This window comes from Kiloniella sp. EL199 (assembly GCF_900313065.1).
Classification (GTDB): domain Bacteria; phylum Pseudomonadota; class Alphaproteobacteria; order Kiloniellales; family Kiloniellaceae; genus Kiloniella.
Window position 1 is genome coordinate 346029 of record NZ_OMPU01000004.1, and the last position, 45196, is coordinate 391224.

General features: G+C 44.2%; 35 protein-coding genes, 1 tRNA gene and 2 rRNA genes (1 of these 38 running past the window's edge). 30 read left to right on the forward strand and 8 right to left on the reverse strand.

Annotated elements, in window-relative coordinates; genetic code table 11:
• The 6 genes from D9A03_RS02200 to glnT all read left to right on the forward strand — a co-directional run.
• Positions 1–615, forward strand: the final stretch of a protein-coding gene (locus tag D9A03_RS02200; RefSeq protein WP_120495599.1) for an ammonium transporter. Its footprint begins 744 nt before the window's first position; only the last 615 of its 1359 coding nucleotides appear in the window; its start codon lies beyond the left edge, outside the window; it ends in the stop codon at positions 613–615.
• 10 nt (positions 616–625) lie between these two features.
• A complete protein-coding gene (locus D9A03_RS02205) occupies positions 626–841 on the forward strand; it encodes a hypothetical protein (protein WP_120495600.1) in 216 nt (71 codons plus the stop codon).
• Positions 842–975: 134 nt separating this feature from the next.
• Positions 976–1872: a glutamine amidotransferase family protein gene (locus tag D9A03_RS02210; protein WP_120495601.1), complete on the forward strand. Its 897-nt coding sequence runs from the start codon at positions 976–978 to the stop codon at positions 1870–1872.
• 1 nt (position 1873) lies between these two features.
• Positions 1874–2557 carry a GXGXG domain-containing protein gene (locus D9A03_RS02215; protein ID WP_120495602.1) on the forward strand — a complete coding sequence of 228 codons (684 nt, stop codon included), beginning with the start codon at positions 1874–1876 and terminating at the stop codon, positions 2555–2557.
• Between the two features lie 10 nt (positions 2558–2567).
• Positions 2568–3908 (forward strand): FMN-binding glutamate synthase family protein, encoded by a 1341-nt coding sequence (locus tag D9A03_RS02220; protein ID WP_120495603.1) that lies wholly within the window; start codon positions 2568–2570, stop codon positions 3906–3908.
• Positions 3909–3988: 80 nt separating this feature from the next.
• Positions 3989–5305, forward strand: a complete 1317-nt coding sequence (glnT, locus tag D9A03_RS02225) for a type III glutamate--ammonia ligase (protein WP_120495604.1) — start codon at positions 3989–3991, stop codon at positions 5303–5305.
• 103 nt (positions 5306–5408) lie between these two features.
• Here the strand turns inward: glnT and D9A03_RS02230 are convergent, their stop codons facing one another.
• Positions 5409–5822 (reverse strand): group II truncated hemoglobin, encoded by a 414-nt coding sequence (locus tag D9A03_RS02230; protein ID WP_120495605.1) that lies wholly within the window; start codon positions 5820–5822, stop codon positions 5409–5411.
• Positions 5823–5995: 173 nt separating this feature from the next.
• Here D9A03_RS02230 and D9A03_RS02235 point away from each other — a divergent pair, with 173 nt between their 5' ends.
• On the forward strand, positions 5996–6835 hold the full coding sequence (locus D9A03_RS02235) for a DMT family transporter (protein ID WP_162937929.1): 840 nt from the start codon (positions 5996–5998) through the stop codon (positions 6833–6835).
• A 99-nt stretch (positions 6836–6934) separates the two neighbouring features.
• On the opposite strand, the gene D9A03_RS02240 is transcribed toward D9A03_RS02235, so the two are convergent.
• The gene (locus D9A03_RS02240; RefSeq protein ID WP_120495607.1) at positions 6935–8611 is read right to left on the reverse strand and encodes a formate--tetrahydrofolate ligase; all 1677 of its coding nucleotides are present in this window, start codon (positions 8609–8611) and stop codon (positions 6935–6937) included.
• Between the two features lie 590 nt (positions 8612–9201).
• On the opposite strand from D9A03_RS02240, the gene D9A03_RS02245 reads away from it, so the two are divergent.
• The 12 genes from D9A03_RS02245 to D9A03_RS02300 all read left to right on the forward strand — a co-directional run bounded on the left by D9A03_RS02245 (position 9202) and on the right by D9A03_RS02300 (position 22561).
• The gene (locus tag D9A03_RS02245; protein WP_120495608.1) at positions 9202–10347 is read left to right on the forward strand and encodes an MHYT domain-containing protein; all 1146 of its coding nucleotides are present in this window, start codon (positions 9202–9204) and stop codon (positions 10345–10347) included.
• Positions 10348–10506: 159 nt separating this feature from the next.
• Positions 10507–11370, forward strand: a complete 864-nt coding sequence (locus tag D9A03_RS02250; protein WP_120495609.1) for a xanthine dehydrogenase family protein subunit M — start codon at positions 10507–10509, stop codon at positions 11368–11370.
• Positions 11371–11417: 47 nt separating this feature from the next.
• Positions 11418–11888, forward strand: coding sequence for a (2Fe-2S)-binding protein (locus tag D9A03_RS02255; protein ID WP_305778169.1), 471 nt, complete (start codon positions 11418–11420; stop codon positions 11886–11888).
• Position 11889: 1 nt separating this feature from the next.
• Positions 11890–14313, forward strand: coding sequence for an aerobic carbon-monoxide dehydrogenase large subunit (locus tag D9A03_RS02260; RefSeq protein ID WP_120495611.1), 2424 nt, complete (start codon positions 11890–11892; stop codon positions 14311–14313).
• Positions 14314–14376: 63 nt separating this feature from the next.
• On the forward strand, positions 14377–15249 hold the full coding sequence (locus D9A03_RS02265) for a MoxR family ATPase (RefSeq protein ID WP_120495612.1): 873 nt from the start codon (positions 14377–14379) through the stop codon (positions 15247–15249).
• The gene (locus tag D9A03_RS02270) at positions 15250–16440 is read left to right on the forward strand and encodes a VWA domain-containing protein (protein WP_120495613.1); all 1191 of its coding nucleotides are present in this window, start codon (positions 15250–15252) and stop codon (positions 16438–16440) included.
• An 11-nt stretch (positions 16441–16451) separates the two neighbouring features.
• On the forward strand, positions 16452–17285 hold the full coding sequence (locus D9A03_RS02275; RefSeq protein WP_120495614.1) for an XdhC family protein: 834 nt from the start codon (positions 16452–16454) through the stop codon (positions 17283–17285).
• Between the two features lies 1 nt (position 17286).
• The gene (locus tag D9A03_RS02280; RefSeq protein WP_120495615.1) at positions 17287–17943 is read left to right on the forward strand and encodes an NTP transferase domain-containing protein; all 657 of its coding nucleotides are present in this window, start codon (positions 17287–17289) and stop codon (positions 17941–17943) included.
• Between the two features lie 11 nt (positions 17944–17954).
• Entirely contained in the window at positions 17955–18545 is a 591-nt protein-coding gene (locus D9A03_RS02285; RefSeq protein WP_120495616.1) for a carbon monoxide dehydrogenase subunit G, read from the forward strand.
• Between the two features lie 128 nt (positions 18546–18673).
• Positions 18674–19006 carry a hypothetical protein gene (locus tag D9A03_RS02290; RefSeq protein ID WP_120495617.1) on the forward strand — a complete coding sequence of 111 codons (333 nt, stop codon included), beginning with the start codon at positions 18674–18676 and terminating at the stop codon, positions 19004–19006.
• A 47-nt stretch (positions 19007–19053) separates the two neighbouring features.
• Positions 19054–20520: a methyl-accepting chemotaxis protein gene (locus D9A03_RS02295; RefSeq protein WP_162937930.1), complete on the forward strand. Its 1467-nt coding sequence runs from the start codon at positions 19054–19056 to the stop codon at positions 20518–20520.
• Positions 20521–21067: 547 nt separating this feature from the next.
• The gene (locus D9A03_RS02300) at positions 21068–22561 is read left to right on the forward strand and encodes a sigma-54 dependent transcriptional regulator (protein WP_120495619.1); all 1494 of its coding nucleotides are present in this window, start codon (positions 21068–21070) and stop codon (positions 22559–22561) included.
• A 90-nt stretch (positions 22562–22651) separates the two neighbouring features.
• Here D9A03_RS02300 and D9A03_RS02305 read toward each other — a convergent pair whose 3' ends face one another.
• Positions 22652–25042 (reverse strand): DUF4114 domain-containing protein, encoded by a 2391-nt coding sequence (locus D9A03_RS02305; protein WP_120495620.1) that lies wholly within the window; start codon positions 25040–25042, stop codon positions 22652–22654.
• Between the two features lie 41 nt (positions 25043–25083).
• Positions 25084–26559, reverse strand: coding sequence for a mannose-1-phosphate guanylyltransferase/mannose-6-phosphate isomerase (locus tag D9A03_RS02310; RefSeq protein ID WP_120495621.1), 1476 nt, complete (start codon positions 26557–26559; stop codon positions 25084–25086).
• Between the two features lie 345 nt (positions 26560–26904).
• On the opposite strand from D9A03_RS02310, the gene D9A03_RS02315 reads away from it, so the two are divergent.
• From D9A03_RS02315 to D9A03_RS02355, 10 genes are all read left to right on the forward strand, one after another.
• Complete coding sequence (locus D9A03_RS02315; RefSeq protein WP_162937931.1) at positions 26905–28497, forward strand: PilZ domain-containing protein; 1593 nt, start codon at positions 26905–26907, stop codon at positions 28495–28497.
• The gene (locus D9A03_RS02320; RefSeq protein WP_120495623.1) at positions 28497–30095 is read left to right on the forward strand and encodes a glycosyltransferase; all 1599 of its coding nucleotides are present in this window, start codon (positions 28497–28499) and stop codon (positions 30093–30095) included. Before D9A03_RS02315 ends, D9A03_RS02320 begins: the two co-directional genes overlap by 1 nt.
• A 194-nt stretch (positions 30096–30289) precedes the next feature.
• Positions 30290–31576: a hypothetical protein gene (locus D9A03_RS02325; protein ID WP_120495624.1), complete on the forward strand. Its 1287-nt coding sequence runs from the start codon at positions 30290–30292 to the stop codon at positions 31574–31576.
• Positions 31566–32759 carry a tetratricopeptide repeat protein gene (locus D9A03_RS02330; RefSeq protein WP_120495625.1) on the forward strand — a complete coding sequence of 398 codons (1194 nt, stop codon included), beginning with the start codon at positions 31566–31568 and terminating at the stop codon, positions 32757–32759. The genes D9A03_RS02325 and D9A03_RS02330 overlap by 11 nt, the downstream gene beginning before the upstream one ends.
• A gap of 11 nt (positions 32760–32770) precedes the next feature.
• On the forward strand, positions 32771–34288 hold the full coding sequence (locus tag D9A03_RS02335) for an MBOAT family protein (protein ID WP_120495626.1): 1518 nt from the start codon (positions 32771–32773) through the stop codon (positions 34286–34288).
• Positions 34289–34299: 11 nt separating this feature from the next.
• On the forward strand, positions 34300–36246 hold the full coding sequence (locus D9A03_RS02340; protein ID WP_120495627.1) for a hypothetical protein: 1947 nt from the start codon (positions 34300–34302) through the stop codon (positions 36244–36246).
• A gap of 192 nt (positions 36247–36438) precedes the next feature.
• A complete protein-coding gene (locus D9A03_RS02345) occupies positions 36439–38244 on the forward strand; it encodes a nucleotide sugar dehydrogenase (RefSeq protein ID WP_120495628.1) in 1806 nt (601 codons plus the stop codon).
• 105 nt (positions 38245–38349) lie between these two features.
• Entirely contained in the window at positions 38350–39795 is a 1446-nt protein-coding gene (pgmG, locus tag D9A03_RS02350) for a phosphoglucomutase/phosphomannomutase PgmG (protein WP_120495629.1), read from the forward strand.
• A gap of 136 nt (positions 39796–39931) precedes the next feature.
• Entirely contained in the window at positions 39932–40087 is a 156-nt protein-coding gene (locus tag D9A03_RS19715) for a hypothetical protein (RefSeq protein WP_162937932.1), read from the forward strand.
• A 35-nt stretch (positions 40088–40122) separates the two neighbouring features.
• Positions 40123–40656: a TIGR01459 family HAD-type hydrolase gene (locus D9A03_RS02355; RefSeq protein WP_254054957.1), complete on the forward strand. Its 534-nt coding sequence runs from the start codon at positions 40123–40125 to the stop codon at positions 40654–40656.
• 210 nt (positions 40657–40866) lie between these two features.
• On the opposite strand, the gene D9A03_RS02360 is transcribed toward D9A03_RS02355, so the two are convergent.
• Positions 40867–43566: an ATP-binding protein gene (locus D9A03_RS02360; protein ID WP_162937933.1), complete on the reverse strand. Its 2700-nt coding sequence runs from the start codon at positions 43564–43566 to the stop codon at positions 40867–40869.
• 269 nt (positions 43567–43835) lie between these two features.
• Here D9A03_RS02360 and D9A03_RS02365 point away from each other — a divergent pair, with 269 nt between their 5' ends.
• Positions 43836–44228, forward strand: coding sequence for a PleD family two-component system response regulator (locus D9A03_RS02365; protein WP_120495632.1), 393 nt, complete (start codon positions 43836–43838; stop codon positions 44226–44228).
• Between the two features lie 55 nt (positions 44229–44283).
• On the opposite strand, the gene D9A03_RS02370 is transcribed toward D9A03_RS02365, so the two are convergent.
• The 3 genes from D9A03_RS02370 to D9A03_RS02380 form a co-directional block, all read right to left on the reverse strand.
• A tRNA-Met gene (locus D9A03_RS02370) sits at positions 44284–44360 on the reverse strand.
• 240 nt (positions 44361–44600) lie between these two features.
• Positions 44601–44716 (reverse strand): 5S ribosomal RNA (rrf, locus tag D9A03_RS02375).
• A 115-nt stretch (positions 44717–44831) separates the two neighbouring features.
• Positions 44832–45196: ribosomal RNA gene (locus D9A03_RS02380) — 23S ribosomal RNA — on the reverse strand; the annotation flags it as partial.

Sequence of the window (45196 nt, forward strand, 5' to 3'; positions counted from 1 at the left end):
ATTACAGGAACAACGTGGACAGCAACGAACATATACTTGGCTCCCACGTCGCTTTCCGGAATAACCTTCAACTTCCTTATGTCATTATCAGGCGGCTTAATGGCTGCATATGTCATTTCAAAAGGTGACGCCTTTTGGACCTTTTCGGGTGGCCTGGCTGGCATAATCACTGCATCGGCCGGTAATGATCTTTATCACCCTATTCAGGCAATGATTATTGGCGCAATCGGTGTTGTGATTGCATATAAGCTTCACTTCTGGGTGGAACGCCGTTTCAAAATCGATGACGCTGTAGGTGCAGTTGCTGTTCATGGTTATTCAGGCTTTGTCGGCCTCATAATTGCTGGGTTCGTTCTTTGGGGAGCACCTTCGTCTCCTTTCGAAGGTTATGCATCAATTAACCCAGTTGGTCAGACCCTCGGTGCCATCATTATGTTTTTTGTATTGGGCTTTCTGCCGGGATGGATCGTCGCAAAAATGCAAAATGCGGTCGGGGCATTGCGAATTCCCGAAGAAGTTGAATTACAAGGTCTCGATTATGCTGAACACCATACATATGAAGATGCAAAAAACGAAATAATAGAATCTGACAAAGCATATCTGGCAGACAAATAAGGAGGAAAAAATGTCAACTATTGGTCTTGAAAACTGGGCTGTGGATCTTGCTGAAGTCGGCCCGATATATCCCTTTCAGGGATGGGAAATAGCGATGACAGTTATCGGTGTTGTTTTCTGGTTAGGATGGCATCGGATTCAGTATGTGCGTGAAACTGAACATCTGAAAAACGTTCGCAACATAGGCGATAAAGAGAAAATTGCCAAAGCTCTTGAGAGATATTAGCAAAAGCCTTCTGTGGGCGATGAGTTTTTCATCGCCCATTTTCCTTAAAATAAAATATTTTTCTTGTCAGTTGAATTGAATTTAATTCAGTGATAGCGTTTGGATCTAATCTACTTAAAGAAGGATGAATACCAATGTGCGGTATCGTTGGTCTGTTTATAAAAGATAAATCACTCGAGTCAGAATTAGGTTCGTTGCTGACTGATATGCTGGTAACGATGACTGATCGTGGACCAGACAGCGCAGGTATTGCTGTGTACGGCAACAATACCGATCAACATGTAAAGTTAACGATACAATCTGACAATCCATCAGAAGACTTTGCGAATCTTGATGCTGAGCTTAGTGAAACGCTGAACACATCAGTATTGATACGGCATAAAGATACGCATGCCGTTTTAGAAATTCCTGCCGACAAGGCGATAAAAGCACGGCAAATATTAAATAATATACGGCCAAATGTCTGCGTTATGAGTGCAGGTGCTTCAATTGAAATCTACAAAGAGGTCGGCTTGCCAAAAGATGTGGCCAATCGGTTTGAGATTTCAGGCATGAGCGGCAGCCATGGAATTGGTCATACCCGTATGGCAACAGAATCTGCAGTTACGACAATGGGAGCACACCCCTTTTCGACAGGCGCAGATCAATGTCTCGTCCACAATGGATCACTCTCGAATCATAACAGCCTGCGAAGAAAGCTTGTTCGCGAAGGAATTCACGTTGAAACCCTCAATGACACCGAGGTTGGTGCAGCATATCTTACATGGAAAATGAAACAGGGCAGTTCACTGGGCGAAGCATTAAAAAGCAGCCTAGAAGACCTTGACGGATTTTTTACTTTTGTTGTTGGAACCAAAGATGGTTTTGGTGTTGTCCGCGACCCGATAGCCTGTAAACCAGCCGTCATGGCAGAAACAGATCAATACGTCGCGTTTGGATCTGAATACAGAGCGTTGGTCAATTTACCCAAGATTGGAAACGCAAGAGTTTGGGAACCCGAGCCAGCTACAGTATATTTTTGGAACCACTGATATGCAAACATTTGACTTAGAAACTCATAGCTTACGTGAATTAAACGCAACACTGCACGAACAAAAGGACAATACAAATCAAACTTCATGGGAAGTTATTAATGCCAGAGGCAGCCATGCTATCGCTGTTGGACTGGACGCGCCCATAGAAGTAACGATCAAAGGATCAACAGGCTATTACTGCGGTGGGATGAACAAACAGGCAACGATTAACGTGCACGGTTCTGCAGGCCCCGGTGTTGCAGAAAACATGATGTCCGGCACTGTCATTATTGAAGGCGATGCCAGTCAATATGCCGGGGCAACAGGGCATGGCGGATTACTCGTCATCAAAGGGAATGCCTCCTCCCGCTGTGGAATATCCATGAAGGGTATAGATATTGTTGTTCATGGAAACATTGGACACATGTCAGCGTTCATGGCGCAATCTGGAAATCTGGTCGTTTGCGGAGATGCAGGAGATGCACTTGGCGATAGTCTCTACGAAGCGCGGCTTTTTGTGCGCGGGTCGGTTAAAAGCCTGGGAGCTGATTGTATAGAAAAAGAAATGCGCCCGGAACACATTGAGGTTTTGAGGGATTTATTAACAAGATCAGGTTCAGACGCAAAGCCTGAAGAATTCAAAAGATACGGATCTGCAAGGCAGCTATACAATTTCAACGTAGATAATGCAGCAGCCTATTAAGGATATAGTTATGAAAGATATAAACGATACATCTATCCCTCGCACGCATCCCATCCAGTCTGCTACATTTACAAACCCGATCAATGCAGAAATTCGCCGAGCGGCTGCCACTGGTATTTATGATATTCGCGGTGGCGGTGCCAAGCGTCGGGTGCCTCACTTTGATGATCTCCTGTTTCTTGGAGCATCAATCTCCCGATACCCTCTGGAAGGGTACAGGGAAAAATGTGAAACCAGTGTTACTTTAGGAACCCGATTTGCAAAGAAGCCTATTGAGTTAGAAATACCCGTAACAATTGCAGGAATGAGTTTCGGGGCATTATCCGGGCCAGCAAAAGAAGCACTTGGCCGGGGAGCTTCTGCAGCCGGAACATCCACAACCACAGGTGATGGCGGTATGACCCCTGAAGAAAGAGGCCATTCTGATAAACTTGTCTATCAATATTTGCCCTCACGTTATGGTATGAATCCCGATGATCTTCGCAAAGCCGATGCCATCGAAATTGTCATAGGACAAGGCGCCAAGCCCGGCGGTGGAGGCATGCTTCTGGGGCAAAAAATCAGTGACCGTGTGGCCGAAATGAGAAATTTGCCCAAAGGCATTGACCAGCGTTCCGCATGCCGACATCCGGACTGGACAGGTCCAGATGACTTGGAAATTAAAATCCTTGAATTGCGTGAAATTACAGGATGGGAAAAACCTGTGTACGTAAAAATAGGGGGAACCCGGCCTTATTTTGATACAACCCTTGCAATCAAAGCTGGTGCAGATGTGGTTGTTTTAGACGGTATGCAAGGCGGAACAGCAGCAACTCAGGATGTGTTTATTGAACATGTTGGGTTACCGACATTGGCTTGTATTCGCCCCGCAGTTCAGGCGCTACAAGATCTTGGAATGCATAGAGAGGTCCAACTAATTGTTTCAGGAGGTATTCGTACAGGCGCTGATGTAGCCAAAGCAATGGCCCTCGGTGCCGATGCCGTTGCAATCGGGACGGCAGCTCTGATTGCTCTTGGTGACAACGACCCTAAATGGGAAAGTGAATATCAAAAACTGGGAACAACAACAGGTGCGTACGATGATTGGCACGAAGGGCAAGATCCTGCAGGGATAACAACACAAAATCCAGAATTGATGGCTCGATTTGATCCTGTAGAAGGAGGCCGTAAATTAAAAAACTACCTGAAAGTACTGACGTTGGAAGCACAAACTATCGCCCGGGCTTGTGGTAAAAACCATTTACACAACCTGGAGCCGGAAGATCTTTGTGCCTTGACAATGGAAGCTGCTGCGATGGCACGCGTACCTCTTGCCGGAACACAATGGTATCCCGGGAAGACTGATTTCTAAGAAATAATAGAGAGGCGCAATTTTACACCAAACTGCGCCTTCTTATAATTAATTAAACAACAGGGAAAAGGAAACGGACCATGACAACAGATCTGGCTGCTTTCGCTAAAGAAAAAAATATAAAGTACTTCATGATTTCATTTACTGACCTTTTTGGCGGACAAAGAGCTAAGTTGGTACCAGCACAAGCAATCACGGACATGCAAAAAGACGGTGCCGGTTTTGCAGGATTTGCAACTTGGCTAGACATGACCCCTGCTCATCCTGATATGCTTGCTGTCCCTGATCCGTCTTCGGTAATCCAGCTCCCTTGGAACCCTGAAGTCGCTTGGGTTGCCGGTAACTGCGTTATGGAAGAACAGGATGTTGCGCAAGCTCCGAGAAATGTACTCAGAAACCTTATTGCAGAAGCTGCAAAGGAAGGCATGCATGTCAAAACAGGTATTGAAGCAGAATTTTTCCTGTTAACACCGGAAGGTGACGAAATTTCCGATCCCTATGATACTGCGGCAAAACCCTGTTACGATCAACAAGCCGTGATGCGCAGATATGATGTCGTAAAAGAAATATGTGATTACATGCTTGATATGGGATGGGGGCCTTATCAAAACGATCATGAGGATGCAAACGGTCAGTTCGAAATGAATTGGGATTTTGATGATGCCCTCATTACAGCTGACAAGCACAGCTTTTTTAAATTCATGACAAAATCTATAGCCGAAAAACATGGATTTAGGGCAACATTTATGCCCAAACCAATAGAAGGCTTAACCGGCAACGGTTGTCATGCTCATATATCTGTCTGGGATGCGCCAGGTGCAGATGCAAGCACAAATATTTTTGCAGATAACAGTAAAGAACTTGGTTTGTCTGACAAAGGTCGTACTTTTCTTGGCGGCATCATGAGACACGCAAGTGCTTTGGCAGCGATAACAAACCCGACAGTTAACAGCTATAAACGTATAAATGCACCTCGCACAATTTCCGGCGCAACCTGGGCACCCAATACTGTGACATGGACAGGAAATAACCGTACGCACATGGTTCGTGTCCCCGGACCAGGTCGTTTTGAACTTCGTCTTCCGGATGGAGCCGTCAATCCCTATTTGTTACAAGCAATCATCATTGCTGCAGGTGTGGATGGCGTGCGCACAAATGCTGACCCTGGTAAACGCTGGGATATTGATATGTATGCCGAAGGACATAAGATAACGGGAGCGCCAAAGTTACCATTGAATATGCTTGATGCTCTCAGAGAATACGATAAGGACGAAGCACTTAAGGAAATTATGGGTAATGAATTTTCAAATGCTTATTTAAAATTGAAACACCAAGAATGGAATTCTTTTGTTTCTCATTTTTCTAAATGGGAAAAAGACAATACACTTGATATATAAGCATTAAAAAAACCCGCGGTAATCATTATGTTATGATTACCGCGGTTTTTTTTATCTTCACAGCTATGAATCTTTTCATTTCTTTACCTTTTACAGATCAAAGTTATTTGGTCTTCAGTTGCCCCCAATCATCAAGATCATTAACTAATAACAAACAAATCTGCCGGAAAGTTTTACGTAACTTGTCAATTTCAATTCCTTCCAGTCTGTTTTGTGACAAAGCGTAATCCATGCATGTAAGCCAATCCTCTGCGTCTTGCTCAGATATCGGAATATGTGCATGCATTAACTTAACATCCATATGTCCATACTTTTCTTCGTAATAACGCCTGCCTCCCAAAAAGCCGGATAAAAAATTAAATTGCTCGGTACGAACATGATCCAAGCCGTGTCCGCGCAAATGTAATTTACGTAATTTTTCTCCTTCAGGGATCGTTTCAATTAAATCATAAAAGTCGTTTACTAATTTCCGTAGTGATTTTTCCCCGCCAATAAAATCAATCATTTTTTGTGACATGTCTTAATCCTTAAGCATATTCTCTAATAATGCTTCTCAACAAAACTATAGGTTATAAGAAATAAATTCATGTTTCTCAACGGGAATATTTTTGCACTAAAAAGAATATATTACTATAGTAATGTTTAAACCGCATTTTCTTAAATATGTATCCGCCAAAAGGATTGGGTTCTTTGTCACTCACACTTGGGTTATTAGCTGCACTTGCCTGGGGAATACATGATGTATGTGTACGTTATGTTAGCCAAAAAACGAATATTTTCCCTGCTTTTCTGACAGTTTTGATCATCGGAACAATTTTTACACTTCCCATAGCTTTAATAATGGGAAATTGGAAAGGGATGACAAATCTCGGATACTATTTCAGTATTGTGTCTGGTATTTTTTATGCGATCGGAGGGATAAGTCTCTACATGGCATTCTCCATTGGTCCGGTACGCATAGCTGCGCCCATAATAGGTGCTTACCCTATAATATCAGTTGGTTGGGCTTCTTTAACCGGAGAATCTGTGTCACTTCATGAATGGGCTGCTGTATTCATAATAGTCACAGGGGTATCGTTGGTGACAAAATTATCAGACAAGGCAGATAAAGAAAAAACTCAAAAGCAACAAATATTCTGGGCGTTTTTATCCTGTTTCTTCTTTGGAGCAACTTTTGCAGCAGGACAGCTGGCAACTCGGCATGGAGGAGAATTCCCTGTAATTCTAATAGCCCGCATCACCTCTGTCACAGTCATATTACTTATAGCACTCTCAATGCAAAAGAGCTTGAAACTCCACTTTAGGCAAATGCCTATACTCGCCTCTATGGGATTTTTAGATGCCCTTGCTCTTGGGTTAGTCACCGCAGCTGGCACATTGCCTTATCCAGAATACGCCGCCATCACATCATCTCTTTTTGGTATGTTAACAGTTATACTGGCTTGGGCATTTTTAAAAGAAACAATGACTCTTGCACAATGGTGCAGCGTTATTCTCGTTTTTACAGGAGTAGGTATTCTCGGATACTAAAACAGAATGAATTTTCTTATATTTTTAAATCGGTATATAAAACAAAAAAATGGGGCTAGAAAACTAACCCCATTTTGAATTTCACCGGATTTTATCAAATTAAAATAACCCTTCGATATTCCCCATATCATTTAACATGATTGCTTCTGCACTTGGAATTCGCGGCAAGCCAGGCATCGTCATGATCTCACCACAAATAACAACGATAAAGCCAGCACCCGCAGATAACCTTACTTCACGAATAGGAACACTGTGCCCTGTTGGTGCACCTCTCAGATTTGGATCGGTAGAGAAACTATATTGTGTTTTGGCCATACAAATAGGCAAGTGCCCAAATCCTGCTTCCTCCCACTGATGTAGTTGATCACGGATTTTTTTATCTGCGATAACTTCATCTGCGCGATAAATTCGTTTAGCTATTGCATCCATTTTCTCAAACAAGGGTAAATCATCGGAATATAGTGGACTAAATTGAGAAACATCACTATCAGCAATTTCTGCTACCCGTGTCGCCAACTCCTCAATGCCTGCTGATCCAAGTTCCCAGTGACGGCACAGAATTGCTTCTGATCCTTGTGTCGCAACATAGTCTTTGACTGCCTGAACCTCAGAATCAGTGTCTGTTACAAAATGATTTATTGCCACAACAACAGGAACCCCGAAAGATTTAAGATTCCCAATATGACGACCAAGGTTTTCGCATCCTCGTTTAACCGCGCTAACATTTTCGACTGCCAAGTCAGCTTTTGAAACTCCTCCGTTCATTTTCATAGCGCGGACTGTCGCAACTAAAACAACACAATCAGGCGAGATGCCAGCTTTTCGGCATTTTATATTCATGAACTTTTCTGCACCAAGGTCAGCACCAAACCCAGCTTCGGTTACCACATAATCAGCAAGTTTGAGCGCCGTTGATGTCGCAATAACACTGTTACATCCATGTGCAATATTGGCAAACGGCCCTCCATGAACAAAGGCCGGATTATTCTCCAATGTTTGCACAAGGTTTGGTTGCATTGCATCTTTCAGCAATACAGTCATAGCCCCGTCAGCTTTAACATCACGACAGTAAACAGGAGAACGATCCCTGCGATAGGCAACAATTATATTGCCCAATCGTTCTTGCAAATCTTCAAGGCTCGTTGCCAAACACAAAATCGCCATGACTTCTGATGCAACAGTAATATCAAACCCGGTTTGCCTTGGGAATCCATTTGCAACACCGCCAAGGCTGGTTACAACGTCTCTTAACACACGATCATTCATATCCAGAACTCTACGCCAAGTTACGCGACGTTCATCTATTTTGAGCTCATTACCCCAATAAATATGATTATCAATCATAGCACTCAAAAGATTATGAGCACTGGTAATCGCGTGGAAATCTCCCGTAAAATGAAGATTCATATCCTCCATGGGAACTACTTGTGCATATCCTCCTCCTGCAGCTCCGCCTTTCATTCCAAAGCATGGCCCAAGAGATGCTTCTCTAATGCAGATTGCCGCTTTTTTACCTATACGGTTTAACCCGTCACCAAGCCCTACTGTTGTGGTCGTTTTGCCTTCTCCTGCCGGTGTTGGATTAATTGCTGTCACAAGAACAAGTTTGCCATTTTTCTTGTTCTTAACAGAATCAATAAACTCCTGACTTACTTTTGCTTTATCGTGTCCATAGGGTAAGAGATGTTCACTTTTAATGCCTAATTTTTCACCTATTTCCTGCACAGGGCGCTTTTGCGCTTCTCGTGCAATTTCAATATCACTCTTGTATGACATGTGTCGTCTCCCATTAATCCACTGTTAAAGCTCGGGTTACCTGCCCTTACAGGCAATAAGAAGTAGAATTGAGCAATTAATAAATTATATTCCTATTAGGAAATATTTATTACACACAGTCAATGATTAATCTATACCACAGAAATTAATTTAAAAATCATAGGTAGTTTTGAGCAAATTCGAATGCTTTCGCGCTTTAGCTAGGATTTATATTCAAGCATCTCGGGAATGATTGAGCTGATCTCTTGGGTTCACAACACCCCCGTCGCTGTTTAAATCTGAAAGAGTTTGTTTATTGGTTACAGGGCACAGAACATGCGTTGGAAACTCTTAGGAGCGTGCTTTACTCGCAACTTAATTCTTTTTACCGCATAGATCAGGTGAATTTAACCGATTGTGAGACAATAAAAAATAGAGCATATTTCTTGACCACAGCTTTTAACACAACGAAGCCTCTAAACGATCTCAATACGAATAAAATCCAGTGGCATGGTTCTCCCTAGAACAATGTATTATATTAATAGCTTGTTTTACATTGACAGGAATTTTCAGATCACAAATTTTATAACTTATCAAAACTGGAGAACACTATGCCTTTAGAGGTGGCTTATTCACCACTTCTCATTATCAGCTCTTTGGCTGTTGCCATAATGGGGGCCTTTACGGCTCTGCGTTTAACGTCGAACCTGCGCAACCTTGATGCTGGAAAAAGAAAGGCACGGGTAACCCAAGGGGCTTTGGCATTAGGTACTGGTATCTGGTCAATGCATTTTACAGGCATGCTTGCTGTAGAACTTCCCATTACTATCAGTTACGATCCCCTTCGGACGCTGGCATCTGCCCTTATTGCTGTGTTAGTAGTCGGTATCGCTCTCCTCTCTTTGCATTTTGGGATCAGAACCAAGACAAGAATCGCTATTGCCGGAACCATTACTGGTTTAGGCATCGTTGGCATGCACTATCTTGGTATGAGCGCAATCTCGGCCAACTGTATCGTAACCTATAGTCCTACTGGTATTATTTTAGCGATAGGCATTGGTATTGCCAGTTCAATTGCTGCCATAGAACTGGCTTATGGTAATCGTTCACTTCTAAGTATATCAGCCGGCTCCGTTGTCCTCGGTCTCGCGATCTCGGCAATGCACTACTCTGCTATGTACTTTACCGTCTTTAGTCTGAGTACCGATTTAACACCAATCTCCCCAAACCTTCTAGATAACGACCGCCTGGCACTCGTCATCGTATTGTCATCTTTTGTCATTTCGGGTCTGTTTCTTTTACTCGCCATTCCCGGTGGCAAGACAGTAAATCAAACGAATAATATTCCAGAAAAAGTAATAAAAAGCCTGACCACAGAGAACACCATTACAGCAGAACTCAATAACAGTGTGATACAGCAAGATGAAATCAAGATTCCTTACGAACAGAATAAAATTCAACGCCTCTTGTCTGCAAAGGATATCCATGTAGTTAAGGCTGATGGGCACTATACTCTGATAAACGATGGGTCAGAAGATCTTTTTTGCCCGTGGTCCATATCCCGTTTGGAAAAACACCTTAACCCTGAGAATTTTATCCGTACCCATCGAAGTTTTATCGTTAACAGAAAACAGATCATCGGGTTTCGTCGTGATGGCGATAAAGCTTATTGCATTATCGGAAACCAACTTGCTTTGGAAATTCCTGTCAGCCGAACCAAGATAACTGAACTTAGAAAGATTATTGAGGAGGCTTAACGAAATCATTACGTGCATTTCGTGCAAAATAATCGCATTTCGTGCAGAATTGCCGAAACCTGCGGGTTACCACTCTCTCCTCTTCCGAATAGATGCTTACCCTGTTTAAAAAATAAATGGCCCTCGAAAATCATGAGGCCAGTCAAACAGGAGAGAAGTATGATACCTGGTTCTTTCGAGTACCATCGGCCATCATCCCTTAGCGACGCCATTGGATTATTATCCTCTTATGGGAACGAAGCCATGGTTGTCGCCGGGGGACACAGTTTAATCCCCATGATGAAGCTGCGCATGGCAATGCCAGGACATCTGGTCGATCTTCAAGATATTCAGACCCTGAAAAGCATTTCTATTAAGGACGATGAGATCATCTTGGGGGCGATGGTGACTCAGGCTGAAATCATTGGTTCTGATGACCTCGCTAAATTTTGCCCGCTTCTTCAAGAAGTCGCGATTCAAATCGCGGACCCCCAAGTTCGTTACCTCGGTACAATTGGAGGTAATATTGCAAACGGTGATCCTGCGAATGATATGCCTGCCGTGATGCAAACGCTTGATGCGGCCTTGATCCTTACTGGCCCCAATGGTTCAAAGGAAGTACCTGCAAGACGTTTCTATCACGGTGCTTATGACACAGAACGTAAAGAAGGTGAAATCCTCAGCGCTATTAAAATTCCCGTGCCAACAGCAGGACATGGGTATGCTTATGAGAAGCAAAAACGCAAAATAGGTGATTACGCGACTGCAGCCGCAGCTGTTGTTATTGCCATGTCGAACGGAATTTGTACTTCAGCATCCATTGGATTAACAAACCTGTCTGAAACTCCCCTCTGGGCCGAAAAATCCGCATCCATATTAATTGGAACAGATCTCAATAAAGAAGCGGTCAAAGCCGCATCTGCAATAGCCAAAGCCATTAGCAATCCCGCTGAAGATGGAAGAGGTCCCGCAGAATTTCGGACTCATGTTGCCGGAATTATGGTCGAGCGTGCCATTGCCAAAGCACATAGTCGGGCACAATAAGCCTTCAAAGGGATGGAGAAGATAAATTGTCAAAAATAAACGTAAAAATGATCATTAACGGTCAAGAGATCGAAACATCGGCAGACCCGAGAACATTGTTAATCCATTTCCTCCGGGAAAATCAAGGCCTCACCGGTTCACACATTGGTTGTGATACCAGCCACTGTGGTGCTTGTACTATCGATATGGACGGTAAATCAGTTAAATCCTGTACTCTTTTTGTTGGGCAGGCTGATGGAAGCGATATAAAAACCATTGAGGGTATTGCACATCCAGATGGAACATTACATGCGATTCAGGAAGCATTCCGACAGAACCACGGGCTGCAATGCGGCTTCTGTACCCCGGGAATGATCACGCGTGCGTACCGTTTGCTACAGGAGAATCCCACCCCAACAGAAGAAGAAATTCGTTATGGAATTTCGGGGAACCTATGTCGCTGCACAGGATACCAGAACATTGTGAAGTCTGTCATGGCAGCCAGCAGAGAACTGTCTATGAAGGAGGCGGCAGAATAATATGAATGCACAATCTCCAATTTCAAGAAAAGATCGCATCAATAAACTTCAGGGTCTGGGTTGTTCACGCAAGCGTGTAGAAGACGCCCGTTTCACTCAGGGCAAAGGTAATTATGTCGATGACATCAAACTTCCGGGAATGCTCTTTGGCGACTTTGTGCGTAGCCCCTACGGACATGCCCGTATTATCTCCATAGATAAAGAAGCCGCTTTGGCTGTCCCTGGAGTGGTAGCTGTGCTCACTGCGGATGATTTAAAACCGCTAAATCTTCATTATATGCCCACACTGGCAGGTGATGTGCAGGCTGTACTCGCCGATGAAAAAGTACTTTTTCAAAACCAGGAAGTCGCTTTTGTTATCGCCAAAGATCGTTATGCAGCGGCAGATGCCGTTGAGTTGGTTGATGTTGAATATGAAGAACTTCCCGTCATTAACGATGCTTTCAAGGCACTTGATGAAGATGCCCCTCTTCTTAGAGAAGACATCAAAGACAAGATGGAAGGTGCGCACGGCCGAAGAAAACATCACAATCATATCTTTCTGTGGGAAGAAGGAGATAAAGCAGCAACAGAGCAGGCTTTGGACAGTTCTGAAATTATTGCAGAAGAACTTATTACCTATCAAAGAGTCCATCCTTGTCCACTTGAAACTTGTGGCTGTGTAGCATCCATGGACAAGATCAACGGAAAGCTTACTCTCTGGGGAACCTTTCAGGCTCCTCATGCGGTACGTACCGTAGCTTCCTTGATCACCGAAATACCTGAACACAATATTCGTGTCATTTCCCCTGATATTGGCGGGGGCTTTGGCAACAAGGTTGGGGTTTATCCTGGATATATCTGTTCAGCTGTAGCCTCTATTGTCACCGGACAACCTGTGAAGTGGGTTGAAGATCGTATTGAGAACTTAACGTCAACAGCCTTTGCCCGTGACTATCATATGACAGGGAAAATTGCCTCAACTAGGGATGGTAAAATCACAGGTCTCTGGGTTCATGTTCTTGCAGATCATGGCGCATTTGATGCTTGTGCAGATCCGACAAAATTCCCGGCCGGTTTCTTTCATATCTGCACAGGTTCCTACGATATTCCGGTTGCTTACGTTGGCGTAGATGGGGTCTATACCAACAAAGCCCCGGGCGGGGTAGCCTATCGCTGCTCCTTCAGAGTTACCGAAGCCGCCTATCTCATAGAACGTATGATTGATGTCCTGGCGCGGAAACTTGATATAGACCCGGCTAAACTAAGAATGAAGAACTTTATCAAGAAAGAACAATTCCCTTATCAATCAGCACTTGGGTGGGAATATGATTCAGGGGATTACCATACCGCCATGGAAAAAGGCATGGCCGCCGTGAACTATCCGCAACTACGCCAGGAACAAGCCAATAACCGAGTAGCATTTGAACGTGGAGAAACCCGTAAATTGATGGGGATAGGCCTTGCCTTCTTCACCGAAATTGTCGGTGCAGGGCCAGTGAAGAACTGTGACATTCTTGGTCTTGGTATGTTTGACTCCTGTGAAATTCGTATCCACCCAACCGGATCAGCCATTGCCAGACTGGGCACCATATCCCAAGGCCAGGGGCATGCAACTACTTTCGCACAAATTCTGGCCTCTGAAATTGGCATCCCTGCTGCTGACATAACATTGGAAGAAGGTGATACAGATACAGCTCCATATGGCCTAGGAACCTATGGGTCCCGTTCTACACCTGTTGCCGGTGCGGCCACAGCAATGGCAGGTCGAAAGATCCGCGCAAAAGCTCAAATGATTGCTGCCTACCTGCTTGAAGTTCATGAAGGTGATCTGGAATGGGATGTGGATCGTTTCCAAGTTAAAGGTAACCCTGAAGCACATAAAACCATGAAAGAGATCGCCTTTGCAGCCTACAATCAAGCAATTCCAGGCTTGGAACCCGGTCTTGAAGCAGTTTCCTACTATGACCCACCAAACATGACCTATCCCTTTGGCGCGTACATCTGTGTGGTTGATGTCGATGTTGACACAGGTGTTGTCGATATCCGCAAATTCTATGCGCTGGATGATTGCGGTACACGTATCAATCCCATGATAATTGAAGGACAGGTCCACGGAGGACTGACCGAAGCTTTAGCTATCGCCATGGGACAGGATATTTCCTATGACGAGATCGGTAACGTCAAAGGTGCCAGCTTGATGGATTTCTATCTTCCTACAGCAGTCGAGACACCAGTATGGGAAACCGATCATACTGAAACACCTAGTCCTCACCATCCAATTGGCGCTAAAGGTGTTGGTGAAAGCCCAAATGTCGGCGGCGTACCTGCTTTTTCTAACGCAGTTAATGATGCCTTTGCGCATAAAGGTCTGATGCACACCCAAATGCCACATGACCATTGGCGTGTATGGAAAACAGCACAACGTCTGGGCTTAACGGGCTAATGCATAGGTAACAGAGGTTCAGTTTCAAGCCTCAGACACCAGGTCGATTAAACGAGAAGTCTGATGTATCAAACAATTAAAACTCGCTTATCAGGCGTTGGCTATATTGCAGATGACAGCCTTACGACTGCCATTGAATTAGCTCTGGACTTAGCACGCCCCTTGCTACTTGAAGGCGAAGCGGGTGTAGGTAAGACGGAGGTAGCAAAGTCACTTGCAAAAATACTCGATACAAACCTCATTCGTCTGCAATGTTACGAGGGATTAGATGTCGCCAATGCAATCTATGAATGGAACTATCAAAAACAGCTTCTTGCAATAAAAATATCTGAGAGCCGATCTTCACCGGCAGAAGGAATAGAAGATCAAATTTTCTCTGAAAAATACCTCCTGACACGCCCATTATTACAAGCTGTCCGTCAAGAAAATCCACCCGTATTGCTCATAGATGAAATCGACCGGGCAGATATGGAATTCGAAGCTTATCTCCTTGAGATACTATCCGATTACCAGATTACCGTCCCTGAACTCGGCACCATAAAAGCGACCTCTGTCCCCCATGTTATACTCACCTCTAACGGTACAAGAGAACTGTCTGATGCCCTCAGACGAAGATGCCTTTATTCTTACGTGGATTTTCCAGAACCGGAAATTGAACGGGAAATAATCTTGGCTCGACTTCCTGAAATTGAAATTCAACTGGCAGATCAGATTGCGCGATTTGTATCCGGGTTGCGTAGAGAGGACCTTGAAAAACTCCCAGGCATGGCGGAAACTCTGGACTGGGCACATGCGCTCTATGGCATGAAAATCACCTCTATAGATCAGGATTTTGGTAAACTGCAACAAACGCTTATTTGCCTCCTCAAGACAGAGCGTGATTTAAAATCTGTTACACCTGAAGTAACCAGCCGTCTAGCTGGTAAGGCGGCATAGATGGTAAAGGCAGGCTCAACAGGCCCTTTGGATAACGTACAAGGCTTTGTCTCTCATCTAAGATCCAATGGCTTTTCTCTTGGACAGAAAGAAACCGAGCAAGCCTTGAATGTATTGATAAACACCAACGGGAATCTGGCAAGAGACAGGAATAGACTTAAAGCTCTTTTCACAGGCAATCATGATCAGTGGAGCAGTTTTGACAATCTTTTTGAAGCTTTCTGGTTTCGTCGAGGAAAAAAGAGAAATACTTGGCAACATAACACCAAGACTTCAGAGAAATCCTGTAAACTCCCCGAAGTCTGGTCTGATCACTTAAACGAAGAAACTAACGGACAAGAGAACGCAACTCCTCAGATCGAAACAAACGTTCATGAACACAACGATGGAGAAGAGAAAAACCAGGTAGCCACTGGCAGGCTTATAGCAACCAAACACACTGCAAGGACCAAAACGGACCTAAGGCAATTTGTTGACCCGGAAGAAATCGCAGAAGCTGAAAAACTGGCTTACAATCTGGCCAAAGCCATTCAACATAAACTATCTCGTCGACGCCGATTGGACAAACGCGGGAGATGGCTGGATTTTCGCAGGACGATCAGATCAAACGTGCGCTACGGAGGAGATCTCATCGATATTAAAAAACAGCGTATTCCTGAACGACCGGTCAAAATAGTTGTGCTTCTGGATGTATCGGGATCAATGCAACACTACAGTCGCTTTTTCCTTCAGTTTGTTAAGGGTCTGGTCTGTCAATGGCTAGAAAGTGATGCATTCCTCTTTCACACCAAACTCATTCGTGTGACGGATACTATTCGCGATAATAACACTACACGAGCGATGACCAAGCTTTCTTTAATGGCAGAGGGTTTCGGTGGCGGGACAAAACTCGGTGAATGTTTGAAAGTTTTTAATGCCACTTATGCAAAGAAAACACTGACATCAAGGACCACAGTGATAATCCTGAGCGACGGGTACGAAGTAGGCTCAGCAGAGAACCTTAAAACTGAACTTCAACAATTGAAAAAAAGAGCAAAGAGGCTCATCTGGCTCAATCCACTCTTGGGTTGGGAGAACTACGCCCCAGTTACCGCAGCCATGCAAGCCGCATTACCGCATATAGATCATTTTGCAGCAGCAAACACACTTGTATCCCTTGCTGCAATTGAACCAGAACTTGCTCGTCTCTAGAGGAAAAAATCATGACCGCTTCTGACACAACTCTGGATCTCATCGAAAACTTGAGAAAACAAGGAAAATCCTTCTGCATCGCAACCATCCTTCGAACAGAAAACACTACTTCTGCCAGACCCGGTGCAAAAGCAGTAATCACCACTGACGGGGATCTCTTTGGTTTTGTCGGGGGTGGATGTGTTACCAGTGCCGTCAAAAGAGGTGCTCAGGAAGTTATCAGTGATGGTTACCCTAAAATGATCAGGATAAAACCACGGAAAGATGTACGATCAGAAATCGATGTGGATGGCATACAACTGCATAAATCAAGTTGCCCATCTGGCGGTACTATTGAGGTGTTTTTGGAACCTATGCGTGCGCCCAAAAACCTGTTCATTCTAGGCGCATCTCCAATCGCACAGGCTTTACTCCCTTTAGCAAAAGGATTGGGATACCAAACCACCGTTATCTGCTCGGTAGATGATAAAGACAAGATACTTGGAGCTGCTTCGTATCTAACAGATTTCAACCTCCCCCAACTCAATTCAAGTGACGCTGTTATCGTCGCCACACAAGGTAAGCGTGATCTGGATGCATTGAGAGCCATGTCTGTATCTGAGGCCGGTTATAAGGGAATGGTATGTAGTCGGAAAAAGATCGCTACACTAAATAAGAAACTCTTTGCAGAAACCGGGAAATATCAAACATCTGTCGCAGATTTACATGCACCGGCTGGCCTCAACATTGGTGCCATCGAGCCAGAAGAAATCGCCCTTTCTGTTATCAGTGAAATTGTCTCTGTTCAAAGACTGGGGAACAGTAACAAACAGTCATCCATGCTTTTGCAACAGGTAACAGCCTGATATGTACAGATCTGATAAAAAAGAGATTAATCATCATCATCGGGGCACTGGCATTGAGATAATCCTTCTTGCGGCTGGCTTATCGCAAAGGATGGGAAAGAAAAATAAACTTTTAATGCCTTTCTTGGGCAAACCTATAATTCGCCACGTAGCAGAACAGCTATTAATCTCTGAGATCGGCTCTGTGACAGTCATTACCGGTCATGAACGTGATTATGTAGAGCAAACGCTTTCTGATTTACCACTCCATCTCAACTTTAATCCTGGCTACAAAACCGGACAAATGGCTTCAGTAAATTTTGGTCTTCATTCTCTCAGAGAATACGCTTCGGGCGTTATGATCGCTTTGGGGGACATGCCAAGCCTTACTGCTATGGATTACAAATCCATCGTCCAGGGTTTCCGTCAACAGGATGAACAGAAAATAACAATCCCCTGTTTTGAAGGTCAACGTGGTAACCCGATTATACTACCCAGAAAGTTAATAGGTAAAATTCTGTTCGGTTCTATAAATGCTGGTTGTAAAAAGCTAATCGAAGAACACCCGGAAAAGGTGCATCAACTCGAAGTAAATGCGTCTTGCCACATACGGGATATAGATACACCCCAAGATTACGTTACCCACCAACAATCAGTAATTTTCCCGGCCTGTTGTTAAGAGGAGTTGTTTTGGAGCTTAAAGACGAACAAAAAATCATTGCGCCCCGTGAAGAAGTATATGCGGCGCTTAATGATCCAGAAATTCTACAAAAATGTATCCCTGGATGTGAGGTTCTTGAAAAGATATCTGACACAGAAATGACCGCAATAATCATCCTTAAGATCGGACCTTTAAAAGTCAAAATGAAAGGAGTTGTAGAGCTTTCCAATTTGAAGCCACCTGAAAGCTATACAATCACAGGGGAAGGCAAAGGAGGTCCTTCAGGATTTGCCAAGGGTGGCGCAGACATCGACTTGGTCGAAGAAACAGATGGCACTCTTCTGAAATATAATGTGAAGATAGATATTGGCGGTAAAATTGCTCAGCTAGGTACTCGTTTGATTGACTCAACAGCTCAAAAACTTGCAAGACAATTCTTTGATAAGTTTAATGAATTGCTTTCAACAGCTGTAAAGGATGTCAATACAGCTGCACCAGAAACATCGTTACTCTCCGACAGTTATTCTCAACCAGAAAGCAATTCTAAAAACAGGCTATGGATATATGTATGTGCAGTTGTCTTAATTATCGCTGGTTATGCAGTATTCATAAACACCTGATCTAAGTAATACTCAGACTATTTTCTCATTTTGTTAGCAGTAATTTAAGATATCTATGTGATTGTACTCTCTCTGTTTAACATCTTGTGAATTAGTATTTTGTAAAGTGATAGGATAGAGGATCTATATTGAGCATCACAAAATGCAATGCCTTGATAAAAAATCTGTTTCCAGCACTTATGCTGTTTCTTGTAAGCAGTATTTATTTTGGATATCTCTATCTGCATCCAACAGACAATGTCAAACAGTTAGCCGTGTTATTTCCCCCTCAGCAATCATTTGAAGAAACGCTGAAAGCATTAGATGTTGTCGATGCACGATTAGTCAGGATCGGATATTGGGACAATCTTCTCATTGTCGATCTAGGAGAAACGATACCCTTATCATCCGTAAAAATACCCAGTGCGCTCCTATTGCTGGACTCAGTGACAACCGGGGGATGTTTCTTTACCAGAACCTAAGGCAACGCAACTTAAAAATTCAAACAATGCAAAATCGAGTTAGAGCTATGAACGAACTAGATATTATCCGATCCCGAGCGGCAAAAATGTTCATCATATTTATTTTTGCCCATGTGATAATAACTCCCTTTGTGGCAATAGTCTTGGAAACATCCTTCGTTGATGCAACTATAATATCTGTTATAATTGCTTGTGCTGTTGGCCTGACATGTAAATTTTCTGGTATTAACTCCACAGCGACCCACTACATTATTGCTGTCGGTTTAAGCTTGATGCCGGCAATCATGACTTATCTCTTCCGCGGACATCCCTGGCAAATTGACATTCACATGTATTTCTTTGCCAGTTTGGCCATGGTGACAGCCCTCTGTAATTGGCGCGCTATCGTAATCGCCGCTGGAACGGTTGCCATTCATCATTTGGTATTGAACTTTCTAATGCCTCTGGCAATCTTTCCAGCAGGTGCCGATTTATTCAGAGTTATTTTACATGCTGTAATAGTTATAGGCGAAACTGTTGTATTACTTTGGCTTGCCTTGAAATTGGAAAATGCCTTCAAAATTGCCGCAGAAGCTCTTGCTGAGGCAACTTCTGCACAAAAAGAAATTGAGAAAACCAGGCAAGAACAATTGACCGCTGAACGCAGTGCAAAGGAAAAGACCAATGAAGCCCGAATTCAAATGGCCAACGACTTTGAGGATTCAATAGGAAAAATCATCTCCTCCCTTTCAGGCTCAGCCGATGGTATGTGCTCCATTGCTGAAAGCATGTCCAGTGCGGCCACACAATCATCAAGCCAAACGTCTGTTGTTGCTCGTGCCGCCGAAGAAGCTTCCAGTAACGTACAATCCGTTGCTGCGGCAACCGAAGAGCTATCCGCTTCGATCAATGAAATATCATCCCAGGTACAGCGCTCTGCCGATATAGCAAGTAATGCCGTTGATGAAACATCAAAAACCAATGAAAAAGTTGAAGGTCTGGCAAACGCCGCCGATAAAATTGGCGAGGTCGTCAAACTCATCAATGATATTGCAGAGCAAACCAACTTACTTGCTTTGAACGCAACAATTGAAGCCGCCCGTGCAGGAGAAGCAGGTAAAGGCTTTGCGGTCGTAGCCTCTGAAGTTAAATCACTGGCCAGTCAAACAGCCAAAGCCACAGAAGACATTTCTTTACACATTAATTCCATTCAATCCGAAACCAGGGATGCCGTTGAGGCAATCCAAAGTATCTCTGGGACTATCACCTCCATTCACGAAGTATCCACTGCGATTGCATCGGCTGTTGAAGAACAGGGCGCTGCAACTTCAGAGATTACGAGTTCTGTACAACAAGCTGCCAGCGGAGCTGATCAAGTCACCGAGAATATAATACAAATAAGAGAAACAGCAGATTCTACAGGGTCTGCCGCACACAAAGTTCAGAATTCAGCCTCAAATCTTGCTGATGAGGCTGGGCAGTTAAAAAGCCAAGTCAAAGATTTTATTGGGAAAATTCGTGTAGGAAACTCCTGACTAATACATTGCCAAATGACCGGGTTTCACATTTTGTAGAGTTTTTGATCCCTATATGGGTATAGGGTGTTTTTGTGTTTTTTATAAGCAACTAGCAACTGTATCCACAGGATCGCCACGAACACATTATCGCCTATGTTGAGGAGGTCATAGCCGCTGCGCAGCAATAAGGCGCTTCAAATACCGCCCTTTTTAACGACAGTGCATCTGCCTTGTAGAAGAATTGGTAGAGACACTCCAAAGGCACTTGCCAATTTAGCACTGACACCAAACTCTCTATATAAAAACCACGCATCCAAAGGTAATAAGGTCAAGTGTTGGGCATTAATACATGAATATCTGTAGTAAAATAAGAATTTCGGTTAAGTAATCCCCCTCCCCACCCCTCAGAGCAGAAAATCCCCGCCAGTTTTCTCCGCCGAGGCTTTTATATTGGTTGCGGGGGCACACAACCACCGAGAAATTGGTTCCATAATTCAACTTCTTAATCACATGTTTACTACCATGCCTTTAAAAATAAGAGTGTTATTAAACAACTCACACAGGCATGGCTTCCTTGGCTAAGAAAGAAAAGATCCTTCTTATTGAAGATGCGTTACCCATGGCACGTATCTATATGGAATATATGGCGAACGAGCCTTATGACATAACCCATGTAGATACGGGTAAAAAAGCCTTTGCAGCTATTAAGGAGAGCGTGCCGGATGCTATTATTCTGGATATGAAACTCCCTGATATGGATGGCATGGAGATATTAGGTTATCTCCAGGAAAACGCTATTCCATCCAGTGTTGTTGTTATTACGGCAAATGCCTCTATTTCCGTTGCTGTTCAGGCTATGCAGGCCGGAGCTTCGGATTTTATTGTAAAGCCCTTCAATGCGGATCGTTTGATTTACACCTTACGCAATGCATTGGAACACCAAGACCTCGTCAAAATTGTTGGAAGCCTTAAACAGAAATACAGCAAGGGGAATTATTGCCGTTTTATTGGCTCTTCAATGGCAATGAAAGCCGTTTACCAAACCATTGATAACGCCGCGACCAGTAAGGCCTCCGTCTTTATCACCGGTGCATCCGGCACAGGTAAAGAACTTTGTGCGGAAGCCCTGCACAGCCAAAGCCCACGGCAAAAAGCCAAGTTCATTGCCTTGAACTGTGCTGCTATTCCAAAAGACTTGATGGAATCAGAAATCTTCGGACACGTAAAAGGTGCCTTTACCGGAGCTGCTCAGGAAAGAGAGGGTGCAGCGAAACTGGCTGATGGTGGAACCCTCTTTCTCGATGAAATCTGCGAAATGGATATCCAGCTTCAGGCCAAAATCCTTCGTCTTATTCAAAGCGGCACCTTTCAAAAAGTCGGTTCTAGCGATGAAGAAAAAGTCGATATCAGATTTGTTTGTGCTACCAATAGAGTTCCCTGGGAAGAAGTCCAAGCTGGCCGGTTTAGAGAAGACCTTTACTACCGCCTTCACGTTATTCCCATCCACCTCCCCTCGCTCTATGAACGAGACGGTGATGCCCTGGAGATTGCCAAAAGCTTCCTGAAGAACTTTACCGAAGAAGAAGGTAAGGCTTTTAAAGGTTTCTCTCCTGAAGTTGAAAAATACATAGGCGACTACAGCTGGCCCGGAAATGTACGTGAACTTCAAAATGTTGTCCGAAATGCCATCGTCTTAAATGATGGCGAAGAATTAACGCTCGATATGTTACCTCAATCACCAGGGCTACAGGGAACGACACCTCCTCATGTAACTGGTATAGCTCCCTCTTCTCCTCAGCCAATACCCAGTGCACAACCTGAGCATTCAAATATCACTCCCATTCCCTCTCCGATGCAGGAGAACTCATCTTCTGTAGGAACAATCAATACAGAAATTCGCCCGATGTGGATGATAGAAACAGAGATGATAATTGCCGCCTTGGAACAGACCGATGGCAGCGTTCCTAAGGCTTCAGCACTTTTAGAGATAAGTGCCTCAACAATTTACCGAAGATTGAAAGAGAAAAAAGAAGCTGAAAAGCAAGAAGCTCAACAATAAACGGTAAAAAATGGTGGTGAAAAGATCCCTCATACCAGGGATTCCTTCCCGCTTTCACCACCATCTGCCTGTTCTTATGAAATAGCCTGATTAGCCGACATAAATATCATTTATCGTATCCAATGAGGCCAGATCAATCCCATCCAATGTGACAAGATCAACTGTCCAATTGGTTCCAAGGCCCGAGGTATCAATCTGGACCACACAGCTTCCAGCACCATCGTCAACCACTTGGAAATAGGCACCTAGGGGATCGGGTCCTGCACCCAGATCATCCAATAGATCTGAGATATCCAGATACTCACCTTCTACCTCGGTTTCAAAACCCATAATGGTATCACCGAACTCAAGGTAGGATCTGTAGATAAAGATATCAGCTCCACTACCACCTGTTAGGGTATCTGCACCACGATAACCGTTTAGGCTGTCATCGTCTGTGCCACCAAAGATAAAGTCGTCTCCAGACCCACCGTTGATATAATCATTGCCAGCGTCGCCATAGAGATAATCATCACCTGTACGTCCATAAACTCTGTCATCTCCATCGCCTCCTGAAACCGTGTTATCAATGTGACTACCAGAAAGTTTGTCGTTAAAAGCCGTTCCGATCAGGTTCTCGATACTCAGAAGGGTATCGTTACCATCTCCTTTTGAGGATTTAGTATGCAGGCTGGCAATAACCTTTTTTCCGGCACTGGAATAATCGATGGTATCTGTGCCAGATCCCCCGTTTATGCTGTCATTACCAGTACCCCCTACAAATGTGTCGTTACCTGAGCCGCCATGCAGGGTGTCGTGACCACTACCACCATCTAAATGATCGTTTCCGGAGTTTCCGTTTAAGATATCATCTCCTGATCCACCATAGAGATTATCGTCACCAGAATTACCATTTAAAATGTCATGGTTAGAGCCACCAAAGAGGCTATCGTTGCCAGATCCTCCATGCAATGTATCCTGTGCAGAATCACCGTAGAGGGTGTCATTACCGGACCCACCTTTCAAAACGTCAGAGCCATCGCCGCCGTAAAGGATATCATGGCCTTTCTCACCATAGATAGTATCGGCACCGTTACCGCCATAGATCTGGTCATTAAAAGAGGCAATGGTGTAGTTACCAACTTTGTCGAAGCGATCAGATGAACTCTCGCCCAAAGTATTCTCTGAGACCAATGTTGCGCCCCAAGTAAAATCATCACCGACACTTAAACCAAATTCACTCAATGAGACCGATAGATATAACTCACCATCTCTTAATGTGGCTAATCCAGTATCTGTCCCGTCTCCAACAAGGGCCCCACTTTCTACAGAGTAAAGGGTTGATATTAATCCACCGCTGGTGAGATCAACCACCAAGGCATGTGACCAACCACCTGACAAATCAGCAGAACCGTTTACGATATTTGGAAGGGAAGAAACGCCAGCCAGATCCAAAAGAAAGACAGCCTGCCCACTCATACCTGCGTTGACGGATATTCCACCGCCATAAGCTGTCATACGAAAAGAAAGGCTTTGGGTATTGTTGGTTACGCCTACATGACGAATATCCCAGGCATCTGAAAGAGATCCTGCAGAATAGGTTAAATCTGACGCAGCATCACTAATACGGGATACCACACCATTATTAACCTCGTATCCATCACTGCCGTATTGACTATGCGCGTTTAGTATCGCTGCGTTTGCCTGGCCAATATCAACAGTGAAGACGGTATCATCAAAGTCCCGATCGCCACCATTATAAAGATCTTCGAACCCTAAGGTCAGCGTTCCCTGATCCACATCCAGTCTGCCAACCGTATGCAAGATGCCATCAGGGTTAAGGGCTAAAGTATCTCCATAGGCGGCTGTGTGATAATCATGGTTACGAATTTCTGTTTCAGTACCATCCGGTGCTACGTGATAAAGTGACGGATTGGTGCTATAAATAGATGCGACAGTACCGTCGGCATTACGCATCTCAAAGTACCCTGTACCATCCCAGTTGGTGAAGAAGCTGTTGTTTATCCCATAGCCGTTTGCGACGATGAAAAATCCAATTTGATCACCTGACGATACATCCAGAGATTCTTGTGTAACACCGTTTATTAAATTACCACCACTGCCCTGAGATGACGCATTTTCCCAAATAAACTGAACGTCATATATTTGACCTGTGGTGGTGTTGACCTTGTACCAACCAAAGGAGTTCCGATAACCAGCGCCCTCACCTTCGAAGGTTACTGTTACGGGATGATCATCTGTAATGACAATTTGGGTTAAATCCGCAAACTTAATCTGACGGTCCCCATAAAGAACATCTGCTCCTGAGTTTCCTGTGACATAATCATCACCGGAACCAGCGTAAACGTGATCATTACCACTATTAGCCAGAATGGTATCGTCTCCAGCGTATCCGCTGATTACTTCACCAGAAGAAGTTCCATTTAAAGTGTCGTCTCCGTTAGTCCCTGTTAAGGGTGATATTGCTGTTGTATTTGCCATAATAAATTCCTCATGATCCCCTCACGCGAAATTAAACAAGATTATTCTGCGGCTGTTGATGGGACTGGTTCATCTTCTGGAATTCGTCCATAGACATCATCGAGGCGGACAATATCGTCCTCTCCCAGATAGTCTCCGAACTGAACTTCAATGAGATGAAGAGGCGTATCACCAGGATTGTGCAATCTATGTGCAACTCCTAAGGGGATATAAACAGATCCATTTTCCTCGATCCGTTTGACTTCTTTGCCTAAGGTCACCTCCGCCACACCAGCGACAACAACCCAGTGTTCTGCTCTGTGGTGGTGATATTGGTAAGATAGGATTTCGCCCGGCTTTACAGTGATATGTTTAACCTGGTGATTAACACCGACATCAATACTTTGATATGCACCCCATGGACGGCGGACCTTCGCCTGTGTATCAGCCTCATCCCTGCCCATACCGCGTAGTTTTGTGACCATCTTTTTCACATCCTGAACACGATCTTTGGCTGCGACCAGAATGGCATCATCTGTTTCGATGATTATCTGATCTTCCAAACCAATCGCGGTGACCAATCGTCCTGAACTATTGATATAGGTGCCTTTACAATCCTGAAGTAAAGCATCGCCTTCTTTGACGTTCCCATCAATATCGCTATCTCCCAGGTCCGCAATTGCGTTCCAAGAGCCGATATCACTCCATCTAAAAGAAGAGACCATAACTACGGAGGAAGATGTTCGCTCCATTAGTGCATAGTCTATGGAAATCTTAAGCGCCTTTGAAAACTCATCATGATCAGGCAGAACAAAAGGCCAGGCTTCTGTGCCTTTTTTGAGAGCCAAGCGACAGGCTGAAACAATAGAGGGGTGGAAAAGTTCCATCTGCTCTAGAAACTGGCGTGCGGTAAACATAAACATGCCGCTGTTCCAATGATGACCACCGCTAGCCAAAAGTTCCTCAGCTGTTTTTACATCCGGCTTTTCAATAAAAGCAGCTGCCCGATAGCAATCGCCCTCGTAATTAAGCTTTTCACCTTGAGCGACATAGCCATAAGCCGTTTCAGGACGATCTGCCGCCATACCAAAGGTAACAAGTTCACCAGCGCTTGCAGCTTGATAGGCCGTGGATACTGTTTCGTGGAATAGCTTCTTCTTACCAACAGAGTGATCTGAAGGCATAACCAACATACAAGCATTAGGGTCTATACATTCCAGTGCCAAGGCAGCCAAAGTTATTGCTGGGGCTGTATCCCTGCTTTCAGGCTCTAATACAACACCACTGACATCTGCATCGATTTCCTTCATCTGCTCACTGATAACAAAACGAAAGGCTTCGTTGGAAATGAGCAACGGTGCATTGTAGGCGTCTCGATCTGAAACAAGTTCAACCGTCTCCTGCAGCAGGCTACGTTCACTTAGTAAGCGAATGAACTGTTTTGGCCAGGTATTACGGGACACAGGCCATAACCGAGTGCCAGAGCCGCCGCAAAGAATGACAGGGAAAATCTTATTAAGGTTCGTATCATTTGGCATGATGCCCTCCTGACATTGGGACACCTATATAAAGGTGTCGAAAGGTGAAGGATGCTTCTTGAGTACTTGATTAAAGAAGTACCGATACCTTTATCCGCAAAGGGCATGCCAAATCACACAAAATCACTATTTATTTTTTAATATCAATAAGATAGACAAAAGTACCAAGTTTCATGGAAATTTATGAAATCAGATAAAATTGTAGGTATTTTTCATTTTGACGATCACACTGATAATTTCCGCCGAAAGCCTATCAATTTGGAGAAAAACACACTGAAATAGCCCATTTGGGGCTGGCACAGCTTTTGCTCTTACTAGGTACACGCACCGAAGAGGAGCATGAAAATGAAGATCAGACGAGAGAGACCAAGCCAAAGACTTCACCATAGAGTGTCTGCGCCTATTCGTATTGATCTGACAGATGGCGTTTATAAAGCTCATGACTGGAGCCTGGGTGGTTTCGCCATTAATGACTATCAAGGTAAAACTGATGTCGGCGAAGAACTACCGGGAACATTACACATTCCCTTCCAAGGTTTTGATATCTCCTTCCCCTTTGTAGCTGATGTCATACGGAAAACTGATGATAATCAACTAGCCGTAAAATTCCAGGACCTGAGCGAACGTGAAGTGGAAATGATGACCCACTTTGTTGATGAGCTGGTTCGCGGTTCCATGACTTCTGTTGATGATGCTCTTTTAAGGATTGATACCCCGGTAACACCAGTCCCCACGACGCCCGATAAAAATGACAGCAAGCAGATCCCTCTGAAGCGTTGGTCTCTAAAACCAATCCTCTTTACACTTTTTTATATATGCCTAGGGGCCCTGGTAATTGGTTATGCTGGGCTAACAGCTTATAGCTACATCTTCCGGATGGAAATAAACACAGCTGTTGTTACTGCCCCAGTGGAACCTTTAAAAGCTTCTGTTACTGGTAAAATTCAAAAAGTTATTGTTCCTTCAGATGTGCTTGTACCAGGAAAGACACCAATTGTTGTTTTTGAGGACCCTAAGTTAAAAGAGGACATTGATCTCGCACGGATCAAAATTGATCGTCGCGCTATGGAGGTACTGGCCAGGCAGAAGGAACTAGAATCTGAAATGGCCAAGGTGAATGACTATCGCCTCATAGCCGAAGGAGAGATTGCCCGACTAAAGAGCAGAGTTAGTACCCTCGCCCATCAGGTAAAGCTTGCTCACAATCAAATGGTCAGACTTAAAAATCTCGAGAAGAAAGGCTGGATGAGTAAAGCCCGCCGAGAAGAGATTGAAGCACAACATGCGAAAGTTCGTGGAGAGCTTGAAGAAGCCAAAATTCTTTTATCTGAACGTCAAACACTTCTAAGTACCCTGGATGAAGGACGTTATTTCTCTAGTGGACGCTTTGAAGGAAATATAAGCGAAAGACAAACTGATCTAGATCTGGCTCTTAACCGTGTCACACTTGCAAAGAGTGAATTACAGGCCCTTATGAGCCACCGTGACCGTCTTGCTATCCATGCGCCTTCTGACGGTCGGATCCTTAGGTTTTTAAAACTCGAAGGTAACCCCATCAAACAGGGGGAAACCATCGCCCTTTTTGAAAAAGATGAACGCCGAACGATACATGCCTTTCTAACCCAGGAAGAAGTCCTCGAGGTCGGTCTTGGAGATAAAGCAACCATCTTCTTTCCTTCCATAGATGAAAGAGCTGATGCCTTTGTGATTAAGGTCGATCGTACCAGCGGCTTCGTCGAAGAAATGCAATCCCGTTACCAATGGCGCGGCCCCAAAGATCGTTCTGCTCTTATCGTTCTCTCTTTTATTGGGCTGACCTCAGAGGAAATCCGAAGCCGCTTTTCACCTGGTTTGCCTGCTATAGTGATTTTTGATCGTGGAAACACCAGCGAGCTTACCAGCAAAGTTACTGCCATGGTTGTTGAAAGGGGGGCCTGATGGATAACCTCCAATCATATAAGTACTTCGTGGATGATCCAGATAGACCGGTTCCTTTTAAAGAGAAGTGGTCGCCGAAGATGCTCTATCACATCTGGCTTTATTTCATGATCTGTTTCATTGCACTGACTGCCCTCCCCAATAACTACTGGGATCCGCAAGTCAGGGAAGTCACTATCATCATCGGTACCCTTGGGATATGGCGTTATGGTTGGTGGTTCACCCATGCGGTTCGGGCACGCATCTATCAATATTTAGTCTATCCAAAACTTCGGGCTAAAGCGGATGCTGTCTTTGCCAGTGGTTGGAAGGCAAGTCATGTTCACTTCATGATGACTACCTTTAAAGAACACCGGCAAGTTACTGAAATGGTGATGCAAAGTATCATTGACCAAATAAAGGATTTGGGATCACCAGGTACGATATGGCTTGGGTCTGGAGATATATATGACGAGAGAATTATCTCTAATTATCTACGACAGAACGCCAAAGGCATCGACCTTGATCTTGTCATCATTAGACAAAACCAGCCAGGTAAGCGCCTTGCAATAGGCCTCGTTCTGAGGGCAATGAACCGAGGTAATATTGGCAAGGACGATATTGTAGTTTTTATGGATGGTGATGCCATTATTGGCCCTGGCTGTGTACGGAAATGTGCCACCCTATTCCTCGATGATCCTGATTTACAAGCTGTTACAACGGACGAAGAAGTCATCTGTTTTGGTCCGGCATGGGTAAGGACTTGGCTACTTATGCGTTTTGCCCAACGACGGATTGCCATGCAAAGCCATGCCTTATCAAAGAAGGTTCTCACTCTAACAGGACGGATGTCTGTATTTCGGGCTAAACACTTGGCGAGTTTGAAGATGATCAGGCTTTTAGAAGCGGATCATCTGGAACATTGGCTATGGGGAGAATTTCGTTTCCTATCGGGCGATGACAAGAGCACCTGGTATTACATGCTACTCCAAAATGCCAAGATGCTCTACGTACCAGATGCCATGGTTTATACTATTGAGTTTATTGAAGGAACTGGCCTGGATCGAATGGTTCAGAACTTTCGTCGCTGGTCCGGTAATATGCTCCGCAACGGTTCCCGTGCCCTTGCTTTGGGGCCACGTAAAATAGGTTTCTTTATCTGGTGGTGCATCCTGGATCAACGTATTGCTATGTGGACCATGTTAGTTAGCCCGATCCTGGCTGTGATGACTACCCTGCTGCACAGTGCGAGTTATTTGATTTCCTATGCCGTTTGGATCGCTGTATCCAGGATGGCACTTTCTATCATTCTCTACAGCTATATGCGCCGGATCCATTTAGCCGTTCCTGGTATTTTGTATTTCAACCAATTCATCAATGCAGCAGTTAAAGTTTACTGTCTCTTTCGTCTCTCCAAACAGCGTTGGAGCAACAGGGGAGATCAGAAATCCGCTGATGGTACCGGTTGGCTCGAAGTATTCCGAACAACAATGGCTTCATATCTCACCGCCCTTTATCTCGCTATGCTTTGTTTAGGTGTTACGCTCTATTCGGGCCTTATCCCTCTACCATCCCTTCCAATGATCGAGATGGTTCTTAGCAGTATCTTTCCTTATTAAATTTGTGATTTAATTTTGAATCTCCCTTCTCAATCAAATTGTTTTCATTTTCTCAATTTGAAAATCAATTTGATCCAAAATGAAATCCATTCTCCTACCTCAAAATAACACATTGATTTATATAACAATTTTCTCTCTCAACTCGTGGCACATCCTTTGCTCTTATCAGTTAAATATCTGTGAGGAGAAAAACCATGAGGACACAAACAGGTTCAACAAAAGTCTATTGCTTAAGTACCCTGCTCGTTTTTTTCCTCGGGCTAATGCCGGTATTTTTCAATGCCATTATTGATCCCTACGAACGGCATCAGTTGATCGATCTAGACTTGGACAAAAAGAAGGTCAGTGAGAAAGCTCACTATCCCCTTTGGAAGATTAATCACTACCCAGAAAATACAACTAACATCATTATTCTCGGTGATAGCCGTGCCCGAGCTCTACGAGATAAATACTGGCATGAGCTTGGCTTAAAAGGTGCTTATAATTTTGCCTATGGTGGGGCAACAATCTACGAAATTTATGACACCTTCAACTATGTCAAAGATAACCCCAATCTGAAAAAACTCATTATAGGTATTCAACTAAGAAGCTTTGATGAGGACCATAAAGGCGGCCTTAACCGGGTTCCTGAAGCTATAAGGCTGCATCAAAATACATTCCAGTACTATTCCAACTGGTTTGTTTCCCGCATTGCTCTGAAAAACCTAGAGCGCAAATATAAATCAGAGTTAAAACAAATTACCTCTGTACTGCCTTCAATTATCTCTGCGGCAGATGCCCAGAACTTAAACCTTAACAATGGGCTAGAGAAATTAATTGATCCAGAAAACTGCCGAAACTGCCTTTTGCCTCAAGGTATCCCGTCTTCGCCTTATAGAACTCAACATATTGGTCAAGGGTATTACTTCGGACATGATCTCGGTAGATGGGGACGTTTATGGGATCCGATTTCAATCGACAGAACGCTTCCAAAGAAGTTCGACAAACAAGTACTGAAGAACGCGCGTTCTGATTGGCAAGCCTTCCACTTTTCAGAAAAACTCTGGGCCTACCTTATTGATATTGCAACATGGTGCCAGAAAAATAACGTCGAGTTGGTATTTGTCATTCCCCCCACCATAGTGGAAATGCAGCAACGTATTGTCGATTTTGGTTATGGGGATCTTAATCACGAGTTTCGTAAAAACCTCTCTCGTCTAGGGGCGGTTATAGATTTTGACTTTGTAAACGAAGTCACCTTGGATCTAACCCGCTTCACCGATGCCTATCACTTTGATTACAAGCTCTCCAAGTTGATGGTGGGTGAGATAACAAGGTTTATCAAAGCTGATACTCCCTCAACAAAATTCGCGCTTAAACGTCGTAAGGACGTCATCTGTCCCATTCGATCTGAGGATATTTCAAACAAAATGGAGGATGAAACCTTCCTGGTCAAAGAAGGACAGGCCTGCCGGATATGGAGTATGAAAAATGACGGATAGAACAAAACGTACAGTCATACCAACCACAATCCTTTTAATGCTTACGGCTGGTATCTTTTACTGGCTTTGGCAAAACCATGATTGGCGCACAAAAAACGCCCCAACCGACCCGATTGTAAATGAATACATCAGCCAGGCTCGCGGATTACAAAAACAAGGCAAACTCAATGATGCCATTGTGATCTTTGAAAAATACGCCCTACAAGGTTATCCCGATGCAATGTTTCATGTGGCAAAAGCTTACAGCCGCGGCTGGGGTGTTGAGCCTGATTTGGATACAGCCCGTCACTATTACCTCTTAGCTGTTCAATACAGCTTTTCTTACAGGGCTGAAACAGCCCATGAACTAGGCCGCTTGTTTCAGAGATCCAAAGGTCCGGATTGCAACACCATTGCCGTTGAATGGTTTAAAAAGGCCCTGAAATGGAAATACAATAAAGCCGCTCTGCAATTGGCCATTCATTATGAAAAAGGCTTAGGGGTAGATCAGGATATCAACAAAGCGATCGAATATTATGAAATCGCAGCCAACTCCGGTATTGAGCAAGCGCTATTAAAGTATGCACGGCTTTTAGCCAAAGGAAGATATGGGATTACTCCTGATCCAGACAAAGCCTTATCCTTAACTGAGGTCGCCGTCATTTCACTGGAACAGAAAGCGCGTTCTGGCTCCGCAAGTGCAGCAAAACAATTGGGTCGTCTCTATAGAGATGGTGAGTTAATCAAGAAAAACACGACTAAAGCTGAAAGCTGGCTTCTTAAAGCAGCACGATTAGGAAGTGTCGGTGGCATGCATGACTACGCCCACCTTCTGTTGGACAAAAAACCGCTTTCCAAGAACAACAGCTCTTCTGCACTTGATTGGCTAAACAAAGCTGCTGACCTCGGTCATGGAGGAGCTATGACAGCCCTGGGGCGCTTTCACATCGACAAAAAATACGACTTGAAACCCGCCGGCGCACTAGAATTTTTCGAGCGAGGAACCAAGGTAGGGCACGGTGGAGCGATGGAAGAACTCGCCCGTCTCTACGCCAAGGGATACCTCGTTAAGGAAGACCGCCAGAAAGCTATTGAGCTAGCCACAATTGGCAGCAACAAAGGTCACTTGGGCTGTAGCCGATTACTGGAAAAGCTGACCAAGAAGGCCAGCGCCGATAACCAAACTTCCCAAACAAAATCTTGAGGAGATAAACCATGGTATTTAGCTCTCTTGAATTCATTTACCTCTTTCTGCCTCCAGTTTTGTTGGTGTTCTACCTGCTTCGTTTTCTGCAGTGGGAGAACGGTATAGTTTGGTGGCTGATTGCAGCTTCCCTAGCTTTTTATGCTTGGTGGAGCCCCATACACCTTATTCTTCTGCTCTTCTCAGTAACAGCCAACTTTTATCTTCATAAGGTCTTGCTCGAACGTAAAAGCAGGCTCGTACTCACGAGTGGGATTATTGGAAATCTAGGATTACTTTTGTACTTTAAGTATGCAGATTTTCTTATCGGTAATGTAAATGCTATTGCAGGTTCTGAAATTCCGCTCTTGGGGATAGTACTTCCTCTTGCGATCTCATTCTTTACCTTCCAGCAGATCTCCTTCCTTTTTGATACCTATAGAGGTGAAATTGAGCAGTGTAATTTCTCCAAGTACTGCCTCTTTGTGGTCTTCTTTCCACAGTTAATTGCCGGACCAATTGTTTTACAAAAACACACCATCCCGCAGTTCACTTTAAAGACCTTTACCCAACGCGTAGGCCTCAACTTTGCGACAGGTGCTACTCTCTTTGTCATTGGCTTGTTTAAGAAGATTGTCATTGCGGACGGTATTGCCCCCTACTCCACCTCTGTCTTTACCCTGGCAGAACAGGGACAAGCTCTGCCAATTGACGTGGCCTGGATGGGGACCATTGCCTATACGTTCCAAATATATTTCGACTTCTCAGGCTATTGCGACATGGCACTGGGGCTTGCAAGAATGTTTGGCATCAAACTCCCTCTGAACTTCAACTCCCCTTATAAAGCCCAAAACATTGTCGATTTTTGGCGCCGTTGGCACATTACGCTTTCGGTTTTTCTCCGGAACTACCTCTACATTCCTTTAGGCGGCAATCGGAAAGGTCCTGTTAGACGCTATGTAAACTTGACCATCACCATGTTACTCGGTGGGTTATGGCATGGTGCAAGCTGGAACTTTGTTTTCTGGGGTTTGCTACACGGTATCTATCTGTCCATTAATCACGCTTGGTCAGCAATTGGTTTTCACAAAAACCTCGAAGTCTTTTTCCATCCTCTTGTGATTAAGGTTTTCTACCATGCTTTAACCCTCTTGGGTGTTATGGTCGCCTGGATCTTTTTCAGGGCTGAAAGCTTTACAGGGGCCGAAACCATGTTGCTTAGCATGTTTGGGCAAGCCGGATATATCTACCCTGATATTATCAAGGACCTCGCTCTTGATCATGAGTTCTTCTGGTTTATCAGCTGTGTCATTGGTTTCATCATCTTCTTCTGTCCCAACTCTGTTGAAATCACGCGTAGATATCAACCGACCATCGACTACAAGAGCCTGCTGGATAAAACCCATCAGCTAAAAGCACGATTTATCAAAGCCTATGCCTGGCGCCCCTCAACCAACTGGTCCTGCGCCATGCTGGGAGTGGGCGTCATCAGCCTACTCCAGATCTATCGTCTCGATGAACTTACAGAATTTATCTACTTCAATTTTTAGGAGATCTTAGTATGAAGCGCTTCATCCTCCCCCTTCTCCTATTAAGTGTTCCATTTGTGGCTTATTCTGAAGAGTACCCTGACTGGCTGATTACTCTTCAGGGCTCAAATCAAACATACAACACCCAAACACAGGAAGGCTCACGTAAAGGTGTTACTCGTAAAGGCTTAATCTCTGTTTCTAAAAGCGGATCGAACCAGCTTGAAGTTTACTGGGAACCTGGCGCATACAGGGCAACATCTGTATTTAATCAGACAAAAATTATTGATGGTTTTGACCTCGATGATGTCTCTAGAACAAAGAGTTTCCGCTTCAATAAAGAGGGTGATACGGCCTACATCCGGACAACTAAAGGCCCTCAAGCTATTGTAGAGCTCATCTATAACCAAAAGAGCATCGTCGCCTGGCCTAGGCTTTCCATCGTGAGCCTCCTGTCCTTTCAAAAGACGGGGTTTTATATCTCTCTATTTTCTAAGAAGACCCAAGCCACGGAGTTTTGGTTTTATTCTTTACCCTCTGATGATCACCTTCAGGCAAAGGGGGAAAAAGTCGGCACTTTAAAAAACTGTTCTCTACTCAGTAGTAAAGTCGTGAAAACAGGTATCGCTATGTCAGTCTACTGTGATCGGGAAAGAGGCAGTGATGTTGTTTTCTTAAGCTTCAAAACCGGCAAAATCGAGAAGATAAAAGCAACATCTGACGATGAATTCCTTGCCTATTCACATCTAAAAAAGAGCAAAGATAGCATTCCGGTAATGTCATTATCCGGTAGCAATCAGGGACGCATCTTTTTCCACGCTATATCGCAGAGTTTTACCAAGTATCTTGGGGAGCCCATAGCCTACAGTTCTGATGAAAGCGGTAAACAAAGCTGGAGCCAGTCTTATAGAACCCTGAGCTTAGCCAACCTGTACAAAAAAACTGGTCATCCTGTTTTTGCCACACTTGCTCAACAGGCTATGGAAAGAACACTGGACCAGCAAAACCTATTAAGGGGCATAGGCGGAGATCACAATCCGTCTTGTGCTTGGGCATCTCGGATCTATTCAGAAGATGGCAAGAGCCCACTGTCTTTTATGATTAATCAGGGAATGATCTCGTCAGGTTTAATTTATGCCTGCGAGCTTCTTGGTGATAACTGTCCCCTTAAACTCAGACAAGCAATCTTGAACAATGCATCTTGCTTGGCCGTTTCTTACGAGAAGTATTACCTACCTGACGAGGGACTTTATCGGATCCCCTATGCAGCCCCCTTTAGATATGACGGTATCTGGGCACCCTGGAACTGGCATATGATGTGGTCATCGGTCCTGTCATACGTTGGCCATGAGACCGATAATAGAGCCCTGACTAAACGTGCCCATTCCATAACAAACCGTTTTATTAAAACATGGGAAGAAACAAGAGAGCCCACCTCGAAAATTCTTTGGCGTTACTGGCCAGAACAATATTATCGCGGCTGGCAATCTGAAGACTTGGTTTCTGCATCTCGTCCAAAACAAAAAAAGAAAAACCTCCAGAAAGAGAGGTACGAGGATATAAACCACGCAAGCATTAGCCTGCTTGGCCTTTCACATATGAAGCAACAGCTATCTTCTGAACAAATAAACGGTTTAGAGAACACGTTGAAATTCTTGCTTCAACAAGGGACGATCCTCCCAAGAGATATGGATGGTCAGGGCCCGAGAAGCCCAAGGTGGCTACCTGGTGCAGGTTGGCATATCATTGCAAATCCAGCATTAGAACAGCTCTATTCCCGATATCTCCCGGGCGCCTCGACAGGCGATCAACATCTTGCTTATGCCCAACTGTTTGATCCAGAAAAAGAGTTTTCCATAGAGCTTAGCTTCTCACAATGTCGGCAATCGGCTTGCGAAAAAATTAATAGCCATAGCTTTGATAACCCAAAGGAATTTTTAACAGAAAATCCAATCTTTAGCCTCAGAGAAATCCAATAGATAATACTTTAATTGGATCTCTCTTTTTCTTTTCTCAAAATGAGAAAATCAGCTTTTATCCTTTCAATATGAAAAACCACTTGAATAATATTTTCAAAGGCCACCACTAACCCATTGTAATTACATAATTATAAAAATGGCACGCTTTCTGCCTTTACCTACTTAGAAACACAACTCTATTTGGAGAAGACGATGAAAGCCGACATCTCAGAAGTTCGACAAAAACAAGAGCTCCGCTCTGTAACGATAAATCAATACAATGATCGTGAATTGGAACTCGTCCCGGAAAGAATGGGCATCAGTATCATTGGCCTTGGGTATGTCGGCCTCGTTTCCGCAGCCTGCCTTTCTTCCTGTGGTCATAACGTGATTGGCTTGGATAAGGACCAATCCAAACTTAATGACCTAAGAAGAGGCATTTCTCCTATTGTTGAAGAAATGCTTCCTGAACTCCTTGAACAAGGGGTCCACGACAAAACCATTTCTGCGACAGATGATGTTACAGAAGCTATAGCTAATACAGATATGACCTTTGTCTGTGTTGGCACCCCGAGTACAGAAACAGGGCATTGCGATTTAACCGCTTTGAGATCTGTAGCTGTTGATCTCGGGAAGGCACTCAAAGAGAAATCTAAATATCATCTGATCGTCATTAGAAGTACGATCCCTCCCGGAACAACGCGCAATGAACTTTTACCTATTTTAGAGCGCTATTCTGAACTTGAATGCGGGAAAGATTTTGGTCTTTGTTTTCATCCAGAATTTTTGCGGGAGAGTTCTGCCGTAAAAGACTTTTATTCACCTCCCAAAACAGTGTGTGGGGGCTACGACGAACGCAGTTCAGTTATCCTTGCCAAGCTCTATGACAACATTGATGACAAGGTCATCTATACCTCAATTGAGGCCGCAGAAACTGTTAAATATGTGGACAACACATGGCACGCGCTAAAAGTGTCTTTTGCGAATGAAATTGGCAAAATCTGTAAGGCAGCGGATATAGATAGTCATGAAGTTATGGATATCTTTATTCAGGATACCAAGCTCAATCTCTCTTCCTACTATCTAAAGCCCGGTTTTGCTTATGGCGGATCATGTCTGCCTAAGGATGTGCGTGGCATCAATCACCTCGCCCGTTCTCTCGGCGTAACGACACCTATTTTAGCTGCAATTGATCACAGCAACCGATCTCAGATCGAACATGCCATGGACATGATTGAGGCCACAGGAGGCAAGAAACTGGGTTTCTTAGGCCTAACCTTTAAGCCTGGTACAGATGATCTTCGTGAAAGCCCGATCCTCCCTGTTATCTCAATGCTCATGAGCAAAGGCTATCAAGTCCGTATTTACGATTCAAATCTGGATGTCGATCGTTGCGTTGCCCATTACAAACAACATGCAAAGGCAGCTAATTCATGGGAAACCCAATGTCTAGAGCATCTAGATGAAATTGTCTGCACAACCCTTGCTGAAATTAAATCCTATAGTGATACCCTCATCATTTGTCATGATACACCGGAATTCAGAGACGAAACCGTTGAAAGACGTGATGATCAGGAAGTAGTGGATCTGGTAAGAACCTTTGGATCTATCACCCATAAAGACAAGATTTTTACTGTTGGTATGGATGATTACATTCAAAAACCTCTCACCCAGAGCTCCCTGATAGAAAAAATTCCCCCAACGGATGATAAACAAAAGCCAATGCGTGTTCTTGTTGCTGATGACAATCCAGCCAATGCAAGAATTGCACAGGTCATGTTGGAAAAGATTGGTCATAAAGCAGTCACTGTTCTGGACGGCAACGAAGCTATGCGCAAACATCTTACCAATAATTTCGATCTTATTCTGATGGACTTGAACATGCCCGAACTCGACGGTCTGGGTGCAACCAAGCTCATCCGAAATCTTCCTGGTGATAAACGCGACGTTCCCATCATCGCCCTCACCTCTCATGCCGCACCAGAAGAGAGCACAACATATCGCGGCCTGTGTTGGTAAATTCTTCACTTGAATTCTAGACCGCGTATGGACCCGGAGAGGTCTCCCCCCAGCACCTCATCCGGGTCCGCCCAAATTCACCTCTTAAACCGGAGGACCAAGACAATGGTTACAACTCATACAAGTCAAAGCGCTGAAAGGTTTGCAGAAATCCCTGAGGCTTTTATCAACCCACATAAACTCTCTTCAACTATTCTAAGAGAATACGATATCAGAGGCACCGTCGGCAAAGATCTCTCAAGAGAAGATGCCTACGCTATTGGCCTTAGTTTCGGCTATCTGGTTAAAGAAGTTGGTGGGTTTCATGTCTGTGTTGGACGCGATGGTCGCCATAGTTCACCAGCGCTCTCGAAAGCTTTAATCGCTGGCCTTACACAGGTAGGTATAACAGTAACGGATATCGGTCTATGCCCCACACCGATGGTCTATTTTGCTGATCGTGCTTTGAATACACATGGCGCCATCATGGTTACGGGATCACATAACCCGCCAGACCAGAATGGTTTTAAAATGGTTTGGCAGCATAAACCCTTCTTTGGCAAACAGATCCAGAGACTTGGTGCCGTAGCAGCATCTGGCATCTTCCATAAAAGTCTCTCAAAACTGGAAAGCCTGGATATCTCCCAAGCCTACTGTTACCGCATGCTGGAAAGTTGCAAAATTTTAAAGGAACCTAAAGTAGCCTGGGATCCTGGTAATGGTGCAGCAGGTGAAATTCTTGAAAAGTTACTGCCCCTGCTCCCTGGTGAACACATCCTCATTAACGCTAAGATTGACGGTGATTTTCCAAGCCATCATCCTGATCCAACCGTTCCAGAAAACCTGGAACAGCTGACCCAGAAAATACTTGAGAACAACTGTGATTACGGCTTTGCCTTTGACGGAGATGGCGACCGGGTTGGTGTTGTTGATAATAAGGGCCAGATCCTATGGGGAGATCAGCTTTTGGCCTTACTGGCTGAAGAGTTACTTGAAAGTTCTCCGGGCGCGACAATCATCGCAGATGTGAAAGCCAGTCAGGTTCTCTTTGATCATGTTGAGGCAAAAGGAGGTAATCCCCTGATGTGGAAGACTGGCCATTCTCTTATAAAAAATAAAATAACCTCAACCGGCGCCCTCCTCGCTGGAGAGATGAGCGGTCACATATTTTTTGCCGATAGTTACTACGGTTTTGATGATGCCATCTATGCGGCAATCCGATTGATGAATTGTTTTGAAAGCCGTGGGAAAAGAGTTTCCGAACTAAGAGATGGCCTACCAAAGGTACTCAACACTCCAGAGTTAAGGTTCCCCTGCGAGGAAGATCAGAAATTTGGCTTTATTGAACGTATAAAAGCCTATGTAGAAAAGAAACGTTTTGAATATTCTGATGTCGATGGTGTGCGTGTGAAGTGTCACGATGGTTGGTGGTTACTTCGAGCCTCAAATACCCAGGCTGTTTTGGTTGCCCGTTGTGAAGCACCAGATGAAAAGCGCCTTGAACTCGTTAAAAACCATCTACGAACTTCTCTGCGAAAATGCGAAATCCCTATGCCACCCGACTTTCATTAATCATCAAGTGGTTTAATGATCACAAAGGCCTTTTCATTCAAGGAAAGGCCTTTGTTCTGTTAAGGTATATCCACTCATGATAGATAATTTTCTTTAACGGCATTGTATTTTTCCCTAAAGCAGCTATCCAGTAATTATGACAATCCCTATCATCACAGGTATTTCAAAAATCATTAATGACTATGATCTTTTCATCCTTGATCTCTGGGGTGTCATTCATAATGGCGTTCAAGCCTATCCGAAAGCTCTCAACTGTCTGAAACAATTACATCATCTGTTGGAAAAAAAGTAGCTCTTCTATCCAACGCCGCCAGAACTGGCAACGAGATATCAAGACATCTTGAAAACCTAAGCATATCAACTCGTTTATATGATCATCTACAGACTTCTGGCGATGCTACTGCACGAAACATTCAAGCCCGATCAAAGGAGTTGAACAGTTCTACCTACCCGCTCTTTTTTCATGTCGGACCTGACAGAACCCAGGCAACATTAACGGCCTGTGGTGGCACAGCTGTTCCGCTAGAAGAAGCTGAACTCATAATCTGTACGGGTTTATTTAATGATGAAAAAGACCAGTTGGCCGACTATGAAAACCTTCTTTTAGAGGCGGCCAAACACGAACAATTAATGATATGTGCGAACCCGGACAGGGTTGTTAAACGCGGGGACAAAACGATTATTTGCGCAGGAAGCCTTGCCTTAAGATATGAAGAGTTAGGCGGAAAAGTTAGCTACATTGGCAAGCCTTATCCAGATGTCTTTCACCAAGTAATTAATAGGTTCCCAACCATCCCCAACAGCCGTACGGTGATGATAGGTGATAGTCTTCATACGGATATAGAGGGCGCTAAGATATAGAGGGCGCTAAGAATGTTGGTCTCGATACGGTCTGAGTGGCTGGGGGGATACACACTAAGGAATTACGGTTGCCCCAAGGGCAGCGTTTAACACCTAAGTCTCTTCAAAACGTTGCAAAAAATATGGTGCATCTCCAACGAATGCAATGCCATACCTTACTTGGTAGCAAATTTCCAGAGACCTTCGCCCATTGATCAAGAAGCTTCGATGTTAGTGGACCATCCAGCCTTTGTCTTGTTTATATTGGCGTAGAGCTGCAAATACTTCTTCAGCAACCTTGGGCATTCTTGCCGCTGTTTCTAAAGCTGCATCATTCAATACACGCTGGCAGAGCATTTCTACTTCCATGGCTATGGATTGCATTTCCATCGCACCATATGCAGCCGCAGAACTTCCAAGGGTGTGGCATTCCAGTTCCAAGGTTTCCAAATCACGCTGCTTTGTTGCTTGAGATATGGCAAGCACTCTGCGTGCAGCATCTTCAAGGAAGAGATCTATCAATTCTGGCATCATGGAAAGGTCAGTTTCATTAGCCAGGCGTCTTAGAACAGAAGTGTCAATCGGCTTATCCATATCACTACTTATAAGCGATTTATTGTTATCTTCCAAATGTTCAGTTTCGTCGGAAGACTGCAAAGCTGTTTCAACAACATTTTCACCTTTCTCTGCGGTCTCCATGACTTCAATAAAGGTATCAAGAACCTCAATAACACGCTCTTTTCGTATAGGTTTTCTGATGTATTCATCCATTCCAGCTTCCAAAACCTTTTCACGAAACCCCTGCATGGCATGAGCTGTCATGGCAACGATAGGGACTTCGGAAGCTTGACCTCCTAGGGAGCGTATTTTCTGTGTTGCTTCCAGGCCATCCATTTCAGGCATAGAAACATCCATAAAGACCAGGTCGTAAGGGAAATTTTGAACAGCATCGACAGCTTCTTTACCATTACCAACGGCATCTACTTTGTAACCAAGATTTTTCAATATGGCCTTAATAACCATAACGTTCGTCGGATTGTCCTCTGCAAGTAAAAGCCTTTTATGATTTTTCGCAATCACTCGCATTCTTTGACCTGCAGTTTGCGAACCAACATTTTCCTCTATCGGTGCGGTTCCTAATTTCATAGGAATCTCGAACCAAAAATGGCTTCCTTCGCCTTCCCGACTATCAAAACCAATTGCCCCGTCCATCATCTCTACAAGGCGCTTGCAGATTGACAGTCCCAGCCCAGTTCCACCAAATTTACGGGCATAAGAAGCATCAACTGTTGTGAACTCTGAAAAGAGATCATCATGAAGATTTTCTGGAATTCCTAAGCCTGTATCTTGCACTTCAAAACGGATAGTCTTTCCTTTGTCCTCAGCTCCTTGCTCATCAGCGGTAACAAGTACAGTCACCCGACCTTCTTTTGTAAATTTCAGGGCATTGGAAACCAGATTCAAAAGCACCTGACGTACTCGACCAGGATCACTTTCAACCCATTGAGGAACTTGACGGGAAACTACTGTCTCAAAGATAAGATTAGATTTATCAGCCTGAGGTTTTGATACCTCTCCAACACTATCGATCAATCCATGAAGGTCATAGCTGAAATTCTCTAGCTCCAGTTTACCAGCTTCCATCTTGGAAAAATCAAGAATATCATTGATAACGGTCAAAAGAGTTTCTGCAGAATTACGCCCTGTGTTTACATAGTGTTTCTGATCCTGGTTAAGTTTGGTTTCATCCAAAAGTCCCAGAATACCAACCACACCGTTCAAAGGCGTTCTGATTTCATGACTCATCATAGCCAAGAAATCAGATTTGGTTTGGCTGGCTATTTCCGCCTTTTCTTTTTCATTTAATAACTCTTTTTCCGCTGCTCGACGTGTTGTGATATCTCTTAGATACGCCACAAAGATCGTTCCATCCGGACCAGCCGTATCCTCAATAGCAAGTTCGACAGGAAAAACATGCCCTTCCTTGTGGAGAGCCTCGACCTCAATACGTTTGCCCAGGACAGGCCCCTCACCCGTTTCAAAATATTTTTTCATACCCACTTCATGCATTTCGCGTAACTCTTCGGGTATAATTAATTCAGATAGCTTCTGCCCAACCGCTTCGTTGGCAGAAAACCCGAAAGTTTTCTCGGATGCAGGATTAAAGTCCAGGACATACCCCTGAGCATCAATTGAAATAATGCAATCCATTGCAGTGTCCACAATGGCCTTCATTTTATTTTCACTGACTTCCCTCTCTTTAACGAGTGATGAAAAGAGATTTAGAGTATTGGCCAAATCCTTAAACTCTTTAGCAACAAATCCTCTGAATGAAATATCATCCCTGGTGCTCCCCTGCATAATCGCAGAAAGGTGGCTATTTATTCTCTCCATGGGTGTCAGGACAAAGAAGCGTCCAAAAATGATAAAAATAGATGCGGCAACAAGTAGAATGATCCCGGCTTGAACCATCATCCCATAGATATGGCTGTCTATACGCTGATAATCATCCACAAGATTCCACCGGATTTTAAGACTTCCATATACCTTCCCCTGGGATTCAATAGGAATGGTATGGTCCATACAGTACTTACGTTCTATCAGTGCTTTTTTATTCCAGGCCTTTACTTGCTTTCCTTCACCATCAAGAAAGACGATACGGTGAATAGAAGGTATACTGGTCGACACGCGCCCAATGAGGTTATCTAACAAGACTTTATCTTTAGTAATAATGGCAGTAGTAGCAATAGATGCTACCAACTGACCGATTTCTCTTGTTTTGACGTCAGCATCCAGACGCATATGTTTTGTTTCGTAGTGACGCATATATTCAGTTGCCAGAACACCAACAACTATTAACGTCACAGCAAGAAGAGGAACCAATATCCTTGATAAGGGCCAATTATTGAGTGTGTTATTTTTCAAGGTCATGATTTCTTCCATCTCTTTAGCGGATTGAAAAACGATCAACTAACCTTTGAGTAGCAATATCTACACCAAGAACAATTCTCTTTAATTACAAGAAGTTAAATATTCTTTCTTGCAAATTAAGATTTTTATCTCTGTCAAAATGAGAATTTTTGTCAAATTGACAGGCCAATTTCCACACAAAAAATGTCAAGCTACTGATTTGTAAGAGAACTCCATTTGGCACAGGTCCTGCGTTGATATGAATACCTTTTTCTTTAAGGAGACAGATCATGGCAAGGAAATGGAGTGCAGATGTACTTGTAATTGATGATGATCCAATTATTAGAACTTTGGTTATGAAATACCTCGCAAATGAAGAACGCGTTTCCGTAAGCGAGGCCAGCAATGGAAAATCCGCACTTAAATACGCGAAGAAACATATACCTGATCTTATCCTGCTCGATTGGCGCCTGCCAGGCATTCAGGGCGTTGATCTTCTGGTTGAACTTAAATCCATGAAAAAGACCCATGAAATACCAGTGGTTATGCTAACAAGAAAGAGTAAGGTAAAAGATATGGAACGCGCTTTCGCTCACGGCGCAGAAAATTTCATCGCCAAACCCTTCTCCGGACTAGAACTAAAGAGAAAAGTCTTAGAAAACTTGCCAAATGTTATTTTGTAGTTCACCCCTGTAAGGCAAACACCCCACCGTGTTTCCACTAAGGCGTTGATTTTATTGGTTGCGGGGGTAGGATTTGAACCTACGACCTTCAGGTTATGAGCCTGACGAGCTACCGGGCTGCTCCACCCCGCGTTCGGGTGATATTAGTCTTTTAACGATGCTTCGAGCTTTGCTCTCGCTTCCTCGTTTTTCTGCGGGCGGACGCCATTTTATTCGATGGTGTCCTTGTCTTACTTCGTTCGGAATTTTGCGATGGATGCTTAGCCTTACCGAACGTTAGTGAGGCAAGCCATTGAGGCGTCCGGAACGTAGTGAGGAAACGAGCCTGGATAGGCGAAGTATAGTTTGACAGAGTTGCTCTGTGTTTAAAAGACCTGGCAACGACCTACTCTCCCACACCTTAAGATGCAGTACCATTGGCGCTGAGAGTTTTCACGGCCGAGTTCGGGATGGGATCGGGTGTTGGGGCTCTCGCTATAGTCACCAGGTCATTAAAACACAGAGGTATGAATTTGGAATTGAACTAGACCGTTGAAATCATTTGATTTCGTTATCTACAACACACGAAGTGTGCATTGATTTATCACTGCGGTGATAGAGTGTTCGATCAAGCCTATCGAGCGATTAGTACCAGTTAGCTTCATGTGTTACCACACTTCCACACCTGGCCTATCGACGTGGTGGTCTTCCACGGCTCTCAAGCGAGACCTTGTTTTGAGGCTGGTTTCCCGCTTAGATGCTTTCAGCGGTTATCCATTCCATACATAGCTACCCGGCGGTGCTCCTGGCGGAACAACCGGTACACCAGAGGTATGTCCATCCCGGTCCTCTCGTACTAGGGACAGATCCTCTCAAGTCTCGAACACCCACGGCAGATAGGGACCGAACTGTCTCACGACGTTCTAAACCCAGCTCACGTACCACTTTAATTGGCGAACAGCCAAACCCTTGGGACCTGCTCCAGCCCC

Excerpts from the sequence above, each read along its gene's own strand:
- D9A03_RS02205 (WP_120495600.1), top strand. The coding sequence starts at position 626 with ATGTCAACTATTGGTCTTGAAAACTGGGCTGTGGATCTTGCTGAAGTC.
- D9A03_RS02210 (WP_120495601.1), top strand. The coding sequence starts at position 976 with ATGTGCGGTATCGTTGGTCTGTTTATAAAAGATAAATCACTCGAGTCA.
- D9A03_RS02215 (WP_120495602.1), top strand. The coding sequence starts at position 1,874 with ATGCAAACATTTGACTTAGAAACTCATAGCTTACGTGAATTAAACGCA.
- D9A03_RS02220 (WP_120495603.1), top strand. The coding sequence starts at position 2,568 with ATGAAAGATATAAACGATACATCTATCCCTCGCACGCATCCCATCCAG.
- glnT (WP_120495604.1), top strand. The coding sequence starts at position 3,989 with ATGACAACAGATCTGGCTGCTTTCGCTAAAGAAAAAAATATAAAGTAC.
- D9A03_RS02230 (WP_120495605.1), bottom strand. The coding sequence starts at position 5,822 with ATGTCACAAAAAATGATTGATTTTATTGGCGGGGAAAAATCACTACGG.
- D9A03_RS02240 (WP_120495607.1), bottom strand. The coding sequence starts at position 8,611 with ATGTCATACAAGAGTGATATTGAAATTGCACGAGAAGCGCAAAAGCGC.
- D9A03_RS02245 (WP_120495608.1), top strand. The coding sequence starts at position 9,202 with ATGCCTTTAGAGGTGGCTTATTCACCACTTCTCATTATCAGCTCTTTG.
- D9A03_RS02250 (WP_120495609.1), top strand. The coding sequence starts at position 10,507 with ATGATACCTGGTTCTTTCGAGTACCATCGGCCATCATCCCTTAGCGAC.
- D9A03_RS02255 (WP_305778169.1), top strand. The coding sequence starts at position 11,418 with ATGATCATTAACGGTCAAGAGATCGAAACATCGGCAGACCCGAGAACA.
- D9A03_RS02260 (WP_120495611.1), top strand. The coding sequence starts at position 11,890 with ATGAATGCACAATCTCCAATTTCAAGAAAAGATCGCATCAATAAACTT.
- D9A03_RS02265 (WP_120495612.1), top strand. The coding sequence starts at position 14,377 with ATGTATCAAACAATTAAAACTCGCTTATCAGGCGTTGGCTATATTGCA.
- D9A03_RS02270 (WP_120495613.1), top strand. The coding sequence starts at position 15,250 with ATGGTAAAGGCAGGCTCAACAGGCCCTTTGGATAACGTACAAGGCTTT.
- D9A03_RS02275 (WP_120495614.1), top strand. The coding sequence starts at position 16,452 with ATGACCGCTTCTGACACAACTCTGGATCTCATCGAAAACTTGAGAAAA.
- D9A03_RS02280 (WP_120495615.1), top strand. The coding sequence starts at position 17,287 with ATGTACAGATCTGATAAAAAAGAGATTAATCATCATCATCGGGGCACT.
- D9A03_RS02295 (WP_162937930.1), top strand. The coding sequence starts at position 19,054 with ATGAACGAACTAGATATTATCCGATCCCGAGCGGCAAAAATGTTCATC.
- D9A03_RS02300 (WP_120495619.1), top strand. The coding sequence starts at position 21,068 with ATGGCTTCCTTGGCTAAGAAAGAAAAGATCCTTCTTATTGAAGATGCG.
- D9A03_RS02305 (WP_120495620.1), bottom strand. The coding sequence starts at position 25,042 with ATGGCAAATACAACAGCAATATCACCCTTAACAGGGACTAACGGAGAC.
- D9A03_RS02310 (WP_120495621.1), bottom strand. The coding sequence starts at position 26,559 with ATGCCAAATGATACGAACCTTAATAAGATTTTCCCTGTCATTCTTTGC.
- D9A03_RS02315 (WP_162937931.1), top strand. The coding sequence starts at position 26,905 with ATGAAGATCAGACGAGAGAGACCAAGCCAAAGACTTCACCATAGAGTG.
- D9A03_RS02320 (WP_120495623.1), top strand. The coding sequence starts at position 28,497 with ATGGATAACCTCCAATCATATAAGTACTTCGTGGATGATCCAGATAGA.
- D9A03_RS02325 (WP_120495624.1), top strand. The coding sequence starts at position 30,290 with ATGAGGACACAAACAGGTTCAACAAAAGTCTATTGCTTAAGTACCCTG.
- D9A03_RS02330 (WP_120495625.1), top strand. The coding sequence starts at position 31,566 with ATGACGGATAGAACAAAACGTACAGTCATACCAACCACAATCCTTTTA.
- D9A03_RS02335 (WP_120495626.1), top strand. The coding sequence starts at position 32,771 with ATGGTATTTAGCTCTCTTGAATTCATTTACCTCTTTCTGCCTCCAGTT.
- D9A03_RS02340 (WP_120495627.1), top strand. The coding sequence starts at position 34,300 with ATGAAGCGCTTCATCCTCCCCCTTCTCCTATTAAGTGTTCCATTTGTG.
- D9A03_RS02345 (WP_120495628.1), top strand. The coding sequence starts at position 36,439 with ATGAAAGCCGACATCTCAGAAGTTCGACAAAAACAAGAGCTCCGCTCT.
- pgmG (WP_120495629.1), top strand. The coding sequence starts at position 38,350 with ATGGTTACAACTCATACAAGTCAAAGCGCTGAAAGGTTTGCAGAAATC.
- D9A03_RS19715 (WP_162937932.1), top strand. The coding sequence starts at position 39,932 with ATGACAATCCCTATCATCACAGGTATTTCAAAAATCATTAATGACTAT.
- D9A03_RS02360 (WP_162937933.1), bottom strand. The coding sequence starts at position 43,566 with ATGACCTTGAAAAATAACACACTCAATAATTGGCCCTTATCAAGGATA.
- D9A03_RS02365 (WP_120495632.1), top strand. The coding sequence starts at position 43,836 with ATGGCAAGGAAATGGAGTGCAGATGTACTTGTAATTGATGATGATCCA.